Source organism: Dehalococcoidia bacterium (genome assembly GCA_022451965.1).
Classification (GTDB): domain Bacteria; phylum Chloroflexota; class Dehalococcoidia; order Lucifugimonadales; family Lucifugimonadaceae; genus TMED-70.
Genome location: JAKUNJ010000009.1, coordinates 1 through 50,899, shown reverse-complemented (window position 1 = coordinate 50,899; position 50,899 = coordinate 1). Strand labels below are relative to the sequence as shown.

The window sequence follows — 50,899 nt, the reverse complement described above, 5'->3', positions numbered from 1 at the left end:
CAGAGGAACCAAAGGCAGAGGAACCAAAGGCAGAGGAACCAAAGGCAGAGGAACCAAAGGCAGAGGAACCAAAGTCAGAGGAACCAAAAACTAAAGAAGATAATAAAAAATAAATAAAGGAGAAAGTTATGGCATTATCAAAAGAAGAATTGATTGAAGAAATCAAACAAATGTCTGTTATTGATCTTTCTGAAGTTGTAAAAGCTTTAGAAGAAGAATTTGGAGTAAGTGCGGCAGCCCCAGTTGCAGTTGCAGCAGCTCCCTCAGGAGGTGAATCAGGTGATGCACCTGCTGCTGGAGAAGCAAAAACAGAATTTACTGTTACATTAAAAGATGTTGGAGCTAATAAAATAGCTGTAATTAAGGCTGTAAGAGAAGTAACTTCATTAGGATTAAAGGAAGCAAAAGATCTTGTTGAATCTGCTCCAAAGCCTATTAAAGAAGAAGTTTCTAAAGAAGAATCAGAGGAAATTAAGACCAAGGTTGAAGCTTCTGGTGCTTCAGTAGAGATATCATAATAAAGATTTCTTAAAACAGGCTATTAGATTGTCCGCCATCTACATTTAGACATGTGCCTAGAATCATCCTAGCATTATTTGATGCTAGGAAAGCCACGGTGTCTCCTACAGCTTCAGGATATCCAAATTTACCCATTGGTAAATTGTTCTTTATAAAATCATCTACAGCCTCTTTTGAACTGCTAGAAACAAATTTTTCCCAACTTCCTTTTTCGTGCTTTATAGATCCGGGAGCTATACAATTTGCAGTAACTCCTGTCTTTGCTAGGTCTATTGCAGTATGTTTAGTTGCAGCTATTAATGCTGCTTTTGCCGCCATATATGGTGCTGATCCACCTAATTCTCTTCCATATATTGAAGCAATGTTAATAACTCTTCCCCATTTATTTTGAATCATTATGGGAGTAAATAATTTTGTTAATCTGATTGCAGCCCATGTGTTAATATCCATTACTTTTTGAAAATCTTCAATGGAAGAACTTATTAATGACTTTGTTCCTAGGCTTCCCCCAACATTATTAACTAAAATATCAATTTTTTGGAATTCACTTAATGATTGATCATACAAATTTTGAATAGAATTTTCTGATGAAAGATCAATTTCAGATAATTGAACTTTTACTTTAAATTTACTAAGCATTTTTTTTGCTTTTAGTAAATCTTCTCTAGATCTTGCACAAATATGTAGATTGACTCCTTCTTTAGCAAGAGAAATGGCTGATGAAAGTCCTAAACCTCTAGATCCACCTGTAATAAGGGCATTTTTATTTTTTAGACCTAAATCCATAAAAAGTTATTTTTTCCCAGATTTCTTTTTATCAAAATCAGATTTTGATCCATACCAAGAAGAAAATTCCACTGAATTCTTAAACTCTTTAGATGCTCCACATCTCTTACATTTTCCAGTTGATACAGGGCCATTAGGTGGATCAATAACCCAGTGACAAGCTACGCCTTCTTTTACCTTCAAGCATTCCTTGGGGAGCTCGATTTCAGTTTCTTCTGAAATGTTTTTTTTAGATTTTTTTTGGACCATATTATATTTAGAAATAAAAATTTATCTTTAATCATCTTAACATTATTTATATAATAAATCTTTTTAGATGAGGTGATCTATATAATTTATTTTATGCAAGATAGGCACACGATCTTTTTTTGGGAAATTGAGTTCAGATATTGAGCAATTATCAAATTGAAAATTTAGCATACTTTTTCTAGGCAGTCCCATAATTAGTGGTATAAGTGTTCTCATAAATCCTCCATGAGAAACTATCAAGCAGGTGTTAGATTCATTAAGATCAATATTTGTTAAAAATTCTTCTCCTCTTAAGAACATATCTTCAAAAGTTTCACCATTTGGTGCTTTGAATTCATCACTTCCAATTGAGTATTGTTCTACAAGTTTTGGATATTTTTTTGAAATATTTTCAAATAGATGATTTTCCCAGTCTCCAAATGACATTTCTCTAATTAATTTCGAGGTAGAGAATTCTTTTGTTATATAGCTTGCCGTTTTCCTTGTTCTACTCAAATCGCTTGCCCAAGCCTCATCTATTGAATAATTATTTCTAATATAAATGCCGGTTTTTTCGGCTTGAGAAATCCCTTTTTCATTCAATTCTGAATCTACCTGTCCTTGAGTCATTCCATTAACATTTGCGTTAGTTTGTCCGTGTCTTACAATGATAATTTTTTTCATAGTGAGCTATATATGTGGCATTAATATAAGTATTATTCTACATTTTATCAAAGGGGATAATATTAACTAATTGTTACTTTCTAGAAGTATTCTCAATATGTTAGCATTATTCTAATAAATTATTCAAAAAATGGATTTTAAAAATTATGTCAGAAATAGTTATATCAACTTCAAATTTGCATAAAACTTATGTTAGTAAAGATATTAAGGTTCATGCCCTAAAAGGCCTAAATATTTCAATAAATGAAGGAGAAATTGTTGGAGTTATGGGCCCAAGTGGTTGTGGTAAAACAACTTTATTGAATTGTTTATCTGGGTTAGACACGATTGATGACGGAAATATATTGATTCAGGGGAAATCACTAAATCAATTAAATGATGATCAACTAAGTGAATTCCGGGCAAAAAGAATGGGCTTTGTGTTTCAAACCTACAATCTTCTTCCGGTTTTGACAGCTGTTGAAAATGTTGAATTGCCTTTATTAGTTTCTGGGAATTCTAGTAAAGATGCTAGATCTAAAGCTATAGAAAAACTGAAAGAAGTAGATTTAGAAAATCAGCTTCATCAGTTACCCGGAGAACTATCCGGAGGTCAGAGACAAAGAGTCACTATTGCCAGAGCTTTGGTGAATGATCCTGCTATAGTTTGGGCGGATGAACCTACAGGTAATCTTGATAGTGAAAATGAAGAGCAGATTATGGATCTACTCATAAAAATGAATAAAGAAAATAATCAAACTTTCGTTATTGTTACTCACTCAGATTATGTTGGTGGAAGAGCTAACAGAATAATAAGTATGAAAGATGGAGAAGTAGTATAGTTTATTATGGATAAGATCTTTGGAGTTCCAGCTACAAGTTTATCATTAGTAATGTCTGCATTATTATTGATAATTATTCTTATTGTTTCCATTGGAGCTATTAGAAGATTTATCCTTGTGAAAATGGGGACTAGAAATATTCCGAGAAGAAAAGGACAAAGTATCCTAATAATTATAGGCTTGATGCTTAGTTCAACAATTGTAGCTACTTCATTAGGTATTGGAGACACAGTTCGTTACTCAATAAGGTCTGTAGTTTTAGATAGTTTAGGAACAGTTGATGAAAGGATAAGTGGCCCTGGTAAACAACTATTTGGAGATGAGTATTTTGATTATTCAGAATTTGAATATGTAAAAAAAATAACAAAAGATTTTGATAAGATAGATGATCTACAGCCATATATTGAAACTCAATTGCCTGTATCAAATGATAATTCAGGTTTAGCAGAAAGTAGTATGAATATAAGGGGGCTTGAATTAAATAATTCTAGTGAAATTTTATTTGATACCAAAAATAATGAGGTATTACTCGATGATCTTAATTCCAATAGTGTTTATGTTAATTCAGAAGCTAGTGATGCTATAAAAATTAAAGTAGGCGAGAAAATAAATATTTTCACTAATAATGGATCAACAGAATTTATAGTAGCTGGAATTCTTAAGTCTCAAGGTGTAGCTGGTGGAGAATCTTTTCCAACTGTAATTTTTAAGTTAGAAACTCTTCAAAATTTATTGTCCAAAAAAAATCAAATAACAAACATTATGGTATCTAATGTGGGTAATGGAGATGAATCTATAACCAACTCTGATGAAGTTACTAAGTTTCTAAGATCTGAGCTCACTAATAGAGAAGTTGCAACCGATATTTTCAATTTACTTCAGAGTAATAATATTCCAGGATTAATTTCCGATGAAGCAATTGATTTAGAACAAACTGATAAAGAAACCTCAGAAGACTTAATTAAACTGTCTGATCAGTTAAAGAACAATAATTTTGATGTTGATTTTATAACTGGAATATCTAGCTACACAACACAGCTTATAATTTTGGGTGTTTTAGAAAAATCTGGGTTGCAAAAAGAAGCTACTAATCTTTTAGTGCTTTCCACTGATCTAACTAGATTAAGAGTTCAAGAAACTAAGAGCGATGGTGTTAGGCTGGCTGAGAATGTTTCTTCAGGAATAACTAGTATTTTTACAATTTTTGGTTCTTTTTCAATAATGGTAGGTATGTTACTTATTTTTCTTGTTTTTGTACTTCTTGCAGCAGCCAGATCTACAGAACTAGGTATGGCAAGAGCAGTTGGTTTAAAGCGTAGAGATCTAATTCAATTATTTACTTATGAAGGTACCGTTTATTCATTTCTAGCTGCGATAGTAGGTACGCTTGTCGGAATAGGACTAAGTTTTGCTTTAGTTATAGTACTTCAAGATATTATAGGAGAAGATGTTTTTTCTATAACTCCTAGCTACTCTATAACTTCTTTACTTATCGCCTTTTCAAGTGGATTAATATTGACATTTATTACTGTAGTTTTCTCTGCATACAGAGCTTCAAACTTAAATATAGTAGTTGCTATTAGAGGGCTAAAGGATGAATTCGTAAAAAAACCTCCAGAACCACGAAGAAAAAAAATTATTGATGTTTTATGGAATATCATTTATCCAATAAAAATATTAATTTCAATAATTACTAGATCAGGTAAGATAAGAAACTTTATCAACTTAATATTTTCCCCTGTAACTTGGCCATTTAGTCTAATTAAGTCTTTATTTGTTCTTTTTGGGAAACAATCGTATATACTTTTAGCAATTTTTTCAGTTTTACTTATTATCATTGGTATTCAAACAGATACATTGGCTAACTTTAGCTTAGGCTTAATTGGAGGTGCTCTTGCTTTGGGATTATTTATTAGATTCATATCCTCTAAGTTCTTAAGTGATCCAGAAAGCGTAGGACAAATTGGAGGAACATTTGAAGGTGGATTAGTTTTATTGTGCAGTTCTTTACCAGGTGATTTATTAGAACCAATAGCTGGAGATTTATCAGAGCCTGGTCCTTGGTTTTGGCCATTAGGAGGAGGTATTTCTACAGCAGCAGCAGTATGGTTATTAATGTCAAATACCAAAATTTTGATCTTTATATTAAATATTTTCTTATCTAGATTTTCTGGTTTAAAGGCTGTTACTAAAACTGCTATTAGCTATCCTATGGCATCTAAGTTTAGAACTGGCCTCACTGTCGCAATGTTTGCACTTATAATATTTACACTAATGATATTTTCTATTTTGAATGGATTAAACGATGTGTCAATTGATCAACCTGAAAGAGTTACTGGAGGTTATGATATAAAATCTTCTGTTAGTACATCTTTGCCTATTTCAGGAAATATTGAAGATTACTTGGATATGTCTGAAGTTATATCCTTTGCAGGAACATCTTCAATAGGAGTTGATGTGAAAGAACTAGACGGAGAAAATAATTCTTATAAAAGTTCTAAGCTTGTCTCTTTAGATGATAATTTTATAAATAATACAAAATGGCGAATGGCTCATATTGATGAAAATTATGGATCTAATGATAGAGAAATATGGCAAGCACTATTATCTGACCCTAGCTTAGTTGTGGCAAGTGGTTCAATTATAGCTTCTGGAGATCCTTTTGGTCCCCCAGATAGAAGCTTTAAGACGTCTTTTGTTGAAAGAGAAGATCCTAGAGAAATTCAGTCATTCAGTATACAAATGAAGAAAACTAGAAGTTCCGAAGATCCTACAGAACTAAAAGTTATTGGTATCGTAGAAAGACTTGCTACTGAAAGTGGTTTTGGAGGCGGAGGTGCAACTTTTTATTCTAAAGACTCTTTGACAGAAGTGATAGCTAAAGAGTATGTACCAATAGATACATACTATTTTGAAATTAATGATAAAGAGAATGCACCTGAATATGCTCAAAAATTGGAAAAAACCTTTTTGGCAAATGGTATGAATTCTGAAAGTCTAATGAAAAGAATTGAGGATGAAAGATCTGCTGGTAATTCATTCAACAAACTTTTTCAAGGATTTAGTGGACTTGGATTAGTAGTAGGAGTAGCTGCAATAGGAGTATTATCTGTAAGAGCAGTAGTAGAAAGGCGTCAATCTATTGGGGTCCTTAGGGCAATAGGATTTAGATCATCAATGATTAGAGCTCAATTTTTAATTGAGTCATCATTCATTACATTACTTGGAATATTTGTAGGAATAGGATTAGGAACATTACAATCTTGGCTTATATATCTTGAAATATCTAAAGAGCTTGAAGATGCAAAGTTTGTTATACCTTATGTAGAAGTTGGAATACTGATAATAATAACTGTTGTTGCTTCAATTTTAGCTAGTGTTATTCCGGCAAATGAAGCTAGTAAAACATATCCAGCTGAAGCACTTAGGTACGAATAATCATACTCCTTCTGGTCTAATATCTGGTCTTATTGCATGTCCTTTTCTAGTAATTATTCCCTTAGCTTTTTTTAGATCAGATAAGTTATTAATATCGAATAAACTTTCTATGAATTCTTCTTTTAATTTTGTGTAATCTATTATCTTAATATTATTATTGATAGATTCTGAGATGATTTTTTTTGGCGAATAATTACCATATAACTTAATATTTTTTAGTAAGATATCTTCCCAGTCATTTTTAATATAAATTGCATGTAATGGATTCAATATATCTTTGTTCTTGATAAATATAGATTTATTTTCATTTGAAATACTAAACATATGAGAAATAAAATTTTTTGATAAAAAAGGATAGTCTGCTCCGATTATAAATACTTCGTTATTAATTGATGAATTAATTCCAGTATATATTCCTGATATAGGCCCCTTGTTCGGATAAATATCTTCTAAGACATGCATTCTTAGTGCTAATCCTAGATCTGGAATCTCTGAATCTTGATCTTGGCTGATTACTAAAATTATTTCTGAAAAAAGATCTCTTAAAACATCATGAATTCTGATGAGAATTTGCTTCCCACCTAAATTAATAAGAGGTTTTATCATTTTTATTCTACTATTTAACCCACCGGCTATTATTACAGCTGTCTTATTACTCATGATTTGTATTATTATATTAATTGTAAAACCTAAATCATACTTAAGAATAAATAATGACCAAGATAATTTTCGAATTTGAAAATATTTCTATTGAAGCAGAACTTAATGATTCTCCAACCTCAAAAGATCTAATTAATTTATTACCTTTAGAAGGAATTTCTCAAATTTGGGGTGAAGAAATATATTTTTCAACTTCAATTAATAAAGAAAATGATGACTGGGCTAAGGAAACTGTTGAATTGGGAGATATAGCTTTTTGGCCACCAGGAAACGCAATTTGTTTATTTTTTGGAAAAACTCCAGTAAGTCAAGGTGACGAAATAAGGCCAGCGTCTCCAACGAATGTAATGGGCAAAATAGTTGGAGACTTAGAAATTCTGAAAACAGTTAATTCGGGAGATAAAGTAAAAGTAATAGTAGCATAGATGTCTTTTTCAGTTGAATTAAAATCTAATAATATAAATTTATGGAATAAAACTCATGTAAAACATGATTTTATTTTAGGTATGAAAAATGGATCTTTAGATATAAATAAATTTAAATATTATATGATTCAAGATTATAAATTCTTGATTGAATATTGTAGAGTTATTTCTATTGCTATTTCAAAGTCAAAATCATTTGAATTTATGAGCTTTCTATCAAATTTATTAAGTGAAACCCTAAATTCTGAGATGAAACTTCATGAGTCATTCTGTGATGATTTTGGAATAAAGAAAAATGATCTAATTAATTCAAAATCTTCCTTAGCCACTCAATCATATTGTAATTACCTTCTATCAATTGCTTATAAATTTGAAACTGAATTAATAGCCTGCTCTCTTTTACCCTGTCAATGGGGTTATGATGAAATAGGTAGAAATTTATATAAGGATAATCAAACTAAAGAAAACTCATTTCATGAAAGATGGATAAATGCATATGTTGATCCAGAATATCAAAATGTAACAACATGGCTAATTAATTATGTTGATTCAATTAAAGAAAAAGTAGATAATAAAATAGCTAATGATATTTTCAGAGAATCTTTGAAACATGAACTAAATTTTTGGGATTCTTCATGGAATCAAGATTAATTATGGAGAGATAATGGGAATAAATAGAATAGACGAAAATACTACTTCTAAGCCTTTTGATGGTGTTATAAAAACTCTACTTACAGGTAAAGAAACTGGTTCAAAAATGCTTTCAGTAAACCAGTTCGAATTAGAACCTAATTCTAAATCAAATTATTATGAAATATCAAATGTTGAAGAAAGCCTATTTGTTGTAGATGGACAAGTTGAGTTCAGATTAGGGGATAAGATTTTTAATGCTTCTAAAGGTGACGCTATTCTTGCTAAGAAAGGTGAATCCCATGGATTTGGAAATGCAGGTAAATCAAATGCCATAATTCTGACTGTTTCACCAAATATAAAAGTAGATAATATTATTGTTGAAGAGCCGGAGTTTATTCATGAAACTCCAACCATAGGATATTTTGATAGATCAAATAATGATCCTTATGAATTTACTCCAGGTGTTATGAGGTATGATATGGTTGGAGATTTTTTGGGAGCAGAATCAACTTGCATATCAGAACTTATATGTGATCCAAACGGAATAGCTCCAAATCACTATCATCCTAAACATGAAGAATCTATGTATTGCTTAGAAGGTAAATTAAATTTTTCATATGCTGAAGAAGACGATATTACACTGAGTCAGGGTGATATGTTTACTTGTGAAGTTGCGGTTCGCCATGGGTTCTATAATGGACATAAAACTACAGGAAGGTTACTAGCTATTCACTCTGTTTTGAATCCTCCTCCAAGAATTGACGTCGACTAGCATCATAAAATATGTATATCGAACAAAAAACACCTAGAATGGAAGTTAGGCTAGAAGCATAATAAACAACCCTTAATCCTCCTCTTAGATTTTCTCTAGAAATATTAAGATCTTTTTCAAATAGATCAACTTGACCACTAGATATATATTTTTGTTTTATTTCTTCTATTTTTACTGTTGAAGTGATATTGTCAGGATCATAAATTTCATTTCTTGGACTTTCAAAATCATAATTGACCATACTTATTATTAGAATACCCCCCAGTATTGATCCAGCAAGAGATATACCGAAAACTCTAGCAAATTGTAAGCTAGAAGTAACTATCTCAATTTTTTCTTCAGGTAAGGCGTTTTGAACACATACCATAAATGCTTGAAATGATCCAGGAATTGCAAATCCTTGAATAGATACCAAAATTAATAGATTTACAAAACTAATTTTTAAGTCTGTTAATCCAAATAAAAATGTACAAAATCCATTTACTACAAATCCAAATATAGCTATCCACATTTGTAATCTAACTTTTGAAATTAAATATCCAAATAAGTTAGCTCCAACAGCTAGTGAAATAGCATTTACTATCAATGGGATGGAGGCTTTTGCAGGAGAGAAACCATATACGCCTATTAGGGATAAAGGTAAAAAAATGCTATATACAACAAATTGAATTGGAATGATCAAGTTTCCTAACATTCCCCCTGAAAAGTACTTATACTTGAATAAAGTTATATCTATAAATCCTTCATCTTTTTCTTTGATTTCTAAGTAAATAAATATTCCAAATGAAATAGCAGCAATTAAAAATAAGATAATAATATAAATAAATATTTTATTAGAATCAATACCAATTATTGATAGTGCAAAAAGAAATGAGCTAGCAAATAAAGTAAAAAAAATAGCTCCTCTATAATCAAATTTTGTTGACATATCTTTTTCTATTTCTGGGAGTACTTTGGAGATTAATCTCATAGATACTAATACTGCTGGAATTATAATGAAGAAAGCCCATCTCCAACCAAGTAACTGGGTAACATATGCACCTAAGAATGGACCCACTAAACCTGCTAAAGTAAATCCTGCTGCTGTAGCTCCCAGCCATTTTCCTCTTTGATTAGGACTCCATAAAAGTGCAATCATTATCCAAACGACCCCAAGCACTCCGGCAAGACCTATTCCCTGTATAGATCTAAAAAATATAAGTAAAAATATTGAGTTACTTAAACCGCATAAGACTGTAGAAATTAAAAAGATAAATAATGCTGGAATCATAATTTTCTTAGGACCATAAATTTTAGTTAATTTACCTACAAATGGAGCACAAACAGCAGAAGTTAAAGAAAATCCTGAAAATAGCCAGGCATAATATTCAAATCCTCCTAGATCAGCAATTATTGAAGGCCCAGAAATAGAAACTATAGATTGATAAATAGTCGTTGCAAACATACAAACAAATAGTGTTAGCATTATTTTTACTTTTAACTTTCCTTCGAGAGATGAAAGTATCATTCATTAAATCCTTTAGATAACTGATAACTAGAATTATTTTTTGACATCAGATATCATTCTAATATATTGATAGTATCCAAAGTAACTATATTTTTTGACTATGTTTATAAATATTTTCTTAGTATCTCTTGGAGGAGCAATTGGCGCAGTACTTAGATTTTCTGTAAGCCCCCAAATTGATAAATTGTTTAGTTCAAATTTTCCTTATGGTATATTTTTAGTTAATATCATCGGATGTTTTTTTATAGGATTATTAGGTAATAAATTATCTGAAAATGAAAGCTTAAGATTATTATTTATAGTTGGGTTTCTAGGATCATTGACTACTTTTTCCACATTTGCGTTTGATAATTATAATTTACTCAACTTGAGAAGTTATTATTATTTATTTGCTAATATAATTTTATCTAATTTTATTGGAATAATTATGGTTATTATAGGAACTAGGACTATAAAATTATTTAATTGAAAAGAAAGGAAAAGTAATTGGGAACAATTAAGTCTATCGGAATAAATGTTGGTACATTAACTCCTATGTCTTATAAAGATGAAGTAAAAATAATTTCTAATTATGGAATTGAAGGAGATCGTTTTTCAAAAAAAAATCATAACAGGCAAATTATGATAGTTGATGCTGATTTATATGATGTTCATAATCTTAAGCAAGGAGTACTTAGAGAAAATTTATTAGTCTCAGGTTTAGACCTAAATAATTGTAAAGAGGGTCAAAAAATAATAGTTAATGATTCTATAGAAATGAAAGTAGCTCTAGTTAAGGATGCATGTGCTAGCGCAGATTATAATGATCCTGAGGTAATCCAAAAACTTGAGGGAAATATGTATATTTTTGCTACCCCTATATCTACTGGAATAATATCTAGAGAAGATAAAATAGAAATAGTATGAAAAATTCTTATATATTTATAATTGTAGGTGTTTTTGCTGCATTATTTGGTGTCATAACAGCCTTAGTTATTGACTATTTACTCTCTTAGATTTATTCCCAAAATATACTATCGTTACTAAAGTCAATATCACCATTGCAATAACAACAGATATCTTAACTGCAGTAACTGATCCATATTCTCTAGAAAAATATCCTAGTATAAATGCACCTATAGGTTGAGTTCCTATTGTTATTGCTAATATTCCAAGTACCCTGCCTCTTATTTTTTGTTCCGCAGAACTAATTATCAAAATTGATTGAAGAGTTCCAAAGCCTGCCATTCCAAATCCTCCAATTAGCATCAGCAATATGCTAACAAAAAGAAATTCAGAAAAAGTAAATGATATGATACATACTCCAAATAAGAATGAACCTGATAAAAAGATCAGCATACCTCTTTTAAGTGGAAAATTTGCAATTATTAATGTTCCCAAAGTTGCACCTATTCCTTCTACTGCTGCTAAAAATCCTAAAATAATTGGTAAATCAGAAATATTTGTCTGGACTAAGACCGTTAATTGACTTTGATAAGTAAAGACAAGAAAATTCATTATTATAGTCACAATTAGAACTGTTATTAATATTTTGCTTGTGAAAATATATTTTATTCCTTCTATCAGTTCATAAATAAATCTGCCTAGATTACTAGGACTTTCTTCTCTAGTAAATTGTTTAGTTTCTAATTTCAAGCATGCAACAAAAGCCATTAAAAACATAATTGTTCCAAAAAGATAAATTGGAAATAAATTAACCTGTTGGAGAACAATTCCTGCTAAAACTGGGCCTATTATTCGTGCTAAATTACTAGAAGTCATATCTACGCCTATCGCACTTGGATATAGTCTTTTATCAACTATTTCACTCAGCATCGATCTTCTTATGGGGAAATCGAAAGACCAAGCTAAGCCTGCTATAAAAGCTCCAAAACAAATTTGGAAATAATTTAGTTGATCAAGAAATGAACTTATTGTAAGTATAAAGTATATTATTGCAGTAAATATTAGTGTTATTTGAAGTATCTTTTTTTTATCAAACTCGTCGGATATGACACCAATGAATGCTCCAAATAATAGCATAGGAACATTTCTAAAAAAGAAAACGAGTCCAACTAAAAATTCATCTTTAGTTATTTGATAAACATAGTATCCTAGAGCAATTTGTTCAATCCATCTCATACTCATAGCTGTAGTACCAATAAACCATAATTTTTTGAAATCTTTGGTTTTAAGAACTTCTACAATTGGATTCATATTCTACCTAAATGAGCTTATAAAATATTCTCATTATAAACTTAATTTTTAATTTTTCGTTTGACAAATAAGAATTTTTGATAGTATACTTTCCATTATGGAATTATTTGTAAAAACAATGAACATGAACATGATGATGACTTTCTTGAAGGGGGACGTCTAGTTTTAGTTGTGTAAGTAAATTCCAAAAAATTAGTAAACCCCGAAAAACGGGGTTTTTTTGTTTAAAAGGAGAATTATTATGACGGAAAACTTAAAAAGAGAAACATTAGCTTTACATGCTGGATATGAACCGGATCCTACTACAAACTCAAGGCAGGTCCCAATTTATCCCACAACTTCTTATGTTTTTAATGACCCAGAGCATGCAGCGAATTTATTTGCATTGTCTGAATTTGGAAATATTTATTCTAGGTTGTCCAATCCAACTTGTGATGTACTAGAACAAAGAATAGCAGCTCTTGACGGAGGTATATATGCTTTATCTTTTTCTTCTGGACAAGCAGCTATAAATGCCGCAATTCTAACAATTGCCCATAGCGGTCAAAATATTATTTCCTCAACTAGTCTGTATGGTGGAACTTGGACTTTATTCACTCAAACATTTAAGCAGTTAGGTATCGAGGTAAGATTTTTTGATCCAAATGAACCTGAGAAAATTGATGAATTGGTTGATGAAAATTCAAGATGTGTATACTTTGAATCTTTGGGTAATCCTAAGAATGATGTCCCTGATTTTGAGAAAATTTCTAAATTAAGTCATAATCATGGTTTGCCAGTAATTTGTGATAATACTGTTATGACCCCATTTTTACTACGACCTTTTGAGCATGGAGTAGATATAGTTATTCATTCAACTACAAAATTCATAGGTGGCCATGGAGCGCATATAGGTGGTGTAATTGTAGATAGTGGAAATTTTAAGTGGGCTGATAATCCTGAAAAGTGGCCAGAATTTTGCGGTCCATCGCCTTCATATCATGGAGCAGTTTTAGAAGAAGCCTTAAGACCTCTTGGAAATTTAGTTTATTTAGTTCAAATTAGAACTCATTGGCTTAGAGATACTGGAGCAGCTATGAGTCCTTTTGCTGCTTGGATAACTCTTCAAGGTTTGGAGACTCTACACTTAAGAATGGAAAGGCATTGTCAAAATGCTCAAGAAATAGCTGAGTTTTTAGATAAACATGATCAAGTTGAATGGGTTAATTATCCAGGTCTAAAATCGCACCCAGACTATAATAAAGCAGAGAAATATTTGCCTGATGGAAAGGGAGCAATTATTGGGTTTGGAATTAAGGGTGGAAAAGAAGCAGCTGTCAAATTTATAAATAATGTAAAATTATTAAGTCATCTAGCTAATATAGGTGATGCAAGAACATTAGTTATACATCCTGCTTCTACAACTCACTCTCAATTAAGTGAGGAAGAACAAAAAGAAACAGGTGTGAATCCAGAATATATTAGATTATCAATTGGTCTTGAAAATATTGATGATATTAAGGCTGATATTAATCAGGCATTGGGTTAATCAAAATTATTTCGCCCTATATTTTAGGGCGAAATAGGAAAGGTGAAATTGAGTATTATAAATAGTTCAGATGACCTTAGAACTGATCAATTCTCAAAATACATTCAAGAATTTAATATACCTTTTACATTAGATTTGGAAAGAGGAGAGCAACTTGAAAATGTAAAAGTTGCTTATGAAACTTACGGTAAGCTTAATTCTGAAAATTCTAATGCAATATTGGTTTGTCATGCAATAACTGGAGACTCTCACGTAGCCAAACATAATAGTAATGATGTTCCTGGATGGTGGGATATTATGGTTGGCCCAGATAAACCTTTAGATACAAATAAATATTTTATAATATGTTCAAATATTCTTGGTAGTTGCAGAGGTACGACTGGCCCGAATTCAATAAATCCTAAAACAGGAACATACTATGGGGCAGATTTCCCTATAGTAACAATAAAAGATATGGTAAAAGTTCAAAAATATCTTATTGATAATCTTGGAATCAATAAATTACTAGGAGTTATTGGTGGCTCTTTAGGAGGTTTTCAGTGTTTAGAGTGGGCGACTGAATATCCAGAAATGATTAAAGGTTGCTTGCCTATGGCGTCTTCAGCAAGACTTACAACTCAAGCATTAGCGTTTGATGTTGTAGCTAGAAATTCAATAATCAGTGACCCATATTTCAATTCTGGTAATTATTATGATAATGAAAAAAAACCTGATGTAGGCCTTGCATTAGCTAGAATGTTGGGTCATATAACTTATCTTTCTAAAGAATCTATGAATGAGAAATTTGAAATAGATAGAAATAGTCCCAGAAATATTTCTACTAGTTTTGAAAAAAAATTTTCTGTAGGAAGTTATTTAGCTTATCAAGGTGAAAAATTTGTTGAAAGATTTGATGCCAACAGCTATGTTACTCTTTCTACAGCCTTGGACTTGTTTGATTTAGGATCAAACAAAGATATTCTTGCAAAAAATCTTAGTAAATCTCACTGTGAATGGTTATTAGTAAGCTTTTCAAGTGATTGGCTTTATCCTTCCTTTCAGTCATTAGATATAGTAGAGGCTTTAATTTCTAGATCTAAAAAAGTTTCATATTGTAATGTTAGATCAAATGCTGGACATGATGCATTTTTATTACCTGATGATATCAAGCATTATGGCGAATTAACAAGCTCGTTTTTTAGAAATTTACATAGTAAAAATAAAACAATTAATGATTCTAAAAAGTTAAATTCAACAGTAAAAATTGGATTAAATAATAGGATTGACTTCAAGTATATAGCAGAACTGATTCCTAGAAATTCAACTATTTTAGATCTAGGCTGTGAGAAAGGAGAATTGATTGAGCAATTAAATTCTATTGGTATTTCAAATTCTTTGGGAGTTGAAATAAATCAACAAAATGTTATTTCTTGCTTTACAAAAGGTATAAATATTATTCATAGTGATTTAGATAGTAGATTAGAAAAATTTTATGATTCTCAGTTTGATATTGCTATTTTATCTCAAACTCTACAATCAATAAAAAATGTTGAAAAAATACTTAAGGATATGACTAGAGTTTCAAAATCTAGTATTGTATCTTTCCCAAATTTTGCATTTAAGCCTATGAGAGAAATGTTTTTTAATGAGGGTAAGGCTCCCAAAATATCTGGTTGGTATGGATATAATTGGTACGATACTCCAAACATAAGATTTCCTTCAATAAATGATTTTCTAGATTTTTGTAAAGAAAAAGATATTATTATTAAAAAATCACTTTACCTTGATACGGTAAATAATAAAGAAATAACTGAGAACCCTAACTTAAATGCAGATAGTGCCATTTTTGTTATTTCTTAGGTCAAGAAATTTGAAGACATAATTCCTAGGATAATCATAAAAGCTATTATAAAAATAATTGTCAGTGCAACTTTTGGTCCAACCTTAATTATTTCTTTCAAATCTACTGATAAACCTATAGCAACCATAGAAATTATAAAAAGAAATTTAGCAACTGATCTAATATTCAAGCCTAGTTGATTATCAATAATTTCAGTACTTCTTAGAATGGCTAAGATTATAAATCCTACAACAAACCAAGGTAAAAATTTTAAGATTGACTCTGACATATTAGTTTTATTATTGCTTGACTCTGAGTTATAGAAAAATCTTAAAAACAATACCAATGGAGCTAATAAAATTACCCTAGTAAGCTTAACTACTGTTGCAACATTTGCTGAAACAGGACTTACAATTGATGATGCTGCTACGACTTGTGCAACTGCATATACCGATAAGCCCGCCACTACTCCATACTGATAATCACCTAGCCCAAAAGCTGGAACCAAAAGAGGCAATAGGATAATTTGAGATGCTCCAAGTATTGCGCTTATTCCTATTGCTGAAGCAATCTGATTTGATGAAGCGCCAATAACTGGAGCTATAACTGCAACTGCAGAATTTCCACAAATTGAGTTACCTACACCTACTAAAGTGGAAAGTTTTTTATCTAATCTAAGTAGCCTATAACCAATAACATAGGAAATAATCATAGAACCAATTATTCCCAACACTATTACTAAGAACAATTCAATTCCATTCTCAAAAAGATCTGGAAGAAAAATACTTGCACCCATAAGCATTACAGAAAACTCTAAAATATGTTTGCCTGCAAACTTAGCACCCTTATCAATTATTGATAGGTCAGGCAAAAAATTTATATTTTTTATAAATATACCAACTAAAAGGCCGGTCAATAATGTATCAATTAGTTTTATATTAAAGTTGTGAAATACAAATAATATAATTATTCCAAATGAAAAACAAAAAAATAATCCTGGTAAATTTTGTTTGATTGATTTTATGCTCATATATACCTGATTTTCGCCTATGACAATTGTAATTTATTATTTAAATTTTTACATCTTCAAAACTATAAATTATAGATTGCTTAATACAACTTAATGTGTACTATTTTATAGAACATTTTATGAAAGAGCTAAATATGTCAAAAATAATTACTGGTTATAGTCTAGTTTTAGGAGTTTTACTCATAGCAATATTCAATTTCTTGATTCCAGGAAATTCTAAAGCTTTTACTGAAAATATAACTGAGATCAATGCTTTTACAGAAAATTTGGGAGCTAATAAAGATATAGCTAAAATATATTTCATATTAATTGGATTAGGATTACTATTTTTTTTGAATGGAATACTAGGTGTTTACAAAGGAATAGGTGAAAGAGAAAAAAAATTTAAGACTGTGGCTATTACTTTAAATATTATTTCTATTACGATGTTTCTAATTACTTTAGGTATAGCAAGTGCTTTTGCTGATTCTGCGGAAATGAATATGATATCTTATCAGATGGCTCAACAAGCTGGAATTGCTGCTCAGTCTGGAGATCCTGCTGCAATAGAACAATATAATTTAGCTTCAATAAATTCTATAATTGCAGGCTCAGCTTCTGCCGGAGTGTATGCAGTTTATTGGGGTCTTTTTACACTAGCTACTTATGTAATTTATATTGCTACAACTATAACTGGATATATTATTATAAAATCTGGTAATTATTACTTAAATACTCTAATGAACTCAATTGTTGGATATGGACTTTTAGGCTTAGGCCCTATTTTTCTTATACTTGGTTTGATATGGGAAGTTAATAGTGAAATTGGTTTTAGAATATTTAATATTTCTCAAATTCTTTGGGTCTTATTAATTTTAATACTAGGGGTTAATATAATAATTTCAAAGAAAAAATAATTTATTTTTGATCATGAACCGCTTTCATTGCTTCATGATGAGAAAGTCCATCATCTCTTAATTTAGTGTAAAGATCTTCATCTATATCCTCTCTTTTAAGAAATCCTCTTATATCGTATTTCTCTTTTGATTCTAGATTTAATTTACCTTCTTTAATCATTTTTTCTAAAGGGTACCCCATCTCATTCATAGGGAATCTAATTAATCTATTTTGTCTTGCTGATTCATATATTCCCATCATTATTTCAACTGTATCTGCAGCTATATCGCCGGCACCTCTGTGCTTTTTACCCCCCTCAATCCAATCTATTAGTTCTCTAGTTTGAGCAGCATTTGTATTTCCACCTATTGCAACATCTCCTTCTTCTAAATTAATTTGAATATCTTTCCAACCATTTGATTTGGCATTAAAAATCTTAACTTCTGTTTCAGTAATCTTTAGAAAGCCCTCAGTTCCATAAATTTCAAATTTTCCAGCATCAGCTCCATTGTCCATTAAGTCAGATTGAATAAAAAATTGAATATCATTTTCGAAATGTATTAATCCTATGCATGAATCCTCAATAGCTGTATCTCTTTCATATTTATTTGTATATCTTTCTACTGAACCCATTACCCAAATAGGCCTTGGGTCTCCTAATATGAATCTTGCACCATCTATAGAATGAGTTCCCCAATTTAACAAACCATCCTTAACTCTTAATTCCGCTCTATTTGGTATTCCAATATCACCATTTTCTACTAATTCTTTAGCTTTAATCCAACCAGGAGTAAATCTTCTTTGATGAGAAATGGCCAGTTTCACATCATTTTCTTTACAGACTTGAACCATTGATCTTGCTTTTTCTACTCCAATAGCCATTGGTTTTTCACAAATTATTCCCTTTACAGATTTAGATTTTGCAACCTTATTTGTAATTTCATCATGTAGTAGGTGCCAAACACATACTGAAACAATTTCCGGCTTTGCAATATTGAGCATTTCATCTAGATCATTAAATCCTTGAGGAATATTAAATTCATTTTTATAATATTCAACTGCACTTGGAACTGGATCGCAGCATGCAATAACTTCTACTTCTTCAATTTTGTTATATCCTTCCATATGTGCATGTCCTATTCCTCCACATCCTATAATTGCTACTTTATATTTTTTTTGATTGATCATTTAGTTGCCCTCATTAAACTTTCTTGTACGAGTAATTCATGAAATAAATCGAATTCTGGTAAATTATTTTTTTTCAGTCTATCAATAAAAATATTAAAAGGTTCATCGTACCTTTTTTTATCAATAATTTTTATTATATTTATTCCTTTTTTATAATTCTCATTTGATTTTTTTAGAGCTAATCTTATTTTATCTGCTGGTTCAAATGGCTCCATGATCGCAGAACCTTTAGATCCATAGACTTCAAATCTTCGAGCTATAGGAGGTGATTCCATTGCAGCAATATCTATTATCGCGAGTGCTTGATCATATTCAAAAACAGAAATAGTGTTATCAGAAAATTTTTTATTTATGCTAAAAGAATTTTTGAAAAAACTATTTATACTATTTGGCCTTCCAAGTAACCAACAAATTTGATCAATCATATGACCTGCTAAATCGTAGAAAATTCCACCACTAAATTTTGATAATCCTTTCATAGATATACTATTATTATTTTTATTTTCTTCTGGTAAATTTGTGGACATATGTGCTCTTATCATGTAAATTTTTCCTAAGATTCCAGACTTAGACATATTTGCAATTTTCCTAAATCCATCATGTTGTCTAAACATATATCCTAATTCAATTATGAGGTCTTTTTTTTTCGCCATATTCATAATTTTCTTAAACTTTAGATAATTATTTCCTGCAGGTTTATCTAGCATAATATTTTTATCTGCATTGATACATTTTTCTAAAATATCTAGGCTTTTATCATTAGATTCTTCTATAAAAACAGCTTTGATTTCATTATTTTCTAAAATTTCATTTGAATCATTAATCCATTTAACTTCACTCCAAATCTTTTCCTTAGAATTTTTTAATTGCTCTATTCTTTGTTGATCTGATTCATAAACTCCAAAAAATTTTATCTCTTTTGATTTTATTAGTAATTCTAGCCAACCCTGAGCATGACCATGCTTTGTTCCCCATTGAGCTATCCCTATTTTTTTCATAAAAGCCTCATCTTTTATTTTTAAACTTCAGTTAATATTAAGATTAAATAATTAATATTTTAGAAATATATATTCTTTAGTATAAGATTATAAAATAATTTAAAATACATAGGAGATTATGATGGCAAAATATCTAGTGACAGGAAGCTACACTGCAGAATCATGGGCAGCTCAAATAGAAAATCCTCAAAATAGAATTGAAGTTATTGGTAAACAAATGGCAGCTATGGGGGTAAATATCCTAGCAGGGTACTTAGCATTTGGTGAAAATGATTTCGTAATAATAATCGAAGGTCCAGATGACATTACAGCTGCTGCAATGCTAATGAAAGTAGCATCGACTGGTGCAGTATCTAATTTATCTACTACTGTTTTAATTGATCCTGAAGATGCAGTTGAAGGAATGAAAAAAGCTAAAGATTTTGGATACACACCACCCAAAAGCTAAATTTAGGTAAGAATTAAAGTTTTAGGTTCGAGTTCTGGCTCCCGAGACAGGATTCGAACCTGTGACCCGCTGATTAACAGTCAGCTGCTCTACCGCTGAGCTACTCGGGAAAAAATAATTCACCTACAATTATAATGCACCTTTAAAATATATATCGCTTATTTTGTAAATATTTCTTTAATTTTTTTTCTTCTATACTCGAAAATTTTTTTTAGATCTCTTTTTACCAAAATTCTATTTGTTATTTCACCAAATAAAACTTTATAATTCACTTTGTCTGTCATTAAAGTTTTATTATTTTTTTTTGAAAAAAGATGATAATGTTCCCATAATAAATAAGGCCCTTTTATTTGTTTGTCACAAAAGGAAACATTTTTTTTGTATTCAATAATCCTACTTCTCCATGTGAATCTTATCTTATGAAGAGTTAGTTTATACTCAATTTCTTGATTTTCAAAAGTATTATTTGGAATAGGAGGGACAATAGTAAAATTTAACCAACTAGGTGTAATTAAGTTTAAATTTTTTGGAGTTTCAAAAAATTTGAAAACAGTTTCTATATCCTCATTAATTAGTAAATTTGTTTCTAATTGAAAGAAATTATCAGTTTTGGAGAAATTAATCATAATGGGTAGAAATTATATTTTTACCAGTTTTTTAATAAATATATAATAAATTTCAACTATAATTATCCTAAAGTAAATAAGAAAAAATAATATGAATAAAGATATTTTAATTTCAGGTGAAAAGATAGAAGAATTGCAGAGCTTAGCTTCTCAAAATTTGTTTATGCATGCACAGCAAATTAATGATTGGGCAGGGGATTTAAGGATTTTTGTAAAAGGAGAAAGAGTTTGGGTTACAGATGTAAATGGTAATAAATATCTTGATTCTACTGGAGGATTATGGTTCAAAGGAGCAGGTTATGGTAGATCAGAAATTGGTCAAGCTATTTACGATCAAATATGTGAGATAGAAACTCCTCCTGCGATGGCAGCTTGTATACCTCAAATAGAATTAGCTGCTAAAATCGCTGATATTTATCCAGATAAATCTGCAAGATCTTTCTTTACTTCTGGTGGCTCTGAATCTGTAGAAACAGCTGTTAAGATGGCTAAAAAATATCAAATGAATACAGGGAAATCTGGAGCTTATAAAGTTATATCTAGAAGATATTCATATCATGGAGCTACAGCCATGGCAGTTAGTTTGGGTAAGCCCTCAACTTCAGATACTATGGGCCCTGAAATGCCAGGTGCTATCCATGTTCAAAATTGGGATTCGTATCGTATCCCAGAAGGTATTAATTCTGTAGACTACGCTATTTACTGTGCAAATCAGTTCGAAGAAGCAATCAAGCATACTGGTCCGGATAGTGTAGCAGCAATGATTGCAGAGCCAATTTCTGTAGCTTTTGGGATACATATACCTCCAAAAGAATATTGGCAAAAACTTAGAGAGATTGCCGATAAGTATCATGTAGTCTTAATTGCAGATGAAGTGATTACAGGATTTGGAAGGACAGGTAAATATTTTGCTACAGATCATTGGGATATGATCCCAGATATTACTACAGTAGCAAAATCACTCACTAGCGGATATTCTCCTTTAGGAGCTGCTATAGCTACAAAAAAAATAGCAGATTCTTTTATTGGGAGTGAAAAAGAAATGTTTTTGCATTTGATTACTTTTGGAGGTCACCCAGCTTCATGTGCAGCAGGATTGAAAAATTTAGAAATTTATGAAAGAGAAAATCTTGTTCAACACTCCAAAGAAATGGGTGAATATCTTATGAATAAACTTCAGAATGTTCTTTTGAATTCCAAAATCGTTGGAGATGTCAGAGGATTAGGATTGTTGGCGGCTATTGAGCTAGTTAAAGATAAATCTACCAAAGAAAAGCTTCCTGCAACTCTAGAAATTCAAAAAAAGATACCAAAATACTTAAATGAAAGAAATATTTTCACTTTCAGAGCAGGAGACATTATTTCACTTTGTCCTCCCTTAAATATTAATAAGGACGAAATAGACTTTTTAGTTGAAGGTTTAAGTAGTGCTATATCTAAGATTGAAAAAGAAATTTAATTTTTCCTAAAAATTGTTTTTTTTACTATTTTTTTTTAGTATCTGTGATATGTTTACAGTAACTTTAAAAATGACTTAAAAAATTTATATATGTAAGAGGGCTTAGAATGGTCAAGAAAGATACTAAAAAAAGTAAAAACGAATCTATTGATAGAGATGGTTTTGGTCCGTCAACTATACAAGACGAAGTGGTTCTTGAACTTAAGAATTTGCAAACTCACTTTACTACAAAATGGGGTACAGTAAAAGCATGTGATGGGGTTTCCTATTCTGTAAGAAAAGGTGAAACTTTAGGAGTAGTAGGTGAATCAGGTTCTGGAAAGTCGGTTACTGCGTTATCTATAATGAGATTAATTCAATCTCCACCTGGTATGATTGCTGGAGGTGAAGTAATTCTTAATGGAAGAAATATACTAGAGCTTTCAGAAAAAGAAATGACTAAGGTAAGAGGTGGGGAAATTTCTATGATTCTACAAGATCCTATGCAAGCCCTTAATCCTGTTTTTGATATAAATGATCAAGTGGGAGAAGCAATAGGGATACACCAAGGATTGAAAGGTAAAAGTAGATTTGAAAAGGTTGTTGATGCTCTTAAGAAAGTAAGAATACCCGCACCAGATACAAGGGCGAAGGATTACCCTCATCAACTTTCAGGTGGAATGAGACAGAGAGTTGTTGGAGCTATAGGAATTTCATCTAATCCCTCAGTTATAATTGCCGATGAGCCAACCACTTCACTAGATGTTACTATTCAAGCAGCTTATCTTAGACTACTAAAGCAAATTCAAGCTGAAACAGGAGCTGCAATTATTTTTATAACTCATGATTTTGGTATTGTTGCCAAAATGTGTGATAGGGTAGCTGTGATGTATGCTGGTAGGATCGTAGAAATGGCAGAATGTAGAGAGATTTTTAACAATCCTTTGCATGAATATACAAAAGCTTTGATAGGTTCTGTTCCAAAGCTTGAAGAAAAAACAGGTAGACTGCCTCAAATTGAAGGTCAACCTCCGCTACTATATAATCTTCCACCAGGAGATGCCTTTGCTCCAAGGTCACCATTAAAATATGATGAAAAAGATGCAATGATCCGGCCAGATCTAGTAGAAGTTAAGCCTGGCCATTTTGTTCAGATGTCTAGATGTTCAGTAGCAGATTTTGATAAATATAAAGATAAAGTTTCATATTAGAAAAGAAGGTGAATAAATTATGACTACAACAGATAAAAGAGATTACTCAAACGTTCCTTCTGCAATAGGATGTTCTAATGATGGAGATCCTATAATTCAGGTTAGAAATATTAGAAAATGGTACCAAGTTAATAAAGGGTTGCCAATTATTGGTAGTTTTGATTGGCTAAAGGCTGTTGATAATGTTTCCTTCGATGTTCCATCAGGAAAGACTATTGGACTTGTTGGTGAATCAGGTTGTGGTAAAACAACTACAGCCAAAATGGTACTTGGACTTGAAAACCCATCAACTGATGGAGAAGTTGAGGTTGGAAGCATATTTTTTCAGGGAGAAGATGTAACTCAGCTTTCAGGCGCTGGAAGAAGAGAAATGAGAAGATCTGTTCAAGCAGTATTTCAAGATCCGTGGTCATCTCTTAACCCTCGAATGAGAGTTAATACAATAATTTCTGAACCACTTGAAATTAATACTACAATGACGAAAAAGGAACGAGATACTAGGGCTGGAGATTTACTTGCTGAAGTAGGTCTTAATCCATATCAGGGTAACTTGTATCCACATGAATTCTCTGGAGGACAGAGACAAAGAATTGGTATAGCAAGAGCACTGGCCTTAAATCCTAAACTGATTGTTCTTGATGAACCTGTTTCAGCTCTCGATGTGTCAATTCGTGCTCAAATAATGAATTTATTAGTAGATCTGCAAAATGAGCATGACCTTGCTTATATTTTGATTGCTCACAACTTAGCTACAGTTAGATATATGTGTCATAGAACTGCGGTAATGTATTTGGGGGTTATTCAAGAATATGGAGACACAGAAGCTATTTTTGCTAATCCAACTCATTTATATACAAATGCCTTAATTTCAGCAGCCTTGCCATCTCACCCAGACATTGAGAGAGATGAAATTGTGCTTCCTGGAGAAGTGGTATCTCCTGTAAATCCTCCGGTTGGTGATGTGTTTATGACTAGAACTCCGCTACCAGTAAGAAAAAATCATCAATATACTAAAGAGAGACCTCCTCTAGTAGAGATTGGAAAAGACCACTATGTGGTTGAAACACCATGGAGTACTGTTACAGGTCACGATCTTTCAGAATTCAAACTTTCCGTTGATCAAGAAATGAGATAAATGGGTTTGGCTCCCGGGCCTGGATTCGAACCAGGACTGGAGGAGTCAAAGTCCTCTGTCCTACCATTAGACCACCCGGGAAATTATTAAGAATATTTTAAATTTACATCCATATTCTCATTTTTCAAATAGTAATAATTTATATTTTTACAAAAAGTAAATTATTAAAAGCCATATAGAATTTATTATTGCTCTATTTGTTTATTTGTATTAACATTTGATAACACAAAAAAATATTCGGAGGGAAAATGGATATTAATTCGTTGACGCAGTTTAGTTTCTACTTTGGTACTGCAGCTATGTTATGTTCAGCTGTATTCTTCTTCTTTGAAAGAGGAGAGGTTAGTCCAAAGTGGAGAACTTCAGTTACTGTTGCTGGTTTAGTAACTTTCATCGCATTTTTTCACTATTGGTATATGAGAGATGCTTGGGTTGAAGCATTTGGATCTGGGGATTTAACTCAATTAAGATACATTGATTGGTTAATCACTGTTCCGCTTCAAATTGTTGAATTCTACTTGATATTAAAAGTAGTAGGAAAGGTAACTATTAATTTATTCTGGCAATTGCTAATCGCAAGCGTAGTTATGCTTGTAGGAGGATTGTTAGGAGAAATGGATGTTATTGATGCAACAATTGGATTCATAATCGGAATGATTGGTTGGTTATATGTAGTTTATCTTATTTTTGTTGGTGGAGCTGCTAAAGCAAGCGCTGAAGGTAAGAATGAAAATGTTCAGTCTGCATTCAATTCTATGAAATTAATTGTGCTTGTAGGTTGGGCTATCTATCCTTTGGGATACATTATAGGAAATATGGTTGATGTGACTGATGGTGTTCAGACTATGAATATCATTTATAACTTTGCAGACCTGATAAACAAAACTGCATTTGGTTTAGTAATATGGGCTGCTGCTAAAGCTGATACTAAAAGCTAAATAAATTAGCCGTTTATAATAGTCGTAGTTAGATATTGAAGTCTAGCTACGACTATTTGGTGTTAATTAGACATTAATTTAATTTTTATAAATTTTCAACTTGAAAACTCTAATTTATAATAACTGTATGGATAATAAAATAAAAAATGAAAATCTTGATAGAAATGTAGAAAATTATAAGATCAATGATGAATCTAATGCTTCAACTATTTCTAGAAAAGATAAGTTTAATTTTCTAAATGATGTTTTTGAGTCAGATGATCAAACAGACGTATTTTTAGGATAATCTTGCTAAATGAATTTATAATCACTAATGCTTAATTATCGGAGATTTACTAAAATTATTAGATATGTTTCAGGATTCTTTGCAGTAATATTTTTTATATTATTCATCATTTCTTTTATTATTATGTCTTTTAGTTAATAAATTGAAAATAGAATGAAAAATATATATAAGAATTTAGGAATTATATTATTATCTTCATCAATTTTATTATTAGTAATTCTTAGTCAGACCTTAGGCGCAAGGGTTGCATTTCCAGTTTTTATGTTATGTCTACTTTTAGGGGCTTGGTCTTACTATAAGTATACAAATTATAGATAAAAATCTTATTGTGTTCTAAATAAATTTTATATCTTAACTTTTTTACGAACAAATTGTCATTTAAATCATCAATCTTTATTCAAATTGATTTAGTAATCTAATAATAGATTCCATTATAATTGATATGGTATCATCTCAAATAAATGTTTTACCAAGATTGAAATTAGTTGAAGTCAAATCTAATAAGGCAAAAAATAATATTATTTTGGGTATAATTTGAAAGTACATAACACAGTCTCAGGTTTCTTTGAAGAAAGATCTAAAATAACATCCAAAATAGCCTTTGTACCCACTATGGGATCTATACATGAAGGCCATATTTCTCTCATAGAAAAAGCAAAGTCATATGGAGAAACTATTATAGTTAGTATTTTTGTAAATCCTATTCAATTTAATTCGACAAAAGATTTTGATACCTATCCTCGAAGTCTTGAAGATGATAAAAAAATATTACAGAATCTAGGTGTTGATATATTATTTTGTCCTCCAGCTGAGGAAATTTATCCTGAAAACTTCAAGTCATATGTAAAAGTTAAGATGCTTTCAGATGTCTTAGAAGGGAAGTATAGAAAAGGTAATATGGAAGGAGTTGCTACTGTTGTTACAAAATTATTTAATATTATTCAACCCAATTATGCAATTTTTGGTGAAAAAGATTATCAACAATTGTTACTCATAAAATCTTTTGTAAGTGATTTAAATATTCCTGTTGAGATCATTTCCTCTAAAACAATAAGAGATAATGAAGGCTTAGCATTATCAAGCAGAAATAAAAATTTATCCGTTTCTGAAAAGAATCAAGCAACTGAAATAATAAATTCTCTATATTTCGGTATTAAAAATCTAATATCAGGTGAAAAAAAATCAAAAAATATAATTACCTTAATTGAAAATTACCTTTCTGATTTCAATCTTATAAAAATTGAATATATATCAATTAGAGATCTAGAAAACTTTGAAATAGTTGATGAAATAAATTCTGATTTTGTAATTCTTATTGCAGTATATGTTGGAAAAATTAGGCTCATTGATAATATTATCTACAGAAAAAAATGAATAAAGTTTCAATTAAGAAAATTCAGAAATTAAAGAATTTTAAGAAAATTACAATGATTACAGCATATGACTATGTAAGTGGTTATATAGTAAATAATTCCTCTGCTGAAATGATATTAGTAGGAGATAGTTTGGGTACTACATCCTTAGGTTATGATTTTACTAATAAGGTGACTATCGAAGATATGATTAATGCTACAGAAGCTGTAGCAAGAGTAGGAATTGATAAGTTACTAGTTTCTGATTTATCTTATGGTACATATGAAACTAAAGAGGATGCATTAAGAAATGCTTCATTATTAATAAACTCAGGTGCAGATGCTGTAAAGTTAGAAGGAGGATCAGAAAAATTTGAAATCATAAAATATTTAATCGATCATAAAATTGCTGTGATGGGTCATATTGGAGTAAAACCTCAATCTATTAATAATCATAAAGAATTCAAGATCTTAGGAAAAAATCAGGATGAGGCTAAGGAAATTTTTGATGATGCAATTTCTCTTGAATCATCAGGAGTATTTTCTTTAGTTTTAGAATTAGTGGATGAGTTTTTAACAAAAAAAATTACAAAAAAATTATCAATACCAACAATTGGAATTTCATCAGGAAATTTTTCCGATGGACAAGTTCAAGTTTATAATGACTTAATTGGTTACAGCCCGAAAAAATTGCCAAAGCATGCCAAAGTTTACAGTAATTTATTCTTTGAAGCACAAGAGTCTATTAATAAATTTGTAAATGATACAAGAGATCTGTCTTAATAAAACAAAAAATCATTATGAATCAGTCAAATAAATTATTCCATGAAAGCTTTTTTTATTGTTAGAATTATAGAGATGAAAAAGGGGTTCATAACTAAATATCATGTAATACAATCTCTTCTTGCAGGCATATTTATAACTATAATCATTCTTGTAGGAGAAACATTTTCTAATAATGTAATTAATGCTGCCATAGGTTCTAGCGTAGCATTACTTTTTTTACACCCTAAAAATAGGCAAAACCGCTTTAAAAGCCTAGTTGTTGGTAATTTAATAGCTATTATAACCTTTATTCTTCTACACTTTCTTTTTCAATTATTTGATCAAGATTTATATGTATCAATTTCTAATAAAAACTTTCATATTTTTTCTGGTATATCTTTTTTTATTTGTTTGCTAGTTATGACTTTAACAAATTCTGAACATGTCCCAGCTGCAGGAACATCTATAGGCTTATCGGTACATGAATTTGATTTTAGACTAATACTTTTTGTGATTTTTTCTGTGTTATTTTTATATGTCTTTAAGTTAGCTTTAGATAAATATGGGAAAAATATCATATAAATTCATATGATATATCTATGAGTTCCATAATCTCTTCATAGATTAACTATAAGAAATTATGAATGAGTCTGACTAATTATTCAAAACCCATAATGTTAATATTAGCTATCTAATGAGACATCAAAAAAGACTTTATGTTTTCTAGGTGATTTAATTTAATCCCATGAAAAAAAAGAAACAAAATAATAAAGACCAAAGAGAATTATTTGATACTAAAAAGTTTGAGAGGACATATCTATTGCCTCAGACATGGTATGAGCTGTTGTCTAATAGTGATGAGGAGTTTCTGAATGAATTATTATTTGATATTAGTGGAGTAAATTATATCTATCCAAAGCTTCTATTAACTTTTCAGAATCCTACTTCATATAACTTCTTTCATTTATCAATGCTGAATGAAAATTCTAAAAGAAAGATTGAAAGAATCTTCAAAAGTATTTATGGTGATGATGTCTTAATTGTTATCCAAAAAGCCAATACTGAACCACCCAACAGAATAGATGATAGGGAACTATAAAAAGCTATCCAACTAATTATTCAAATACATGATGTCAGAGTAGCAGTTTATCTAAGCTAAAATAGTTTTCAAAATCCTAAATAATAGTGAACCAATATACCAACCAATAGAAAATAGGATTACTGTACTAAAAAACAACCATTCTTTATGAGTATTTGGAATATTAACTGGAATGCCATGCCATTTAAAAGATTTCATCATTTATTCTATCTAAATTTATCTCCTATTTAGTGATGCTTACAGAAATTATGTATCAATCAGACTAATTATTCAAATACATGATGTCAAATAACTCAGTAGAAAAACGTTTCAACTATTTTTTCAACTTTTTCAACCTTATTACAATAGAATCATTTATAATTGATTTGGTATCATTACAAATACGCATTCTAACTAAATGGGGCCTTAGCTCAGCTGGGAGAGCGCTTCCCTTGCACGGAAGAGGTCGGGAGTTCGATCCTCCCAGGCTCCACCAAAAACTATTTGTTTAATAAGTCCTTTGCCTTATCTTTCAGACTTTTAGCTTTTTCCTGATAACTTTTTACCCACTCAGTTTTAGCTTTGTTTGCATCAATAATAGTGTCTAAAGTACTCAAAACTTGAGCATTTGTTTTTTCTCTAATTTCATTTGTAACTTCTTCTATTTTTTTCTTTTCTTCCTCTATATTGCCTAAAGCTTTTTCTATGTTTTCATCTAAGATTTCTTTAGGTCTTGCTTTGACAGCTTCTCTAAATTGGTTCATTGTTTCTCGTTCAACCATAGAAGTCATGTATGCTTCTTTCATATCAAAGCATTCTAATTTATCCTTATAACAATTAGACATAATTATGTTTAGAGATTTAGCATAATTTCCGTAGCCATGAATATTGAATCTATCATCAAAAATAGATCTGTATGCAGTAAATCCAAAATTATCAATAGTTATTTCATTATTATGGGTCCCGTCAGAATTAATTCCAAGTGCAAGTCCTGAATGTTCATAGTCCTTCAGTGTTCCGGGAATATTCACAATGGGATCATTTGGTATAAATATTCTATAATTATCCTTTACATATTTATCCATCAACTCTCTATATTCTTTATTACCTACTCTAGGTCCTCCCATGGAAATTAATGAAACATCGTAACCATAATTCATAGACAGGTCAAGAGCTGAAAGCGTAGCAAGTGCAGATCCCAAGCTATGACCAGAAAAAATAATTTTTTGAGGATTATTTTTATCTATTGCTTCAAAAATAACTTCTCTGAACCTATCGTATTCAGAACTGAAGCCTCTATGAACAAAAACATCTGGAGATTCTATCCAATCAGCCTTTACCATTGCACCATCAAGATCGGTTATTACATTCTTGGTATATTCTCTTTTTGTTTTTGCAGAGGTTGATCTATATGTCACAAATAAGATATCTTCCTTTTCTACAATTAGAGCTAATCCACCGCTAAGATTTATTGAAAATTTATCACCTAATTCTTCTCCAGGAGCTCTGATAAAATCATCCCCGATTATTTTATATCCTTTTTTTTCAGATTTTTCTTTTACGAAATCAAATTCTCTAAGAACAAGAAAATTTTGATAAACAATATCTGGTAATATGCTTTCAAACCCGATTTGTTGAAGACTTACAAAAGGTTTATCATCAATTTTAGAGGATACTTCCACTATAGATTCTCCAATTTCTTTAGCCTCAGTTTTAGCTTGATCTTCAGTAACTGATGTCGAGCAAGACATGATGAATATGATTGTTAGAAATAATATTTTTTTCATTTTCTTAATTTTCTTTACTTTAATTTAATTCTTTTAATTATATTCTATATTTTTAATAGGTTTTTTACATGTGGAAAAAATAAGTGCCGAAATTATCATCATAATTAATCCAGCAAACCATATACTTTGATAGCTTCCTGTATAGTCTCTTACGTATCCTGAAACCGGAGCTCCAATACCTCCAATAATTAATATGAATGGCGTAATTTTACCTCTAATTGTTCCTAAGTTTTTTCTTCCAAAATAATCCGCCCAAATGAATGAATGTATAAACATTAATCCTCCTATACCAAGACCAAATATTGCCATTGAGATAAAAATGACCCAAAAAGAATAAGCATAAATTGTAATTATGCTGGCTATTGCTAAAAATAAAAATGATAATGTCCCTAAAAGTCGTATACCTAATTTTTTAACTAAATTACCAACAAAAAAAGTACTTATTCCTGCACATACAGCATCAAAAGCTGTTGCAAGTGCAATAAGTTGAGGTTCTAAACCTCGATCCATAAATGCAGGAATTCTATGTATAGCTATTGTCCCAGTTGCGATTGAAATAACCGTAAGGCAAAAGGTTATTTTCCAAAATACTCTTGTCTTGAATGCTTCTTCGAATTCCCATGATGTCTCTTTATCTTTTAGATTTTTAGATTCTATTAATTCTCCGTCAGGAACTAATCCGATATCTTCCGGTTGTCTTCTTAAGAGCCATAATGCAGGAGGAATAATAATTAACATAGATATAAATCCAAAAATAATCCAAGTATTTCGCCAACCTGAAATATCGATAAAAAACTGTGTAAGAGGAACAAATATCATAGCTCCAATAGGTACTCCTAAAGAAGTAATTGCTAATGCTTTCCCTCTTTTTTCTACAAACCACTTAGATATAGGAACAGTTGTTATTAATGCACCAGGTCCTCCTAAACTTGTAATACCTATTGCTCCAAAAATTAATATCATTATTATTCCACTAGAATTGAAACCCAATAAAATTAATCCAATTCCAGTAATAGTGACTCCAACAGGTAATAAGATTCTTGCTCCATATTTGTCGATCCATGGTCCGAGAATAGGACTTGTTAATCCTCCTACTATCTGCCTTGCCGTCGATGCCCATCCAAAATATGATCTCCCTATGAGTAATTCATCGCCCATAGGCTTAATAAATAAACCAAAATTTAAGGTTCCTAAAGCCATAGTCATTGAAGATGTTATTGCCATAACAAATACTATTTTCCATCCATAAAAAATTGAGTTTTGTTTTTGTGTCATTAAGAATTTTATAATTTTCTGCTATCAGTAATATATCTTATTTTTTTTTTTTAATATACTAAGATTTCTTTATTTCCTTATAGCGTTGACTATTGTTTGAACTGATTTATAATTGATTTGGTTCCTCACAATCTAACTTAAAATTTTTGGAGTTCTGTTGACTGAGAAAATAGTTAAGCCTAAAAAAAATAAACTTATTAGGATTTTATGGATTCTTTTAGGTTCGCTTTTTGTTGGCATAGGATATCTTGGTATATTTGTTCCTGGTCTTCCTACTACTATTTTTTTAATTCTTGCTGCAGGTTGTTATATAAGATCATCTGAAAAGTTATATAACTGGCTAATTAATAATAAAATTTTTGGTAAATATATAAAAGATTATTATGAAGGCAAGGGTATGCCTCTAAAATCAAAAATATTAGCCTTTTCAATGATTATAATATTCTGTTCATTTGCTATATTTTTCGTAATTGAATTAATTTGGGTTCAGTTGATAGTAGGATTAGCTGGCATTATCGGAATTTCTTATATCATATTACGAGTTCCAACTAAGAAATAAATAAAGTCTACTTATATGGTTGACAATCTTGATTTTTGCATTGTATACTCGACTGGTAAACAATTATTTTGAGGAGAATTAACTTGAAAAAATCAATTAAGATTACTTTGATTTCAATGCTCGGAATGTTCGCGTTCTTTGCTTGTTACAATGCAGAAACTGAGGTTATTGAAGTAGAAAAACAAGTTGTTGTTGAAAAGGAAGTAATTAAAGAAGTAGAAGTTCCTGGTGAAACAGTCATAACAGAAGTTGTCAAGGAAATTGAAGTTCCTGTTATTGTTGAAAAGGAAGTTGAAAAAGAAGAAAAGACATTAGTAATTTATTCTGGAAGATCTGAATCTTTAGTAGGTCCAATTATTGAAGAATTCTCTGTTCTTACAGGAATACCTGTCGAAACAAAGTATGGTAAAACACCTGAGATGGTGAGTTTGTTAGAGACAGAAGGAAGTAAAACTCCTGCCGATGTTTTTTATGCACAAGATCCTGGTGGATTAGGTTCTGTTTCTGCTATGCTTGACCCAATGTCAAGAGAAGTATGTGACTTAATTCCTGCTTGGGCTGTAGCTCCTAGAGAAGCTAACGGTGGATGCAAATGGATCGGTATAACAGGAAGAGCAAGAGTTTTAGTATATAACCCAGATGTTACAGCTGCAGCTGATCTACCTACATCTATGGAAGATCTTACTGATCCAAAATACAAAGGTAAATTAGGTTGGGCACCAACAAATGGATCATTCCAAGCTATGATTACAGGAATGAGAATTTACTGGGGTGAAGCAAAAACTAAAACTTGGTTAGAGGGAATAGTGGCCAATGAACCAATTGTGTATCCTAAAAACACACCACAGGTTCAAGCTGCTGCTGACCAAGAAATTGAATTTGGTATGGTAAATCACTATTACCTACACAGATTCCAAGCCAAAGAAGGTGAAAACTTTAAAGCTGCAAACCACTATCTCAATAATGGTGATGCTGGTTCAGTTGTATTAGTTTCTGGAGCAGGTATTTTAGATTCTTCAGATAACAAAGACAATGCAGAAAGATTCATGACATTCATGACATCAAAAATTGCACAACAATACTTTGCTACTCAAGTACATGAGTACCCACTAGTGACTGAAGGAGTAACTCCAAACAGAATGCTAGTAGATATGGAATCATTGAGTAAGCCAGATATTGACATCTCTCAGCTTGGTGATCTTGAGGCAACTCAGGCACTACTGACGGAAGTTGGTGCACTACAATAATAAGATAATTATCTCTTCTTATCTCGACTAAATAGGAGTCTGTTCTCTCCTCCTGAAAATGAAAAAACAGACTCCTATTTTAGTCACTAAGAGTTATTTTAATTCTCCAAAAATAGGTTCCAAAATATTTCTGTTTTCTTTGCTTTCATCTGAATCATTTTCAGGGAGGTAAGCATTTTTTTCGTTAAGATCAGATTTCATGTCAAACATTCTTCCATCTTCATATAATTTCCATGAGTGATTTCTAAGAAATCTTTGAATTGGTCTTTTGTTTCTTCCTCCAGCATCAAAGTGAAAGAAGATCCAGTCTCTAGGGTCTCCATCTTCTCCTAATAATTGAGGATAAAAAGATTTTCCATCTATAATATAATTTTCTGGAAATTTTATGCCTGTAGCCTCAAAAATTGTTGGAAGAAAATCTGTAGTATCTACAAGATTTGTACTAACTAAAGACGCAGGAATTTTACTTTTCCAATTACAAATGAGTGGTACATGAGTACCTGTATCAATTGTTTTACCTTTTCCTCCTGGTATTTCTAAATCTCCCATAAAAGAAGAAACTTCGATAGGGGAACCATTGTCTCCCAAATATAAAATCAAAGTATTTTCTCTAATGCCCAAAGAATCTAATTTATCAACAATTTTCCCTATAGTTTTATCATGGTACTCAACCATATCTTTATAATATTTAGAATCATCATCCCATCCTTCTAATTGTTCCCAAGTTCTTCCACCAAGTGTTTTATTAGATGGAGGGTCAAAAACAGCAAATTCTTGACTATCTGGTGTAGGTTCCAAAGGTCTATGAGTTAGAGTCATTGGGAAATAAACAAAAAAGGGGTCATCAATATTTCTTTCCATAAAGTCTAAAATATAATCTGAAAAAATATCTTCTCCATAGTTTCCTTCAGTAATTTCTTTACTTAGATATTCACCATTTTGGTATACAATGGGATTTTTATATCTTGACCCTTTTTCTTCTGTTTGATGAGCATGCCAAACGCAAAATTCATCAAATCCTGCATCCTCTATTTTTTGACCTTTATTTCTTTCTTCAGGCATTTCATCAGGTGGATTATATGAGTATAGTTGCCATTTACCAGATATTAAGGTTTTATATCCATTATCACTCATGATATGCCCAAAAGTTTTTTCATTGGGATCCATTAAACCAAACCCGATATAATTTCTAAAATTATATTTTCCTGTCATTAATTGAATTCTTGTTGGTGTGCACAATGGTTGGGCATGAGCATTCTCAAATCTTATTCCAGTTTCTGCTAAATTATTTAGTCTAGGTGTTTCATAAGAGGTCCCTCCATTTGCATTTATAACTTCATAGCCTAAATCGTCAGACATTATAAGTATTATATTTGGTCTTTTATTATTCATATATTTCTCCTATTTTTATCCTCTTTCACCTTTATCGTATTCTGCATACATGTATGGATGATTTTCATCAAATTCAGTTAGTGGTTTTGGGTTTTCAATCTCACTGGCAGGCCTTACCTCTTTTCCTACTATGTTTAAGGATTTATCTCCTAGATTTTTTCGATATTCATCTGCTAAATTTGATAATTCTTTGACTATTTCTTTATTATTATCAAACAAATTAGATTCTTCACCAATATCATTATCTAAATCATATAATTCATCTATTATTTTTCCTTCTTTTTTGAAATGTAATTTCCAATTCTTGTATCTTATTGCCTCTAATTCATCTTCATTATAGTAAACAAAGGAATCTCTTTTAGATGTATTATCGTTAGCAAAAAGTAAATCTGACATTTCTACACCGTCTATTTTTTTTCTAGGAAGTTCAGCTCCAATTAACTTTGTAATTGAGGGCAAAAAATCCATTGTTGTAGCAAGGTTATCTGTTTCTTCGCCTTTATTAATTTTTCCAGGCCACCTAATAATACAAGGTACCCTTTGACCTCCATCCCATGTTTGACCCTTACCTCCTCTTAGATTTCCATTACTTCCACCTTGATTTTGTAGTCTTGATCCATTGTCACTAGTAAATATAACTATTGTATTTTCATCAATACCTAATTCTTTTAACTCATCAAAAATTACTTTTGTAGACCAATCGATACTTGCTACGCATGCTCCATAATCTCCATTTTTAGATTCTTTTACAAATTTTTCTGCAGCATATAATGGAAGGTGAACTTGCATATGAGCAAGATATAAGAAAAAAGGGCTGTTATTATTTTCTCTTATAAACTTAACTGCGTCCTCTGTATATCTTTCAGCTATAGATCTTTGATCAGGTTGTTCTTGTATAACTTCTTTATCTCTAAGAAGAGGAAGTGGAGGACGATCCCATTCTGTTATTTTGTGTAAACTTGAATCATTATGCTGATAATCTTCAATTTTCACTTGCCTTCCCATATCATTACTGTAAGGTATTCCAAAGTATGAATCAAAGCCATGGTTTGTTGGAAGAAACTCTTCTTGGTCTCCACAGTGCCATTTGCCAATAATTTTTGTACTATATCCTGATTCTTTTAGTGTTTTTGCTATAGTTTTTTCTTCTGTATTTAGACCAATTCCTTGTCCAGGAAATAATACTCTTAGTCCATCAAAAGTTCCAAAACTTATCCTTTGAGGATAGCATCCAGTTAATAATGAAGCTCTAGATGGAGAGCAAACAGGAGAGCTAACATAAAAATTAGAGAATTTTTTCCCTTCTTCCGCCATTTTATCTAAAGTAGGAGTTAAATTAATCTTTGAGCCATAACAACCAAGATCTCCGTAACCTAAATCATCAGCAAATATAATAATTATGTTAGGTTTTTTTTCATTATTTACCATGCGACATCCCTCGTTTTGATTTATAATTATCTTAGATTTTTATATTATAAAAATAGAGATTTCTATGCACAAAATACTAAGTTTTTATGAATTTAATACTTTTGATTTTCTAGATATTAAAGAAAATCAAAAAATTTTATTAAATAACTGTAAGAGGCTTGGTATAAAAGGCACAATTATATTAGCTGAAGAAGGAATAAATGGAACAATTTGTGGAACTGAAATTAGCATAGAAGAAATTACTTCCATAATTTATAAGCTAAATTTTAATCCTAATATAAAAACCTCTTTTTCTAAATCAAATGCATTTAAGAGACTTAAGGTAAAGATACAACCTGAAATAGTTACATTTGATGGCTTAGGAAAGTTTGCTTCAAATACAGGAGAATTTATTGATCCTGAGGATTGGGATAATTTTATAAAAAATAAAGATGTTGAAATAATTGATGTTAGGAATTTTTATGAGACTGTAATTGGTAAATTCCCTAATTCTAAAGATCCAAATACAGAAAGATTTACTGATTTTATAGAATTCGTAGAAAAAGAATTAGTAAAAGTAAAAAATAAAAAAATTGCCATGTACTGTACAGGAGGCATACGTTGTGAAAAGGCATCATCATACATGAAAGATATTGGATTTGAAAATGTTTATCAATTGAGAGGTGGAATAATAAACTATTTAAACTCTGTAGATAAAAAAAATGGTTCATGGAAGGGTGAATGTTTTGTTTTTGATGAGAGGGTTTCTTTAGATTATGGATCGGAAGAAGGAACTTTTAACCTTTGTCATGGTTGTCGTAATCCAATTGATAAAAATGACAAAGAATCAATTTATTATGAAGAAGGAGTAAGTTGCCCAAGTTGTATAAATATTAGAAGTGGTGAACAAAATGAAAAATCTAGACAAAGACAAGCACAGATAGTTTTTGCTAGAAAAAGACAAAATTTATAAAGGATTTCTCCCACCCTCAAAGACAAGAATGTAAATAAGTCTTAGTATCTGAAAAAGTAAGTAAGTGCAAAAAATAACGAATCCCCACTTTATTACTTGTCTAAGAAAAATTTTTATTTTACTTTCTTCCATTTATTTACCTCAATTATTTTTTATTGTTTTTCCAGAAAAAACTTTTGTTTCTTTATTGTGTTCCATTGCTTTTTTACCGTTTACAAAAATATATTCAATCCCAGTAGGTGTTTTTTTAGGGTCAGTAAAGGAAGAATTATCTTTTATTTTTTCTGGATCGAATATAACTAAATCTGCATAATAATTTTCTTTAATTTCACCTCTAGATTTTATATTAAATTTTTTAGCAGGCATCTTTGTCATTTTATATATTGCTTCTTCAAAGTTTAATATTTTTTTATTTTTTACATATTCATCAAATATTCTAGGATAAGTACCCCAAGCTCTTGGATGAGGTTTTGATCCAACATCAATACCATCTGTACCTATCATTACTCTGGGATGTTTCATTATATTTCTTACATCATTTTCATTCATTCCAAATGCAGCCACAAGAATTTTATCAGAAATTTCTGAAAGCAATTTCTTTACTGTTTCTTCAGTTGGTAAATCATAGATTTCTTGAATATCTTCTAGTGTTTTACCTTCAATTGATTTATCACCAGGTACAGAACATAATAAAACATCTTTACTCTCAGATTTTCCCATTGGGCTATTTGTATTTGAGTCATCAAAAGTTCCATTTAATAAAAGTGCTTTTAGCATAGTTGATCTAGCTGTATATGGATATTGATCAGCATGAATATCTAAACCTTTTTCAGAGAAATTATCAATCATACTTAATGCCTTTTCAGATTTACCCCAGTTATCTTTTCCAACACTCTTAAGATGAGATATCTCAACTTTTAATTGATTGTTGATTCCAATATTTGCAGTTTCATTTATGGAATCAAACAAACCTTCTGCTTCATTTCTCATATGTGAAACATAGACACCTTCATATTTTTTAATTGGCTTAGTTATTTCAATAATTTCTTCAGTTTTAGAATTCCTACCAGGCTCATAAACTAAACCTGTAGAAAATCCTAGGCACCCAGCTTCCATCCCTTCTTCAACTAAATTTATCATCTTTATTAATTCATCTTCAGTAGGATAAATTTTATCCATTAGATTTAGAGAATTTCTTCTAATGGTATGATGACCAATTAATACGCCTACATTAATTGAAGTTGGGTATCTATCTAATAGATCAAAATATTCTGAAAAATTATTCCAAACGTCATCTAATTTTGAAACTTTATACAAAGAAGACATTTGTTCTTTGGCTGATAAATAAGGAGAAACGCCAAAACCACAATTTCCAACAATCATTGTAGTTATTCCTTGGCACAAATTATGTAAGATCCTTTTATCAGTAACAACCTTAAAATCATCATGAGAATGAACATCTATAAATCCAGGACATATTATTTTCCCAGAACCATCTATTAGCTCCTTATATTTAACGTTATTTAGCTCTTTAGTTATAATTTTATCTTCTAATATTCCTATATCACCAATATAAGATTTATTAGGGTTACCATCAATTATTCTTACCCCTTTGATAAGAAAATCTAGCATTATTTGAATTTACCTCTACCAACAATAGGAACAGATTCTTCTAATAAGCCATTTCTGTGAACAAAATAATCATCATGTAAATTTATAGTTGTATCGGAGTGCATTGGTCTTAGAAAAATTTTATCACCTACTTTTAATTCATTTTCTTCTTCTGTTTCTATTATGCATTTACAATGTTCTTCAGATAAACCTACTAATTTTATCCCTTTTGGGGATACAACCTCAGGTAATCCTTGATCCATTGAAACAGATTTTAATCCACAATCAATAACTATTCTATTATCTCTTCTTGAAACAACAGTACACATAAGAGTTAGAGCTGGTTGAAAATCATCAAAAATTTTCAAATAATTTCCATCCATGAATATATAAGAACCACATTGTAGTTCTGTTATTCCATCGATTTTTGATGTTATGTTATAGGTTCCTGTTCCTGATGCTGAAACTATTCTTACCTCTACTCCACTTTCTTCAATCAGGTTTTTTGCTTTAACTAATTTATTCATAGCTTTATTGGTTTCGTTTACTCTTTCCTCATAGTTATCTATGTTCACAGTATGGCCTTCATACCCCATAATTCCTTCAAAAGATAATCCTTTTTTCTGATTTATCTTATTTGTAAATTCAACAATTTCATCAAGTTCAACTCCACACCTATCCATACCTACGTTTACTTCGATTATCACTCCTAATTTCAGGGAATTATTCTCAAAAGCTTCTGATAATTCTTCAATATTGTCTTCATTTTCAACTGCAACCATAACTTTTGATATTTTATTTACTTCTACTAGTCGTTGAATTTTTGATTTTCCTACAATTTGATTTGGTATTAGTATTTCTTTTACTCCTCCAGTCGCCATTTCTTCCGCTTCACCTAACTTTGCACAACAAATTCCAATAGCACCTTGATCTATTTGCTTTTTTGCCCAATATGGACTTTTATTTGTTTTAGAATGCGGTCTCATTGAAACATTATTTTCATCTGCAAAGGTTTGCATTTTCTTAATATTATTTTCAGCTATATCAAGATCAACTAAAATTGAAGGAGTATCTATATCTGATATTTTGGTACCTTTTATATATTTCTTATTATTCATATTTTTCTCTTTTGATTACTTTTATTTAATAAATAATAACTCAATTATATTTCGATGATATAAAATTTACTTATGACTTATAAAAAAATTGGCATAATAGGATTTGGTTCATGGGTTAAAAATGCTTATTTACCTGTTCTATCGGAAATAGAAAATTTGAATATTTCCCACGTTTCTACTAAAACAGAGAAATCTCTAGTTACTGCAAAAACTTTAATAAATAATACAGACTGTAAATTTTCCTTAGACTACATGCGACTTATAGATGATAAGCAATTAGATTTGATAATTATAAGTGTTCCAGATTCATCGCATGGAAAAATTATAAGTGATGTTCTAAGTAGAGATATAGACTGCATATTTGAAATGCCATTATCAATGGAAAATTCTGAATCTAAAAAGATAATTTCTAAAATGTCTTCTAAAAGTAATATTTATATACCTAATCTTGAAATGTCACATTTACCAATTATAAGTTATCTAGGAAAAATGTTTGAAACTAATAAATTTGGAAATTTGGAAAAAGCAAAGCTCAAATTATCAGCCAACTGGTGGCCTGGCTTCAGTATATATACTGCATCTCCTTGGTATATTGATGTGTTCAATAAAATTTTTAATATTGCACCTAAGAGAGTTACTAGTAGTGGGGTAACAAAATCTAAATTTCCAACTGAATCAAAAGGATCGGCTATTTTAGATTATGGAGATTTTTTTGCAGAATGGGAGTTTGATATGGAAACTCAAACTGAATTGAGCGTAATATTAGACTTATTCTTTGAAAAAGAAACAGTACAAGTTGATCTAATGAAATCAGAGATAAAATCAGATAATAATAAAAAAATATCTTTTTTTGAACCTCATTATGGTTGGCCCGGAATGAAAGAATTTATACTTAATACTATGTTTGAAAAACAAGATAGATTACAGCATATTGAAGATATAAATATTCTTCAGAATATTTCTAACGGATTGAAACTATCACTAAATTCAAAAGATTGGCATGGTGTATAAATGAAAAGAACTCTAATTTTATTTATTTTTTTATTTCTATCCATAAGCTGTACTAATGAACTTGAATTTGAAAACTACAGCGATTTCAAAGTATCAGGAGAAAAAATTCAAATCTACGATCCTCAAACTAGATTAGATGTATCTAGAGGAGATTTTTCTCCAATAATTGAATTACAAATTAATAAAGAGTCTTCTGTTATATATCCAGATAATAGACCTACTATTTTTTTATTTGTAGCTCATTGGTGCCCATATTGTAGAGAAGAAATTCCAGAAGTAATTGAGTGGATAAATCAAGCTGATCTCATTAATAAGGATGTTAATATTGTTTTAGTCGTAACTCATACTGATCCAGAAAAAAATAACTACCCTCCTGATAATTGGTTATTTAATGAAAATTGGCAATATCCTGTAATTTATGATGATAATCAAAACACCTTATCTGAACATTTTGGAATCACCTATTTCCCGTCTTGGGTATTTACTGAGAGTGATGGTGAAATAGCATTAACTTTCGCTGGCAGATTGGGTATAGATGAACTGCAAAAACTAGTTAATTGATCGATATATTTGTAATAAATTATTTATTGTTAAATATATCGATTTCTAATTAGCTAACTTAATTGGCTAATTAGAAATAAATTACTAAAGAATCAATTCCAACAGTTGATTTTTTTTCAGTAATATGAGTTATAATAAATCGATAGGGTCAATTGGTCCTATATGTTCGTGGAATAAAAAAGTAACTACGGAGGATATGTATGTTAAAAAAATTCCGATATGGACTAGTTAGTGTAATGATTCTAAGTTTAGGATTATTTGCAATAGCTTGTTCAGAAGAGGAAGTTGAAGAAGCTACAAACACTACAAATGCTAGTGCTGCAGCTGCTGCCGCTAAGGATGCTGGTATGACAGCTGAAAAAGCTAAGGAAGCAATGCCTGCAGAGGCTGCGCCTGCTAAAGCAGAGCCAAAGCTTGTTGAAACTTCAGAAACTTCAAAAGCTGCTACTGGTGAAGACCAGGCTGCTGGATTAGGAGAAGGAGATGTGTCTTGGCCAAGTCTTTCAGACGAAATGCCTAGTTCATTCTCTGAATCTCCAATGTGTGCCGCTAAAGCTGAGGCTGGAGAGATTCCTGCTTTAGAAGAAAGACTACCTGAAAACCCACTTGTTATTCAGCCTGCTGAAAGCATTGGAGAATATGGTGGTACTTGGTACAGAGCTTTCACTGGTCCTGCTGATGGACAAAACATGGAAAGACCTATGAAAGATCACATATTGTTCTTCGGAACTAATATGACAGATGTTCAACCAAACATTGCTGAAAGTTGGACTATTAATGATGATGCAACAGAATTCACTTTAACTCTAAGAAAAGGCCTAAAATGGTCTGATGGAGATGATATGACTACTGAAGACATCATGTTTTGGTATAACCATATGGTACAAAACGAAGATCTAGTGCCAACACCACCTTCATGGATGAAGTCTGGTGGGGAATTGCTAAAATTCACAGCAGTAGATTCAGAAACTCTACAAATTAATTCAGAAGAACCTTACGGTCTACTAATTACTTTATTAGCTTCTGTTGTTGTTGCAGGACCACACACTAGAGGAGACTCTGGTCTTGGTCTTTACGCACCTTCGCACTACTTAAGTGACTACCATCCTGATGTTATAGGTCTTGATGAAGCTAATGCTAAAGCAGAAGCTGCTGGTTACGAAAACTGGGCTAAGTACATGTTGTTCTTAAACCATGCTAACGCTAACCCTGATTCACCTATGATGACTGCTTGGAGAGTTACAAAGCCTATTACTTCTGATCAATGGGCTCTAGAAAGAAACTGTTTCTACTACGGTGTTGACACAGAAGGTCAGCAACTTCCTTACATGGATGGAGTAGTTCTTGATCTAGCAGAAAACCTAGAGGTGCTAAACCTTAAGGCTATTGCTGGTGAATTTACTGTTCAAGGTAGACACATTGACCTTTCAAAACTACCTGTATTTACAGAGAACTCTGAAAAAGGTAACTACAGAATTCAATTCTGGAGACAACCTGAATCTGGTATTGCTAACCTTTACATCAATGAAACTTGGGAAGGTGATGGAGGAGCAGTAGATACTGAAACTGCATCTTTCTTGCAAAATAAAGACTTTAGAGCAGCTCTATCAATGGGTATTGAAAGAGATGAAATTAACGAAGTATTCTTCCTAGGATTAGGAGAAACTGGTGGACTGTGTGCAGGATGGGATGACCCAGACGATCCAGATCACTATGTTGGAGAACACTACGTAGAATTTAATCCAGAAGAAGCTAATGCTTTATTAGACTCAATTGGATTAGATCAAAAAGATGCTGACGGCATGAGATTGATGCCTGAAACAGGAGAAAAAATCGTTGTAACTCACAGTGTTGCTGTAGCAGCATTCGAAGATTACGAAGGTATTGACTCTATGGTTATCGAAATGTGGAAAAAGCATCTTGGTATCGATGGAAAACTTGATGCACAAGAAAGAAGCTTGTGGTCAGGAAGATTCGAAAATAACGAAACCATGCTTAACAGTTGGGAATCATCTGGAAGAGCTGGTGCGATCATAACTCCAAATCACTTGGGTATGGTAGCGGGTGGAGGATATATTGCTCCAGCTGCAGCTGATGCACACCAAGCTGATGGAACTTATGCAGACGGATGGATTGGAGAATGGCAGAAACTTTATGACGAAGCTGTTAGTGACGGAACAAAGTATACTGAAAATCTTAAAAAGGTTGTAGAACTAAACTGTAATAATGTAAACCCAATCACAACTGTGATGAACAAGCCTACATATACAGCTATAATCAAGAAGAATGTAAGAAACGTTCCTAATCCACTTCCTTTCTCATACCATGCACAAACTTCAGGAAATGGTTTCCCTGAGACATGGTGGTTAGAAGGCGGAAACCAATAATCAACATTTGATTATTTAAATATGAAAAGAGGGCCTTTTGTGCCCTCTTTTCATATATTTTGTAAGATAATTTCAAAAGAGTATTCATTTTCAGGAGTGGGTTGGAGAGTTTTATATGCTGAATTTCCTTATAAGAAGAACAATTTTTATGTTTATAGCTCTATGGGCTGTAACTCTTATTTCTTTTTTTATTATTAATCTTCCTGAAGGAGATTATGTAACAGCTTACATAGCACAGCTTCAGGCTACAGGAAGCTTGGTAGATGCTGAAGAAGCTGATAATCTTAGAATATTTTATGGTTTAGATAGACCGTTATATGTTCAATATTTTAAGTGGATGGGTCAAATATTATTTGATCAAAGTTTAGGTTTTTCATTCGAGTATAATATGCCAGTAACTGAGGTAATATCTGAAAGATTATTACTAACTATTGTACTTGCCATTGCGTGTGTAATTTTTATTTGGGTAATTGCAATTCCTTTCGGAATTATTTCTGCGGTCAAGCAATATTCTGTTTGGGATTATTTGTTCACATTCTTAGGATTTGTCGGTTTAGCAATTCCAGACTTCATGATTGCATTGATTGCAATGTATTTATTTTTTGTTTGGTTCGATTTTAGCCCTGGGGGGCTATTTTCTCCAGAGTATGTAGGTGTCCCATGGAGTTGGGGTAGAGTTAAAGATTTAATTGACCATATTTGGATACCGATGGTAGTTTTAGGTACAGCTGGTACAGCTTCTCTAATGAGAATAACTCGTGCAAATTTACTTGATGAATTAAGTAAACCTTACGTTATAACTGCTAGAGCTAAAGGTATGTCTGAATGGAGGCTAATATTAAAATATCCTGTTAGATTAGCTCTTAATCCAGCTATAAGCTTAACTGCTTATATACTACCTTATCTTATTTCTGGAAGTATTATTGTAGGAGTTGTATTATCTCTACCCACAGTTGGACCTATGTTGGTTAAGGCTTTAGTTGCTCAAGATATGTTTTTGGCGGGTGGTATTATATTACTTATTGGATTTATGACTGTTGTAGGAACTTTCATATCAGATCTCTTGCTATTGTGGGTTGATCCAAGAATTCGATTGGAAGCAGGTGGCTCCTAATGGTTTTATCCTCACTAGGAAAAATCTTTTCGAAGAATGATTCAGCTCCAGAATCATCAGATCAAGCTAACTCAGTTGAATTAGCAACTCAAAGACAGCTGATATGGAGAAGATTTAAGAGACATAGACTTGGTTTTTCAGCATCAATTGTAGTTATATTATTTTATGTTGTTGTTCTTATGGCCGATTTTCTTTCAACAGCCCCACCTGTAGATTATGCAGCTGCTAGAGGTTATATGCCACCTCAACCAGTTAAATTTTTCCATAATGGTCATTTTATGAGTACATGTGAAGTGACTGGTGCAAGAAATATGGAAACATTCCTAATGGAATTTGAAGAAGATTGTGATAATTCTCAAGGTATAACTTTTTTTGCAAAAGGTTATGAATATAAACTTTGGGGACTATTTACTACAAATAGACATATTTTAGGTATGAAAGATGAGACAAAAGATCCTAATGCATGGATACATTTATTTGGAACCGATAAACAAGGTAGAGACGTTTATTCAAGAACAATGCATGCAACTAGAGTGTCTTTGACTATTGGTTTAGTTGGTGTTGCATTAAGTATTATATTTGGAATATTTATTGGAGCAATTTCAGGATATTATGGAGGAATAATTGACTCTATATTACAAAGACTAATTGAGATAATAAGATCTGTTCCTACTATTCCTCTATACATGGGTTTATCTTCGGCTTTTCCTGAAGACTGGACTATTAATCAAATATATTTCATGATCACTATAATAATTTCATTATTTGCATGGACTGATTTAGCAAGAGTTATAAGAGGAAGATTCCTTGCGATGAAAGATGAAGATTTTGTTACTGCAGCAAGGCTTAATGGTGCCAAAACTATGAGAATTGTTTTTATACATATGCTTCCCTCTTTTTACAGCCATATTATTGCTCAAGCTTCTTTGTCTTTACCATTGATGATTGTTACTGAAACATCCTTGAGTTTCTTAGGTTTAGGACTAAGACCTCCTGCTGTAAGTTATGGGGTTTTGCTAAAAGATGCTCAAAATGTTCAGTCGGTAGCTTCTTTCCCATGGTTATTTATTCCAGCGATTGCTGTAATTTTAGTTATTCTCGCCTTGAATTTCATGGGAGATGGAATTAGAGATGCGGCAGATCCGTATCAGGAGGTATAAATATGGTAACCAAGAAAAATAAAAGCGAGACTTTGCCTTTATTAGAGGTAAGAAATTTGCACACTTATTTTTACACTGCTGATGGAATTGTTAAGGCTGTAGATGGAGTTAATTTAGATGTATTCCCAAAGAAAACACTAGGAATTGTTGGAGAATCTGGATGTGGTAAAAGTATAACAACTAAGTCAATTCTTAGACTAATTGATCGACCTGGGAAAATATTAGATGGTACTATGACTCTTTATGATAAAAATCATGAAAATTCTCAAGATATAACTAAACTGAATAATCAGCAACTAAAGCAAGTTAGAGGTGGAAGAATTTCGATGATTTTTCAGGAACCTATGACATCTTTCAGTCCTATTCATACTGTAGGTAATCAGATTACAGAAGCTATCAAGTTACATCTAAATTATGAAAAAAATGAAGCTATGGAATTAGCCGAAGATTGGTTAGTTAGAGTTGGTATGAGTAATCCAAAGCAAAGATTGAAGCAGTATGCATTTGAGCTTAGTGGAGGGCAAAGGCAGAGAGCCATGATTGCTATGGCTCTATGTACAAACCCAGATATACTTATTGCAGACGAGCCAACTACTGCTCTTGATGTTACCACGCAAGCCCAAACACTAGATTTGTTGAAAGAACTTCAAGAAAAAAATGGGATGTCTATAATTATGATAACTCATGACCTAGGTGTTATTGCAGAATTAGCCGACGAAGTAAATGTAATGTACTTAGGAAAAGTTATAGAAAGTGGTTCAATTCATCAAGTTTTCAAGAATCCTAAACATCCATATACTCAAGCACTTCTCAGTTCTATACCTTCTTTGGCTACAGGGCACAGAGAAAGACTCCCCATTCTTCCAGGTACAATTCCTCATCCTCAGGCTAGGCCTAGTGGATGTCCTTTCAATCCAAGATGTAAAGACTTCATTGATGGAACCTGTAATGTTGAGTTCCCTAGTCAAGAAAAAATAGAAGATGGTCATCTAGTAAATTGCCATCTGTACAACAAGTAGGTTAATTATGTCAGTTACAAAAACTCAAAATGAAAATATAGTAGAAATAAAAAACTTAAAGAAGTACTATCCACTTACCTCAGGAATAATGAAAAAAGTTACTGGAGTAGTAAAAGCTGTTGATGATGTTTCTTTTGTTATTCCGCGTGGGAAAACAATTGGATTAGTTGGTGAATCTGGTTGTGGAAAAACTACTATTTCGAAATGTATATTAAGGGCCATTGATCCTACAGAAGGTGAAATACACCTAAACAGTGGTGACGGTTCCCATGATTTAGCAACCTTAAATGAAAGTGAATTAAGACCCTTGAGAAAAGAAATGCAAATGATTTTTCAAGATCCTTTTTCATCCTTGAATCCTAGAATGAATTTATTTGAAATAGTTAGTGAACCTCTACTATTAAACGGAGTAAAGAATAAGTCTGAAAGACAAGATAGAGTCGAAGAGTTATTAGAAAAAGTAGGATTAAGATCTGAATATATGATTAGATATCCACATGCTTTTAGTGGTGGCCAAAGACAAAGAATTGGAATTGCTAGAGCCTTAGCATTAAATCCATCTTTAATAGTATGTGATGAACCTGTTTCTGGATTGGATGTTTCTGTTCAAGCTCAAGTAATAAATCTACTAATGGATCTACAAGATGAGTTTGGATTGTCTTATCTTTTTGTTTCTCATGATCTTAGTATCGTAAGACAGATTAGTGATGAAATAAATGTTATGTATTTAGGGAGATTAGTTGAAAACGGAACACCAGAACAAATTTTTTCAAATCCAAAACATCCATATACAGAAGCTTTGATTTCAGCAGTTCCACAAGCTGATCCAGATTTAGTTAAGAATCACAAAACCTTGATAGGAGAAATTCCAAATCCCTCTAATCCTCCATCAGGATGTTATTTTCATCCAAGATGTACATATGCCACTGATGAATGTAAAAAAACTAATCCAGAACTAACAATTGATAAATCAGGAAGAACTTTCAGTTGTCACAATGCAAAGGATCTCAATCTTACTGGTCTAATTTAAAAAGTCATGCCTAAAAAACATATACTCTTAATATCTATTGCTTTTTTCTCAATTTTTATGGCATGTTCGTCCGAGGAAGACTATTCGCAGTTACAAGACTGGAGATCAGAATTGAGATCTGAAATTATGGAAGCTAGAAGAAACGTCAATTCTACTTCTAATCTTGCAATTAGGTCAGATATTTATATCGAAGAAGTTATAGATTTTTATATTTGGTTGAAAAAAAATATCTATTCCGATTATATTGATAAATCATGTGATGATGAAACATTCAAGGAAATAATTAAGACACAGTTTGAACCAGTTTCTTTACTAATTCAAATGTCATCTCCTATTGATGATCCATTTGAGCTATTTCCTTTACCGTCTGAAATAATTCATATATTGGGTTCAGAAGGTTCTGTTGGGCTTGAGAAAGATACTTTTAATAAAATAGACTCTAATAATTTAGATTGGAAAGTTGAATTTGTTGATGAGCCTTTAAAATTAAAGAAAAAGGGAGTATGGTATATAGTACCTACTAAACTAACAGAATCTATATTCAAAGGGTGTAAAAAATGAATATAAAAGTTTTTTCTGGGAACAGAATGATTGATACTGTAGCTGGAAAAGTTATTGAAAAAGATATTTCTATTCTTGTTAAGGATGCTGAAATAATAAGTGTAGATTCTACAGAAAAAATTTCATCTCATGAAATGTTTTCAAACGCGGAAAAATTTAAACTTAAGGGAACTATACTTCCTGGTTTAGTTGATTGCCACGTACATCTAATTGGTTTTGGAGATGGAACTCCGGGTGATGTCTTAGTAAAGACTGACGATAATTTATTAGCAATAAATGGAGCTCAAAATGCTATAAAACATCTTGATTCAGGTGTAACCACTCTTAGAGATTTAGGTGCAAAAAATATGACAGGTTACATGATTAAGGAAGCTGCAAATAGAGGAATAATTCAAACGCCTGATCTTATTATGTCCGGAAGACCAATAACCATAGTGGGAGGGCACTTAAATTGGTTTGGAGAAGTAGCTACTGGGCCTACAGAATGTATAGCTTCAGTCAGGCGTCTTCTAAAAGATGGAAGCGATATGATAAAAATTACAGCAACAGGAGGAAGTACTGGTACCTCAAATGTAAGAGTACCATCATTTAATTTAGATGAAATGAAAGCTATAGTTTTTGAAGCTCATAAATTTGGAGTTCATACCGCAGCTCACTGTGTAAATACCGAAGGAATGAGAATAGCTGTTGAAGCAGGGGTTGATACTATAATTCATGGTAGATTTGTAAATACAGATGGAGTCATAGAATTTGATGAAAAACTTGCTGATAAAATGGCTGATGAAGGCATTTTCATAAACCCCACACTTCATCAAGGAAGAGATAGAATATGGCAACTATGGGAAAAAGAAAAGGAAGTAGAATTATCTGACTTAGAAAAAACTGAAATTGAAGTTTGGCAAAAGCACTGGGATGATTCTCAAAAAGTTTGGGAAAAAGTTTTGGACAAAGGTATACAATTTGTTGCTGGTTCTGATGCTTCTTGGCAACATTATAAATTAGGTGGAACAAGCTTTCAGGATGAAATACATTCTCATGTTTCTGTTGGTATGAGTCCAATGGAAGCTATTCAATCAGGAACTATTTTTTCAGCAATGTCTTGTTGGGTAGATAATGAAGTTGGATCGATAGAGCCAGGTAAAATAGCTAATATAATTTCAGTGGATGGTAAACCAGAAAAAGAAATTAAAGATCTAAGAAATGTGAATTCGATAATCCACAGAGGTAGAGTTCATAAATTAGAGAAATAATCATTAAGTACTAGAAAATATCAGTATTATCTAATTATTATCTTTAAATACA

50 protein-coding genes and 3 tRNA genes are annotated in these 50,899 nt (G+C 31.4%); 34 read left to right on the top strand and 19 right to left on the bottom strand.

The genetic code is table 11. The features are described from left to right. The first annotated feature begins 128 nt into the window (after positions 1-128). Positions 129-518 (top strand): 50S ribosomal protein L7/L12, encoded by a 390-nt coding sequence (rplL, locus tag MK083_05980; protein ID MCH2674002.1) that lies wholly within the window; start codon positions 129-131, stop codon positions 516-518. A gap of 10 nt (positions 519-528) precedes the next feature. Here rplL and MK083_05975 read toward each other — a convergent pair whose 3' ends face one another. The 3 genes from MK083_05975 to MK083_05965 all read right to left on the bottom strand — a co-directional run bounded on the left by MK083_05975 (position 529) and on the right by MK083_05965 (position 2,217). Beyond that, positions 529-1,305, bottom strand: a complete 777-nt coding sequence (locus tag MK083_05975; GenBank protein MCH2674001.1) for an SDR family oxidoreductase — start codon at positions 1,303-1,305, stop codon at positions 529-531. 6 nt (positions 1,306-1,311) lie between these two features. Next, a complete protein-coding gene (locus MK083_05970; GenBank protein ID MCH2674000.1) occupies positions 1,312-1,554 on the bottom strand; it encodes a hypothetical protein in 243 nt (80 codons plus the stop codon). 63 nt (positions 1,555-1,617) lie between these two features. Then, positions 1,618-2,217 (bottom strand): histidine phosphatase family protein, encoded by a 600-nt coding sequence (locus MK083_05965; protein ID MCH2673999.1) that lies wholly within the window; start codon positions 2,215-2,217, stop codon positions 1,618-1,620. A gap of 146 nt (positions 2,218-2,363) precedes the next feature. On the opposite strand from MK083_05965, the gene MK083_05960 reads away from it, so the two are divergent. After that, positions 2,364-3,038: an ABC transporter ATP-binding protein gene (locus tag MK083_05960; protein ID MCH2673998.1), complete on the top strand. Its 675-nt coding sequence runs from the start codon at positions 2,364-2,366 to the stop codon at positions 3,036-3,038. Positions 3,039-3,044: 6 nt separating this feature from the next. Further along, on the top strand, positions 3,045-6,476 hold the full coding sequence (locus MK083_05955) for an FtsX-like permease family protein (GenBank protein MCH2673997.1): 3,432 nt from the start codon (positions 3,045-3,047) through the stop codon (positions 6,474-6,476). Here MK083_05955 and MK083_05950 read toward each other — a convergent pair whose 3' ends face one another. Continuing rightward, positions 6,477-7,136, bottom strand: a complete 660-nt coding sequence (locus MK083_05950; protein ID MCH2673996.1) for a molybdenum cofactor guanylyltransferase — start codon at positions 7,134-7,136, stop codon at positions 6,477-6,479. A 53-nt stretch (positions 7,137-7,189) separates the two neighbouring features. Here MK083_05950 and MK083_05945 point away from each other — a divergent pair, with 53 nt between their 5' ends. From MK083_05945 to MK083_05935, 3 genes are read left to right on the top strand one after another with little or no spacing between them, the layout of a single operon-like run. Beyond that, complete coding sequence (locus MK083_05945) at positions 7,190-7,561, top strand: cyclophilin-like fold protein (protein MCH2673995.1); 372 nt, start codon at positions 7,190-7,192, stop codon at positions 7,559-7,561. After that, positions 7,562-8,212 (top strand): thiaminase II, encoded by a 651-nt coding sequence (gene tenA / locus MK083_05940; protein ID MCH2673994.1) that lies wholly within the window; start codon positions 7,562-7,564, stop codon positions 8,210-8,212. It abuts the gene before it with no gap. 13 nt (positions 8,213-8,225) lie between these two features. After that, positions 8,226-8,966 carry a cupin domain-containing protein gene (locus tag MK083_05935; GenBank protein ID MCH2673993.1) on the top strand — a complete coding sequence of 247 codons (741 nt, stop codon included), beginning with the start codon at positions 8,226-8,228 and terminating at the stop codon, positions 8,964-8,966. On the opposite strand, the gene MK083_05930 is transcribed toward MK083_05935, so the two are convergent. Beyond that, the gene (locus tag MK083_05930; protein ID MCH2673992.1) at positions 8,920-10,431 is read right to left on the bottom strand and encodes an MFS transporter; all 1,512 of its coding nucleotides are present in this window, start codon (positions 10,429-10,431) and stop codon (positions 8,920-8,922) included. The two genes, MK083_05935 and MK083_05930, sit on opposite strands and share 47 nt — an antisense overlap. 142 nt (positions 10,432-10,573) lie before the next feature. Between MK083_05930 and crcB the strand changes: the two genes are divergently transcribed. Both crcB and MK083_05920 read left to right on the top strand, forming a co-directional pair. Continuing rightward, positions 10,574-10,942, top strand: coding sequence for a fluoride efflux transporter CrcB (gene crcB, locus MK083_05925; GenBank protein MCH2673991.1), 369 nt, complete (start codon positions 10,574-10,576; stop codon positions 10,940-10,942). Positions 10,943-10,959: 17 nt separating this feature from the next. After that, positions 10,960-11,379: a hypothetical protein gene (locus MK083_05920; GenBank protein MCH2673990.1), complete on the top strand. Its 420-nt coding sequence runs from the start codon at positions 10,960-10,962 to the stop codon at positions 11,377-11,379. A 66-nt stretch (positions 11,380-11,445) separates the two neighbouring features. Here MK083_05920 and MK083_05915 read toward each other — a convergent pair whose 3' ends face one another. Then, positions 11,446-12,669, bottom strand: coding sequence for an MFS transporter (locus tag MK083_05915; GenBank protein MCH2673989.1), 1,224 nt, complete (start codon positions 12,667-12,669; stop codon positions 11,446-11,448). Positions 12,670-12,910: 241 nt separating this feature from the next. On the opposite strand from MK083_05915, the gene MK083_05910 reads away from it, so the two are divergent. Then, positions 12,911-14,197, top strand: a complete 1,287-nt coding sequence (locus MK083_05910) for an O-acetylhomoserine aminocarboxypropyltransferase/cysteine synthase (GenBank protein ID MCH2673988.1) — start codon at positions 12,911-12,913, stop codon at positions 14,195-14,197. Between the two features lie 48 nt (positions 14,198-14,245). Then, positions 14,246-16,036 carry a homoserine O-acetyltransferase gene (locus tag MK083_05905; GenBank protein MCH2673987.1) on the top strand — a complete coding sequence of 597 codons (1,791 nt, stop codon included), beginning with the start codon at positions 14,246-14,248 and terminating at the stop codon, positions 16,034-16,036. Here the strand turns inward: MK083_05905 and MK083_05900 are convergent. Further along, positions 16,033-17,046 (bottom strand): putative sulfate exporter family transporter, encoded by a 1,014-nt coding sequence (locus MK083_05900; GenBank protein MCH2673986.1) that lies wholly within the window; start codon positions 17,044-17,046, stop codon positions 16,033-16,035. The genes MK083_05905 and MK083_05900 overlap by 4 nt on opposite strands. A 119-nt stretch (positions 17,047-17,165) precedes the next feature. On the opposite strand from MK083_05900, the gene MK083_05895 reads away from it, so the two are divergent. Beyond that, positions 17,166-17,942 (top strand): hypothetical protein, encoded by a 777-nt coding sequence (locus MK083_05895; GenBank protein MCH2673985.1) that lies wholly within the window; start codon positions 17,166-17,168, stop codon positions 17,940-17,942. Between the two features lies 1 nt (position 17,943). Here MK083_05895 and MK083_05890 read toward each other — a convergent pair whose 3' ends face one another. Then, the gene (locus MK083_05890; protein ID MCH2673984.1) at positions 17,944-19,110 is read right to left on the bottom strand and encodes a Gfo/Idh/MocA family oxidoreductase; all 1,167 of its coding nucleotides are present in this window, start codon (positions 19,108-19,110) and stop codon (positions 17,944-17,946) included. Continuing rightward, positions 19,107-20,108: a Gfo/Idh/MocA family oxidoreductase gene (locus MK083_05885; GenBank protein MCH2673983.1), complete on the bottom strand. Its 1,002-nt coding sequence runs from the start codon at positions 20,106-20,108 to the stop codon at positions 19,107-19,109. Before MK083_05885 ends, MK083_05890 begins: the two co-directional genes overlap by 4 nt. A 121-nt stretch (positions 20,109-20,229) precedes the next feature. On the opposite strand from MK083_05885, the gene MK083_05880 reads away from it, so the two are divergent. Next, positions 20,230-20,556: a GYD domain-containing protein gene (locus MK083_05880; GenBank protein ID MCH2673982.1), complete on the top strand. Its 327-nt coding sequence runs from the start codon at positions 20,230-20,232 to the stop codon at positions 20,554-20,556. A gap of 35 nt (positions 20,557-20,591) precedes the next feature. Here the strand turns inward: MK083_05880 and MK083_05875 are convergent. Next, positions 20,592-20,666, bottom strand: a tRNA-Asn gene (locus tag MK083_05875). Between the two features lie 48 nt (positions 20,667-20,714). Then, a complete protein-coding gene (locus MK083_05870; protein ID MCH2673981.1) occupies positions 20,715-21,182 on the bottom strand; it encodes an SRPBCC family protein in 468 nt (155 codons plus the stop codon). Between the two features lie 91 nt (positions 21,183-21,273). On the opposite strand from MK083_05870, the gene MK083_05865 reads away from it, so the two are divergent. The 3 genes from MK083_05865 (at position 21,274) to MK083_05855 (ending at position 24,966) form a co-directional block, all read left to right on the top strand. Further along, on the top strand, positions 21,274-22,641 hold the full coding sequence (locus MK083_05865; GenBank protein ID MCH2673980.1) for an aspartate aminotransferase family protein: 1,368 nt from the start codon (positions 21,274-21,276) through the stop codon (positions 22,639-22,641). 107 nt (positions 22,642-22,748) lie between these two features. Further along, positions 22,749-23,831, top strand: coding sequence for an ABC transporter ATP-binding protein (locus MK083_05860; GenBank protein ID MCH2673979.1), 1,083 nt, complete (start codon positions 22,749-22,751; stop codon positions 23,829-23,831). Positions 23,832-23,850: 19 nt separating this feature from the next. Next, entirely contained in the window at positions 23,851-24,966 is a 1,116-nt protein-coding gene (locus MK083_05855) for an ATP-binding cassette domain-containing protein (GenBank protein ID MCH2673978.1), read from the top strand. Between the two features lie 7 nt (positions 24,967-24,973). Here the strand turns inward: MK083_05855 and MK083_05850 are convergent. Further along, positions 24,974-25,047 (bottom strand) — tRNA-Gln (locus MK083_05850). A gap of 167 nt (positions 25,048-25,214) precedes the next feature. On the opposite strand from MK083_05850, the gene MK083_05845 reads away from it, so the two are divergent. The 6 genes from MK083_05845 to MK083_05820 all read left to right on the top strand — a co-directional run bounded on the left by MK083_05845 (position 25,215) and on the right by MK083_05820 (position 29,406). After that, positions 25,215-25,904 (top strand): bacteriorhodopsin-like, encoded by a 690-nt coding sequence (locus MK083_05845; GenBank protein MCH2673977.1) that lies wholly within the window; start codon positions 25,215-25,217, stop codon positions 25,902-25,904. 127 nt (positions 25,905-26,031) lie between these two features. Continuing rightward, positions 26,032-26,190, top strand: coding sequence for a hypothetical protein (locus MK083_05840; GenBank protein ID MCH2673976.1), 159 nt, complete (start codon positions 26,032-26,034; stop codon positions 26,188-26,190). Positions 26,191-26,724: 534 nt separating this feature from the next. Then, a complete protein-coding gene (panC, locus tag MK083_05835; GenBank protein ID MCH2673975.1) occupies positions 26,725-27,564 on the top strand; it encodes a pantoate--beta-alanine ligase in 840 nt (279 codons plus the stop codon). Then, positions 27,561-28,325, top strand: a complete 765-nt coding sequence (gene panB / locus MK083_05830) for a 3-methyl-2-oxobutanoate hydroxymethyltransferase (GenBank protein ID MCH2673974.1) — start codon at positions 27,561-27,563, stop codon at positions 28,323-28,325. Before panC ends, panB begins: the two co-directional genes overlap by 4 nt. Positions 28,326-28,400: 75 nt before the next feature. Then, positions 28,401-28,889 (top strand): HPP family protein, encoded by a 489-nt coding sequence (locus MK083_05825; GenBank protein MCH2673973.1) that lies wholly within the window; start codon positions 28,401-28,403, stop codon positions 28,887-28,889. Positions 28,890-29,052: 163 nt separating this feature from the next. Continuing rightward, complete coding sequence (locus MK083_05820; protein ID MCH2673972.1) at positions 29,053-29,406, top strand: hypothetical protein; 354 nt, start codon at positions 29,053-29,055, stop codon at positions 29,404-29,406. 51 nt (positions 29,407-29,457) lie between these two features. Here MK083_05820 and MK083_05815 read toward each other — a convergent pair whose 3' ends face one another. Beyond that, positions 29,458-29,607, bottom strand: a complete 150-nt coding sequence (locus MK083_05815; protein ID MCH2673971.1) for a hypothetical protein — start codon at positions 29,605-29,607, stop codon at positions 29,458-29,460. 198 nt (positions 29,608-29,805) lie between these two features. Between MK083_05815 and MK083_05810 the strand changes: the two genes are divergently transcribed. After that, positions 29,806-29,881, top strand: a tRNA-Ala gene (locus MK083_05810). A gap of 4 nt (positions 29,882-29,885) precedes the next feature. Here MK083_05810 and MK083_05805 read toward each other — a convergent pair. Beyond that, positions 29,886-31,172: a lipase family protein gene (locus MK083_05805; GenBank protein ID MCH2673970.1), complete on the bottom strand. Its 1,287-nt coding sequence runs from the start codon at positions 31,170-31,172 to the stop codon at positions 29,886-29,888. Positions 31,173-31,205: 33 nt separating this feature from the next. Next, complete coding sequence (locus tag MK083_05800) at positions 31,206-32,447, bottom strand: MFS transporter (protein MCH2673969.1); 1,242 nt, start codon at positions 32,445-32,447, stop codon at positions 31,206-31,208. A 157-nt stretch (positions 32,448-32,604) separates the two neighbouring features. On the opposite strand from MK083_05800, the gene MK083_05795 reads away from it, so the two are divergent. Together MK083_05795 and MK083_05790 are read left to right on the top strand one after the other, a co-directional pair. After that, the gene (locus MK083_05795) at positions 32,605-33,006 is read left to right on the top strand and encodes a YbaN family protein (GenBank protein MCH2673968.1); all 402 of its coding nucleotides are present in this window, start codon (positions 32,605-32,607) and stop codon (positions 33,004-33,006) included. Positions 33,007-33,089: 83 nt separating this feature from the next. Further along, positions 33,090-34,253 (top strand): iron ABC transporter substrate-binding protein, encoded by a 1,164-nt coding sequence (locus MK083_05790; GenBank protein ID MCH2673967.1) that lies wholly within the window; start codon positions 33,090-33,092, stop codon positions 34,251-34,253. A gap of 93 nt (positions 34,254-34,346) precedes the next feature. Here MK083_05790 and MK083_05785 read toward each other — a convergent pair whose 3' ends face one another. Together MK083_05785 and MK083_05780 are read right to left on the bottom strand one after the other, a co-directional pair. Next, positions 34,347-35,645, bottom strand: coding sequence for a sulfatase-like hydrolase/transferase (locus MK083_05785; protein ID MCH2673966.1), 1,299 nt, complete (start codon positions 35,643-35,645; stop codon positions 34,347-34,349). A gap of 15 nt (positions 35,646-35,660) precedes the next feature. Next, the gene (locus tag MK083_05780) at positions 35,661-37,073 is read right to left on the bottom strand and encodes a sulfatase (protein MCH2673965.1); all 1,413 of its coding nucleotides are present in this window, start codon (positions 37,071-37,073) and stop codon (positions 35,661-35,663) included. Positions 37,074-37,137: 64 nt separating this feature from the next. Between MK083_05780 and MK083_05775 the strand changes: the two genes are divergently transcribed. Next, positions 37,138-38,025, top strand: coding sequence for a hypothetical protein (locus tag MK083_05775; GenBank protein MCH2673964.1), 888 nt, complete (start codon positions 37,138-37,140; stop codon positions 38,023-38,025). 141 nt (positions 38,026-38,166) lie between these two features. On the opposite strand, the gene MK083_05770 is transcribed toward MK083_05775, so the two are convergent. After that, positions 38,167-39,657, bottom strand: a complete 1,491-nt coding sequence (locus MK083_05770) for a D-aminoacylase (GenBank protein MCH2673963.1) — start codon at positions 39,655-39,657, stop codon at positions 38,167-38,169. Beyond that, positions 39,657-40,754: a DSD1 family PLP-dependent enzyme gene (locus MK083_05765; GenBank protein ID MCH2673962.1), complete on the bottom strand. Its 1,098-nt coding sequence runs from the start codon at positions 40,752-40,754 to the stop codon at positions 39,657-39,659. Before MK083_05765 ends, MK083_05770 begins: the two co-directional genes overlap by 1 nt. Before the next feature lie 72 nt (positions 40,755-40,826). Between MK083_05765 and MK083_05760 the strand changes: the two genes are divergently transcribed. The 9 genes from MK083_05760 (at position 40,827) to MK083_05720 (ending at position 50,847) form a co-directional block, all read left to right on the top strand. Continuing rightward, on the top strand, positions 40,827-41,765 hold the full coding sequence (locus MK083_05760) for a Gfo/Idh/MocA family oxidoreductase (protein MCH2673961.1): 939 nt from the start codon (positions 40,827-40,829) through the stop codon (positions 41,763-41,765). Next, entirely contained in the window at positions 41,766-42,326 is a 561-nt protein-coding gene (locus MK083_05755) for a TlpA family protein disulfide reductase (GenBank protein MCH2673960.1), read from the top strand. Positions 42,327-42,526: 200 nt separating this feature from the next. After that, positions 42,527-44,713, top strand: a complete 2,187-nt coding sequence (locus MK083_05750) for an ABC transporter substrate-binding protein (GenBank protein MCH2673959.1) — start codon at positions 42,527-42,529, stop codon at positions 44,711-44,713. Positions 44,714-44,828: 115 nt separating this feature from the next. Continuing rightward, a complete protein-coding gene (locus MK083_05745) occupies positions 44,829-45,827 on the top strand; it encodes an ABC transporter permease (protein ID MCH2673958.1) in 999 nt (332 codons plus the stop codon). Next, on the top strand, positions 45,827-46,987 hold the full coding sequence (locus MK083_05740) for an ABC transporter permease (GenBank protein MCH2673957.1): 1,161 nt from the start codon (positions 45,827-45,829) through the stop codon (positions 46,985-46,987). The genes MK083_05745 and MK083_05740 overlap by 1 nt, the downstream gene beginning before the upstream one ends. 2 nt (positions 46,988-46,989) lie before the next feature. Next, positions 46,990-48,006: an ABC transporter ATP-binding protein gene (locus MK083_05735; GenBank protein ID MCH2673956.1), complete on the top strand. Its 1,017-nt coding sequence runs from the start codon at positions 46,990-46,992 to the stop codon at positions 48,004-48,006. Between the two features lie 7 nt (positions 48,007-48,013). Beyond that, positions 48,014-49,036: a dipeptide ABC transporter ATP-binding protein gene (locus MK083_05730; GenBank protein ID MCH2673955.1), complete on the top strand. Its 1,023-nt coding sequence runs from the start codon at positions 48,014-48,016 to the stop codon at positions 49,034-49,036. 6 nt (positions 49,037-49,042) lie between these two features. Beyond that, positions 49,043-49,597 (top strand): hypothetical protein, encoded by a 555-nt coding sequence (locus tag MK083_05725; GenBank protein ID MCH2673954.1) that lies wholly within the window; start codon positions 49,043-49,045, stop codon positions 49,595-49,597. Beyond that, positions 49,594-50,847: an amidohydrolase family protein gene (locus tag MK083_05720; GenBank protein MCH2673953.1), complete on the top strand. Its 1,254-nt coding sequence runs from the start codon at positions 49,594-49,596 to the stop codon at positions 50,845-50,847. The genes MK083_05725 and MK083_05720 overlap by 4 nt, the downstream gene beginning before the upstream one ends. The last annotated feature ends 52 nt before the right edge of the window (positions 50,848-50,899 follow it).

Coding starts and splice junctions, on each gene's coding strand:
- rplL (MCH2674002.1), top strand. CDS start 129: ATGGCATTATCAAAAGAAGAATTGATTGAAGAAATCAAACAAATGTCT.
- MK083_05975 (MCH2674001.1), bottom strand. CDS start 1,305: ATGGATTTAGGTCTAAAAAATAAAAATGCCCTTATTACAGGTGGATCT.
- MK083_05970 (MCH2674000.1), bottom strand. CDS start 1,554: ATGGTCCAAAAAAAATCTAAAAAAAACATTTCAGAAGAAACTGAAATC.
- MK083_05965 (MCH2673999.1), bottom strand. CDS start 2,217: ATGAAAAAAATTATCATTGTAAGACACGGACAAACTAACGCAAATGTT.
- MK083_05960 (MCH2673998.1), top strand. CDS start 2,364: ATGTCAGAAATAGTTATATCAACTTCAAATTTGCATAAAACTTATGTT.
- MK083_05955 (MCH2673997.1), top strand. CDS start 3,045: ATGGATAAGATCTTTGGAGTTCCAGCTACAAGTTTATCATTAGTAATG.
- MK083_05950 (MCH2673996.1), bottom strand. CDS start 7,136: ATGAGTAATAAGACAGCTGTAATAATAGCCGGTGGGTTAAATAGTAGA.
- MK083_05945 (MCH2673995.1), top strand. CDS start 7,190: ATGACCAAGATAATTTTCGAATTTGAAAATATTTCTATTGAAGCAGAA.
- tenA (MCH2673994.1), top strand. CDS start 7,562: ATGTCTTTTTCAGTTGAATTAAAATCTAATAATATAAATTTATGGAAT.
- MK083_05935 (MCH2673993.1), top strand. CDS start 8,226: ATGGGAATAAATAGAATAGACGAAAATACTACTTCTAAGCCTTTTGAT.
- MK083_05930 (MCH2673992.1), bottom strand. CDS start 10,431: ATGCTAACACTATTTGTTTGTATGTTTGCAACGACTATTTATCAATCT.
- crcB (MCH2673991.1), top strand. CDS start 10,574: ATGTTTATAAATATTTTCTTAGTATCTCTTGGAGGAGCAATTGGCGCA.
- MK083_05915 (MCH2673989.1), bottom strand. CDS start 12,669: ATGAATCCAATTGTAGAAGTTCTTAAAACCAAAGATTTCAAAAAATTA.
- MK083_05910 (MCH2673988.1), top strand. CDS start 12,911: ATGACGGAAAACTTAAAAAGAGAAACATTAGCTTTACATGCTGGATAT.
- MK083_05900 (MCH2673986.1), bottom strand. CDS start 17,046: ATGAGCATAAAATCAATCAAACAAAATTTACCAGGATTATTTTTTTGT.
- MK083_05895 (MCH2673985.1), top strand. CDS start 17,166: ATGAAAGAGCTAAATATGTCAAAAATAATTACTGGTTATAGTCTAGTT.
- MK083_05890 (MCH2673984.1), bottom strand. CDS start 19,110: ATGATCAATCAAAAAAAATATAAAGTAGCAATTATAGGATGTGGAGGA.
- MK083_05885 (MCH2673983.1), bottom strand. CDS start 20,108: ATGAAAAAAATAGGGATAGCTCAATGGGGAACAAAGCATGGTCATGCT.
- MK083_05880 (MCH2673982.1), top strand. CDS start 20,230: ATGGCAAAATATCTAGTGACAGGAAGCTACACTGCAGAATCATGGGCA.
- MK083_05870 (MCH2673981.1), bottom strand. CDS start 21,182: ATGATTAATTTCTCCAAAACTGATAATTTCTTTCAATTAGAAACAAAT.
- MK083_05865 (MCH2673980.1), top strand. CDS start 21,274: ATGAATAAAGATATTTTAATTTCAGGTGAAAAGATAGAAGAATTGCAG.
- MK083_05860 (MCH2673979.1), top strand. CDS start 22,749: ATGGTCAAGAAAGATACTAAAAAAAGTAAAAACGAATCTATTGATAGA.
- MK083_05855 (MCH2673978.1), top strand. CDS start 23,851: ATGACTACAACAGATAAAAGAGATTACTCAAACGTTCCTTCTGCAATA.
- MK083_05845 (MCH2673977.1), top strand. CDS start 25,215: ATGGATATTAATTCGTTGACGCAGTTTAGTTTCTACTTTGGTACTGCA.
- MK083_05840 (MCH2673976.1), top strand. CDS start 26,032: ATGGATAATAAAATAAAAAATGAAAATCTTGATAGAAATGTAGAAAAT.
- panB (MCH2673974.1), top strand. CDS start 27,561: ATGAATAAAGTTTCAATTAAGAAAATTCAGAAATTAAAGAATTTTAAG.
- MK083_05825 (MCH2673973.1), top strand. CDS start 28,401: ATGAAAAAGGGGTTCATAACTAAATATCATGTAATACAATCTCTTCTT.
- MK083_05820 (MCH2673972.1), top strand. CDS start 29,053: ATGAAAAAAAAGAAACAAAATAATAAAGACCAAAGAGAATTATTTGAT.
- MK083_05815 (MCH2673971.1), bottom strand. CDS start 29,607: ATGATGAAATCTTTTAAATGGCATGGCATTCCAGTTAATATTCCAAAT.
- MK083_05805 (MCH2673970.1), bottom strand. CDS start 31,172: ATGAAAAAAATATTATTTCTAACAATCATATTCATCATGTCTTGCTCG.
- MK083_05800 (MCH2673969.1), bottom strand. CDS start 32,447: ATGACACAAAAACAAAACTCAATTTTTTATGGATGGAAAATAGTATTT.
- MK083_05785 (MCH2673966.1), bottom strand. CDS start 35,645: ATGAATAATAAAAGACCAAATATAATACTTATAATGTCTGACGATTTA.
- MK083_05780 (MCH2673965.1), bottom strand. CDS start 37,073: ATGGTAAATAATGAAAAAAAACCTAACATAATTATTATATTTGCTGAT.
- MK083_05775 (MCH2673964.1), top strand. CDS start 37,138: ATGCACAAAATACTAAGTTTTTATGAATTTAATACTTTTGATTTTCTA.
- MK083_05770 (MCH2673963.1), bottom strand. CDS start 39,657: ATGCTAGATTTTCTTATCAAAGGGGTAAGAATAATTGATGGTAACCCT.
- MK083_05765 (MCH2673962.1), bottom strand. CDS start 40,754: ATGAATAATAAGAAATATATAAAAGGTACCAAAATATCAGATATAGAT.
- MK083_05760 (MCH2673961.1), top strand. CDS start 40,827: ATGACTTATAAAAAAATTGGCATAATAGGATTTGGTTCATGGGTTAAA.
- MK083_05755 (MCH2673960.1), top strand. CDS start 41,766: ATGAAAAGAACTCTAATTTTATTTATTTTTTTATTTCTATCCATAAGC.
- MK083_05750 (MCH2673959.1), top strand. CDS start 42,527: ATGTTAAAAAAATTCCGATATGGACTAGTTAGTGTAATGATTCTAAGT.
- MK083_05745 (MCH2673958.1), top strand. CDS start 44,829: ATGCTGAATTTCCTTATAAGAAGAACAATTTTTATGTTTATAGCTCTA.
- MK083_05740 (MCH2673957.1), top strand. CDS start 45,827: ATGGTTTTATCCTCACTAGGAAAAATCTTTTCGAAGAATGATTCAGCT.
- MK083_05735 (MCH2673956.1), top strand. CDS start 46,990: ATGGTAACCAAGAAAAATAAAAGCGAGACTTTGCCTTTATTAGAGGTA.
- MK083_05730 (MCH2673955.1), top strand. CDS start 48,014: ATGTCAGTTACAAAAACTCAAAATGAAAATATAGTAGAAATAAAAAAC.
- MK083_05725 (MCH2673954.1), top strand. CDS start 49,043: ATGCCTAAAAAACATATACTCTTAATATCTATTGCTTTTTTCTCAATT.
- MK083_05720 (MCH2673953.1), top strand. CDS start 49,594: ATGAATATAAAAGTTTTTTCTGGGAACAGAATGATTGATACTGTAGCT.